Annotated in this window: 62 protein-coding genes and 2 pseudogenes (1 of these 64 only partly in view); 33 read left to right on the forward strand and 31 right to left on the reverse strand. The window is 63.2% G+C overall.

What is annotated here, in order from left to right; translation table 11 throughout:
• Window positions 1-291 precede the first annotated feature (291 nt).
• The 7 genes and pseudogenes from NKI17_RS18940 to NKI17_RS18970 all read right to left on the reverse strand — a co-directional run.
• A pseudogene (locus tag NKI17_RS18940) lies at window positions 292-591 on the reverse strand (Rid family hydrolase); the annotation flags it as partial.
• Window positions 592-604: 13 nt separating this feature from the next.
• Window positions 605-1069 (reverse strand): hypothetical protein, encoded by a 465-nt coding sequence (locus tag NKI17_RS18945; RefSeq protein WP_352906542.1) that lies wholly within the window; start codon window positions 1067-1069, stop codon window positions 605-607.
• On the reverse strand, window positions 1070-1453 hold the full coding sequence (locus NKI17_RS18950) for a DUF6152 family protein (protein WP_352906544.1): 384 nt from the start codon (window positions 1451-1453) through the stop codon (window positions 1070-1072). It lies immediately after the preceding gene.
• Between the two features lie 119 nt (window positions 1454-1572).
• The gene (locus NKI17_RS18955; RefSeq protein ID WP_023678325.1) at window positions 1573-2310 is read right to left on the reverse strand and encodes a DUF899 family protein; all 738 of its coding nucleotides are present in this window, start codon (window positions 2308-2310) and stop codon (window positions 1573-1575) included.
• A gap of 299 nt (window positions 2311-2609) precedes the next feature.
• Window positions 2610-3032: a lysozyme inhibitor LprI family protein gene (locus NKI17_RS18960; protein ID WP_031212113.1), complete on the reverse strand. Its 423-nt coding sequence runs from the start codon at window positions 3030-3032 to the stop codon at window positions 2610-2612.
• 169 nt (window positions 3033-3201) lie between these two features.
• On the reverse strand, window positions 3202-3690 hold the full coding sequence (locus NKI17_RS18965; protein WP_023678327.1) for a GNAT family N-acetyltransferase: 489 nt from the start codon (window positions 3688-3690) through the stop codon (window positions 3202-3204).
• Window positions 3683-4504, reverse strand: coding sequence for a lytic transglycosylase domain-containing protein (locus NKI17_RS18970; protein WP_023678328.1), 822 nt, complete (start codon window positions 4502-4504; stop codon window positions 3683-3685). Before NKI17_RS18970 ends, NKI17_RS18965 begins: the two co-directional genes overlap by 8 nt.
• Before the next feature lie 162 nt (window positions 4505-4666).
• Between NKI17_RS18970 and NKI17_RS18975 the strand changes: the two genes are divergently transcribed.
• Entirely contained in the window at window positions 4667-5236 is a 570-nt protein-coding gene (locus tag NKI17_RS18975; protein WP_023678329.1) for a methylated-DNA--[protein]-cysteine S-methyltransferase, read from the forward strand.
• 52 nt (window positions 5237-5288) lie between these two features.
• Here NKI17_RS18975 and NKI17_RS18980 read toward each other — a convergent pair whose 3' ends face one another.
• Window positions 5289-5615 carry a hypothetical protein gene (locus tag NKI17_RS18980; protein WP_023719370.1) on the reverse strand — a complete coding sequence of 109 codons (327 nt, stop codon included), beginning with the start codon at window positions 5613-5615 and terminating at the stop codon, window positions 5289-5291.
• Window positions 5616-5914: 299 nt separating this feature from the next.
• On the opposite strand from NKI17_RS18980, the gene NKI17_RS18985 reads away from it, so the two are divergent.
• The gene (locus NKI17_RS18985; RefSeq protein ID WP_023678332.1) at window positions 5915-6127 is read left to right on the forward strand and encodes a cold-shock protein; all 213 of its coding nucleotides are present in this window, start codon (window positions 5915-5917) and stop codon (window positions 6125-6127) included.
• 470 nt (window positions 6128-6597) lie between these two features.
• Here NKI17_RS18985 and NKI17_RS18990 read toward each other — a convergent pair whose 3' ends face one another.
• The 3 genes from NKI17_RS18990 to NKI17_RS19000 form a co-directional block, all read right to left on the reverse strand.
• Entirely contained in the window at window positions 6598-7206 is a 609-nt protein-coding gene (locus NKI17_RS18990) for a glutathione S-transferase family protein (protein ID WP_352906547.1), read from the reverse strand.
• A 117-nt stretch (window positions 7207-7323) separates the two neighbouring features.
• Window positions 7324-8178 (reverse strand): EAL domain-containing protein, encoded by an 855-nt coding sequence (locus NKI17_RS18995; protein ID WP_352458413.1) that lies wholly within the window; start codon window positions 8176-8178, stop codon window positions 7324-7326.
• Window positions 8175-9068, reverse strand: coding sequence for an EAL domain-containing protein (locus NKI17_RS19000; RefSeq protein ID WP_352458412.1), 894 nt, complete (start codon window positions 9066-9068; stop codon window positions 8175-8177). The genes NKI17_RS18995 and NKI17_RS19000 overlap by 4 nt, the downstream gene beginning before the upstream one ends.
• Window positions 9069-9271: 203 nt before the next feature.
• Between NKI17_RS19000 and NKI17_RS19005 the strand changes: the two genes are divergently transcribed.
• Complete coding sequence (locus tag NKI17_RS19005) at window positions 9272-10474, forward strand: pyridoxal phosphate-dependent aminotransferase (RefSeq protein WP_023678337.1); 1203 nt, start codon at window positions 9272-9274, stop codon at window positions 10472-10474.
• A gap of 6 nt (window positions 10475-10480) precedes the next feature.
• Here the strand turns inward: NKI17_RS19005 and NKI17_RS19010 are convergent, their stop codons facing one another.
• Both NKI17_RS19010 and NKI17_RS19015 read right to left on the reverse strand, forming a co-directional pair.
• Window positions 10481-10876, reverse strand: a complete 396-nt coding sequence (locus NKI17_RS19010; RefSeq protein ID WP_023678338.1) for a (R)-mandelonitrile lyase — start codon at window positions 10874-10876, stop codon at window positions 10481-10483.
• Between the two features lie 30 nt (window positions 10877-10906).
• Window positions 10907-11506: a methyltransferase family protein gene (locus NKI17_RS19015; RefSeq protein WP_084641386.1), complete on the reverse strand. Its 600-nt coding sequence runs from the start codon at window positions 11504-11506 to the stop codon at window positions 10907-10909.
• 144 nt (window positions 11507-11650) lie between these two features.
• Between NKI17_RS19015 and NKI17_RS19020 the strand changes: the two genes are divergently transcribed.
• The 3 genes and pseudogenes from NKI17_RS19020 (at window position 11651) to NKI17_RS19030 (ending at window position 16049) form a co-directional block, all read left to right on the forward strand.
• Window positions 11651-12517 carry an alpha/beta fold hydrolase gene (locus tag NKI17_RS19020; RefSeq protein ID WP_352567956.1) on the forward strand — a complete coding sequence of 289 codons (867 nt, stop codon included), beginning with the start codon at window positions 11651-11653 and terminating at the stop codon, window positions 12515-12517.
• Window positions 12518-12680: 163 nt separating this feature from the next.
• Window positions 12681-14729, forward strand: a pseudogene (locus NKI17_RS19025) (elongation factor G); the annotation flags it as partial.
• 822 nt (window positions 14730-15551) lie between these two features.
• Entirely contained in the window at window positions 15552-16049 is a 498-nt protein-coding gene (locus tag NKI17_RS19030) for a methyltransferase family protein (protein ID WP_023678342.1), read from the forward strand.
• 19 nt (window positions 16050-16068) lie between these two features.
• Here the strand turns inward: NKI17_RS19030 and NKI17_RS19035 are convergent, their stop codons facing one another.
• Window positions 16069-16821 carry an SDR family oxidoreductase gene (locus tag NKI17_RS19035; protein ID WP_352458408.1) on the reverse strand — a complete coding sequence of 251 codons (753 nt, stop codon included), beginning with the start codon at window positions 16819-16821 and terminating at the stop codon, window positions 16069-16071.
• A 121-nt stretch (window positions 16822-16942) separates the two neighbouring features.
• On the opposite strand from NKI17_RS19035, the gene NKI17_RS19040 reads away from it, so the two are divergent.
• Complete coding sequence (locus NKI17_RS19040) at window positions 16943-17587, forward strand: TetR/AcrR family transcriptional regulator (protein ID WP_352458407.1); 645 nt, start codon at window positions 16943-16945, stop codon at window positions 17585-17587.
• A 104-nt stretch (window positions 17588-17691) separates the two neighbouring features.
• On the opposite strand, the gene NKI17_RS19045 is transcribed toward NKI17_RS19040, so the two are convergent.
• A complete protein-coding gene (locus NKI17_RS19045) occupies window positions 17692-18588 on the reverse strand; it encodes a LysR family transcriptional regulator (protein WP_023678345.1) in 897 nt (298 codons plus the stop codon).
• A gap of 98 nt (window positions 18589-18686) precedes the next feature.
• Entirely contained in the window at window positions 18687-19661 is a 975-nt protein-coding gene (gene trxB, locus NKI17_RS19050) for a thioredoxin-disulfide reductase (protein ID WP_352644991.1), read from the reverse strand.
• 255 nt (window positions 19662-19916) lie between these two features.
• Between trxB and NKI17_RS19055 the strand changes: the two genes are divergently transcribed.
• Window positions 19917-20393, forward strand: coding sequence for an Lrp/AsnC family transcriptional regulator (locus NKI17_RS19055; RefSeq protein WP_352644992.1), 477 nt, complete (start codon window positions 19917-19919; stop codon window positions 20391-20393).
• Between the two features lie 283 nt (window positions 20394-20676).
• On the opposite strand, the gene NKI17_RS19060 is transcribed toward NKI17_RS19055, so the two are convergent.
• The 3 genes from NKI17_RS19060 to NKI17_RS19070 form a co-directional block, all read right to left on the reverse strand.
• Window positions 20677-21252, reverse strand: a complete 576-nt coding sequence (locus tag NKI17_RS19060) for a D-sedoheptulose-7-phosphate isomerase (RefSeq protein WP_023678348.1) — start codon at window positions 21250-21252, stop codon at window positions 20677-20679.
• Between the two features lie 7 nt (window positions 21253-21259).
• The gene (gene rfaE1, locus NKI17_RS19065; protein ID WP_352906551.1) at window positions 21260-22738 is read right to left on the reverse strand and encodes a D-glycero-beta-D-manno-heptose-7-phosphate kinase; all 1479 of its coding nucleotides are present in this window, start codon (window positions 22736-22738) and stop codon (window positions 21260-21262) included.
• 139 nt (window positions 22739-22877) lie between these two features.
• Window positions 22878-23510, reverse strand: coding sequence for a LysE family translocator (locus tag NKI17_RS19070; RefSeq protein WP_352567962.1), 633 nt, complete (start codon window positions 23508-23510; stop codon window positions 22878-22880).
• A 177-nt stretch (window positions 23511-23687) separates the two neighbouring features.
• Between NKI17_RS19070 and rfaD the strand changes: the two genes are divergently transcribed.
• Genes rfaD through waaC form a run of 3 tightly spaced genes read left to right on the forward strand, consistent with a single transcriptional unit; the run spans window position 23688 to window position 26598 of the window.
• A complete protein-coding gene (rfaD, locus tag NKI17_RS19075; RefSeq protein ID WP_023678351.1) occupies window positions 23688-24638 on the forward strand; it encodes an ADP-glyceromanno-heptose 6-epimerase in 951 nt (316 codons plus the stop codon).
• Window positions 24611-25618 carry a lipopolysaccharide heptosyltransferase II gene (gene waaF / locus NKI17_RS19080; RefSeq protein WP_352690681.1) on the forward strand — a complete coding sequence of 336 codons (1008 nt, stop codon included), beginning with the start codon at window positions 24611-24613 and terminating at the stop codon, window positions 25616-25618. Before rfaD ends, waaF begins: the two co-directional genes overlap by 28 nt.
• Complete coding sequence (gene waaC, locus NKI17_RS19085; RefSeq protein WP_352906553.1) at window positions 25615-26598, forward strand: lipopolysaccharide heptosyltransferase I; 984 nt, start codon at window positions 25615-25617, stop codon at window positions 26596-26598. The genes waaF and waaC overlap by 4 nt, the downstream gene beginning before the upstream one ends.
• A 207-nt stretch (window positions 26599-26805) precedes the next feature.
• Here the strand turns inward: waaC and greA are convergent, their stop codons facing one another.
• Window positions 26806-27279 carry a transcription elongation factor GreA gene (gene greA, locus NKI17_RS19090; protein ID WP_023719113.1) on the reverse strand — a complete coding sequence of 158 codons (474 nt, stop codon included), beginning with the start codon at window positions 27277-27279 and terminating at the stop codon, window positions 26806-26808.
• 328 nt (window positions 27280-27607) lie between these two features.
• Window positions 27608-28171 carry a tetratricopeptide repeat protein gene (locus NKI17_RS19095; protein WP_352637193.1) on the reverse strand — a complete coding sequence of 188 codons (564 nt, stop codon included), beginning with the start codon at window positions 28169-28171 and terminating at the stop codon, window positions 27608-27610.
• Window positions 28172-28406: 235 nt separating this feature from the next.
• Between NKI17_RS19095 and NKI17_RS19100 the strand changes: the two genes are divergently transcribed.
• From NKI17_RS19100 to NKI17_RS19115, 4 genes are all read left to right on the forward strand, one after another.
• Window positions 28407-28832 (forward strand): DUF3775 domain-containing protein, encoded by a 426-nt coding sequence (locus NKI17_RS19100; protein WP_023678354.1) that lies wholly within the window; start codon window positions 28407-28409, stop codon window positions 28830-28832.
• 100 nt (window positions 28833-28932) lie between these two features.
• Window positions 28933-29805 (forward strand): extensin-like domain-containing protein, encoded by an 873-nt coding sequence (locus NKI17_RS19105; protein ID WP_502894547.1) that lies wholly within the window; start codon window positions 28933-28935, stop codon window positions 29803-29805.
• A 112-nt stretch (window positions 29806-29917) separates the two neighbouring features.
• Window positions 29918-30772, forward strand: a complete 855-nt coding sequence (locus NKI17_RS19110; RefSeq protein ID WP_352575829.1) for an extensin-like domain-containing protein — start codon at window positions 29918-29920, stop codon at window positions 30770-30772.
• Window positions 30773-30838: 66 nt separating this feature from the next.
• Window positions 30839-31546: an LssY C-terminal domain-containing protein gene (locus tag NKI17_RS19115; RefSeq protein ID WP_352575827.1), complete on the forward strand. Its 708-nt coding sequence runs from the start codon at window positions 30839-30841 to the stop codon at window positions 31544-31546.
• Window positions 31547-31587: 41 nt separating this feature from the next.
• On the opposite strand, the gene NKI17_RS19120 is transcribed toward NKI17_RS19115, so the two are convergent.
• A complete protein-coding gene (locus NKI17_RS19120; RefSeq protein ID WP_352637197.1) occupies window positions 31588-32607 on the reverse strand; it encodes a zinc-dependent alcohol dehydrogenase family protein in 1020 nt (339 codons plus the stop codon).
• Between the two features lie 127 nt (window positions 32608-32734).
• On the opposite strand from NKI17_RS19120, the gene NKI17_RS19125 reads away from it, so the two are divergent.
• The 3 genes from NKI17_RS19125 (at window position 32735) to NKI17_RS19135 (ending at window position 35860) form a co-directional block, all read left to right on the forward strand.
• Window positions 32735-33676 carry a LysR family transcriptional regulator gene (locus NKI17_RS19125; protein WP_352456967.1) on the forward strand — a complete coding sequence of 314 codons (942 nt, stop codon included), beginning with the start codon at window positions 32735-32737 and terminating at the stop codon, window positions 33674-33676.
• A gap of 59 nt (window positions 33677-33735) precedes the next feature.
• Window positions 33736-35046, forward strand: a complete 1311-nt coding sequence (locus NKI17_RS19130) for a hemolysin family protein (protein ID WP_352456966.1) — start codon at window positions 33736-33738, stop codon at window positions 35044-35046.
• 76 nt (window positions 35047-35122) lie between these two features.
• Window positions 35123-35860 carry a class I SAM-dependent DNA methyltransferase gene (locus tag NKI17_RS19135; RefSeq protein WP_352456965.1) on the forward strand — a complete coding sequence of 246 codons (738 nt, stop codon included), beginning with the start codon at window positions 35123-35125 and terminating at the stop codon, window positions 35858-35860.
• A gap of 133 nt (window positions 35861-35993) precedes the next feature.
• On the opposite strand, the gene arr is transcribed toward NKI17_RS19135, so the two are convergent.
• Window positions 35994-36401 (reverse strand): NAD(+)--rifampin ADP-ribosyltransferase, encoded by a 408-nt coding sequence (gene arr, locus NKI17_RS19140; protein WP_352456964.1) that lies wholly within the window; start codon window positions 36399-36401, stop codon window positions 35994-35996.
• A 190-nt stretch (window positions 36402-36591) separates the two neighbouring features.
• Between arr and NKI17_RS19145 the strand changes: the two genes are divergently transcribed.
• Window positions 36592-36885 carry a hypothetical protein gene (locus NKI17_RS19145; protein WP_352456963.1) on the forward strand — a complete coding sequence of 98 codons (294 nt, stop codon included), beginning with the start codon at window positions 36592-36594 and terminating at the stop codon, window positions 36883-36885.
• A gap of 52 nt (window positions 36886-36937) precedes the next feature.
• Here the strand turns inward: NKI17_RS19145 and NKI17_RS19150 are convergent, their stop codons facing one another.
• Complete coding sequence (locus NKI17_RS19150; RefSeq protein WP_352456962.1) at window positions 36938-37228, reverse strand: hypothetical protein; 291 nt, start codon at window positions 37226-37228, stop codon at window positions 36938-36940.
• A gap of 428 nt (window positions 37229-37656) precedes the next feature.
• Between NKI17_RS19150 and NKI17_RS19155 the strand changes: the two genes are divergently transcribed.
• The 3 genes from NKI17_RS19155 to NKI17_RS19165 all read left to right on the forward strand — a co-directional run bounded on the left by NKI17_RS19155 (window position 37657) and on the right by NKI17_RS19165 (window position 41253).
• Window positions 37657-39654 (forward strand): ABC transporter ATP-binding protein/permease, encoded by a 1998-nt coding sequence (locus tag NKI17_RS19155; RefSeq protein WP_352456961.1) that lies wholly within the window; start codon window positions 37657-37659, stop codon window positions 39652-39654.
• Window positions 39655-39912: 258 nt separating this feature from the next.
• Window positions 39913-40386, forward strand: coding sequence for a VOC family protein (locus NKI17_RS19160; RefSeq protein ID WP_352450557.1), 474 nt, complete (start codon window positions 39913-39915; stop codon window positions 40384-40386).
• An 84-nt stretch (window positions 40387-40470) separates the two neighbouring features.
• Complete coding sequence (locus NKI17_RS19165) at window positions 40471-41253, forward strand: class I SAM-dependent methyltransferase (protein ID WP_352690675.1); 783 nt, start codon at window positions 40471-40473, stop codon at window positions 41251-41253.
• Window positions 41254-41292: 39 nt separating this feature from the next.
• Here NKI17_RS19165 and gcvA read toward each other — a convergent pair whose 3' ends face one another.
• On the reverse strand, window positions 41293-42186 hold the full coding sequence (gcvA, locus tag NKI17_RS19170; RefSeq protein WP_352623132.1) for a transcriptional regulator GcvA: 894 nt from the start codon (window positions 42184-42186) through the stop codon (window positions 41293-41295).
• Between the two features lie 208 nt (window positions 42187-42394).
• On the opposite strand from gcvA, the gene NKI17_RS19175 reads away from it, so the two are divergent.
• The 5 genes from NKI17_RS19175 (at window position 42395) to NKI17_RS19195 (ending at window position 45528) form a co-directional block, all read left to right on the forward strand.
• The gene (locus tag NKI17_RS19175) at window positions 42395-42580 is read left to right on the forward strand and encodes a DUF1127 domain-containing protein (protein ID WP_352456959.1); all 186 of its coding nucleotides are present in this window, start codon (window positions 42395-42397) and stop codon (window positions 42578-42580) included.
• Between the two features lie 72 nt (window positions 42581-42652).
• Window positions 42653-43138 (forward strand): VOC family protein, encoded by a 486-nt coding sequence (locus NKI17_RS19180; protein WP_352623119.1) that lies wholly within the window; start codon window positions 42653-42655, stop codon window positions 43136-43138.
• Window positions 43139-43174: 36 nt separating this feature from the next.
• Complete coding sequence (locus NKI17_RS19185) at window positions 43175-43900, forward strand: SDR family oxidoreductase (protein ID WP_352567972.1); 726 nt, start codon at window positions 43175-43177, stop codon at window positions 43898-43900.
• A gap of 234 nt (window positions 43901-44134) precedes the next feature.
• Entirely contained in the window at window positions 44135-44569 is a 435-nt protein-coding gene (locus tag NKI17_RS19190) for an FKBP-type peptidyl-prolyl cis-trans isomerase (RefSeq protein ID WP_352456956.1), read from the forward strand.
• Window positions 44570-44937: 368 nt separating this feature from the next.
• The gene (locus NKI17_RS19195) at window positions 44938-45528 is read left to right on the forward strand and encodes an HAD family acid phosphatase (protein ID WP_352782444.1); all 591 of its coding nucleotides are present in this window, start codon (window positions 44938-44940) and stop codon (window positions 45526-45528) included.
• A gap of 49 nt (window positions 45529-45577) precedes the next feature.
• Here NKI17_RS19195 and NKI17_RS19200 read toward each other — a convergent pair whose 3' ends face one another.
• A complete protein-coding gene (locus NKI17_RS19200) occupies window positions 45578-46558 on the reverse strand; it encodes a quinone oxidoreductase family protein (protein WP_352567974.1) in 981 nt (326 codons plus the stop codon).
• Window positions 46559-46656: 98 nt separating this feature from the next.
• Here NKI17_RS19200 and NKI17_RS19205 point away from each other — a divergent pair, with 98 nt between their 5' ends.
• Window positions 46657-47049, forward strand: a complete 393-nt coding sequence (locus NKI17_RS19205; protein ID WP_023678376.1) for a winged helix-turn-helix transcriptional regulator — start codon at window positions 46657-46659, stop codon at window positions 47047-47049.
• Window positions 47050-47123: 74 nt separating this feature from the next.
• On the opposite strand, the gene NKI17_RS19210 is transcribed toward NKI17_RS19205, so the two are convergent.
• A complete protein-coding gene (locus tag NKI17_RS19210) occupies window positions 47124-47729 on the reverse strand; it encodes an NADPH-dependent FMN reductase (RefSeq protein WP_023678377.1) in 606 nt (201 codons plus the stop codon).
• Between the two features lie 91 nt (window positions 47730-47820).
• Between NKI17_RS19210 and NKI17_RS19215 the strand changes: the two genes are divergently transcribed.
• Entirely contained in the window at window positions 47821-48189 is a 369-nt protein-coding gene (locus NKI17_RS19215) for a winged helix-turn-helix transcriptional regulator (RefSeq protein ID WP_023678378.1), read from the forward strand.
• Window positions 48190-48238: 49 nt separating this feature from the next.
• Here the strand turns inward: NKI17_RS19215 and NKI17_RS19220 are convergent, their stop codons facing one another.
• The 4 genes from NKI17_RS19220 to NKI17_RS19235 form a co-directional block, all read right to left on the reverse strand.
• Complete coding sequence (locus tag NKI17_RS19220) at window positions 48239-48559, reverse strand: hypothetical protein (RefSeq protein ID WP_352567975.1); 321 nt, start codon at window positions 48557-48559, stop codon at window positions 48239-48241.
• A gap of 143 nt (window positions 48560-48702) precedes the next feature.
• Entirely contained in the window at window positions 48703-49098 is a 396-nt protein-coding gene (locus NKI17_RS19225; protein ID WP_023678380.1) for an acyl-CoA thioesterase, read from the reverse strand.
• A 200-nt stretch (window positions 49099-49298) separates the two neighbouring features.
• Window positions 49299-50270 carry an MBL fold metallo-hydrolase gene (locus tag NKI17_RS19230; RefSeq protein WP_352743236.1) on the reverse strand — a complete coding sequence of 324 codons (972 nt, stop codon included), beginning with the start codon at window positions 50268-50270 and terminating at the stop codon, window positions 49299-49301.
• A 262-nt stretch (window positions 50271-50532) separates the two neighbouring features.
• Entirely contained in the window at window positions 50533-51459 is a 927-nt protein-coding gene (locus tag NKI17_RS19235) for a LysR family transcriptional regulator (protein WP_352906558.1), read from the reverse strand.
• A gap of 105 nt (window positions 51460-51564) precedes the next feature.
• On the opposite strand from NKI17_RS19235, the gene NKI17_RS19240 reads away from it, so the two are divergent.
• The 4 genes from NKI17_RS19240 to NKI17_RS19255 form a co-directional block, all read left to right on the forward strand.
• The gene (locus NKI17_RS19240; RefSeq protein WP_352906560.1) at window positions 51565-52356 is read left to right on the forward strand and encodes an alpha/beta fold hydrolase; all 792 of its coding nucleotides are present in this window, start codon (window positions 51565-51567) and stop codon (window positions 52354-52356) included.
• Between the two features lie 115 nt (window positions 52357-52471).
• A complete protein-coding gene (locus NKI17_RS19245; protein ID WP_352906562.1) occupies window positions 52472-53056 on the forward strand; it encodes a GNAT family N-acetyltransferase in 585 nt (194 codons plus the stop codon).
• Window positions 53056-53694, forward strand: a complete 639-nt coding sequence (locus tag NKI17_RS19250; RefSeq protein ID WP_352906564.1) for a hypothetical protein — start codon at window positions 53056-53058, stop codon at window positions 53692-53694. Before NKI17_RS19245 ends, NKI17_RS19250 begins: the two co-directional genes overlap by 1 nt.
• Window positions 53695-53842: 148 nt before the next feature.
• Window positions 53843-53934, forward strand: the 5' portion of a protein-coding gene (locus NKI17_RS19255) for a hypothetical protein (RefSeq protein ID WP_352637217.1). Its footprint extends 85 nt past the window's final position; the window shows 92 of its 177 coding nt (coding positions 1-92); it begins with the start codon at window positions 53843-53845; the stop codon falls past the right edge of the window.

Consider the following 53934-nt stretch of genomic DNA (forward strand, 5'->3'; position numbering starts at 1 on the left):
GCTTCGATTCGATCATGGCGTCACGTTAGCCTGCGCCTATAGACGGACGTTAGCTCAAAAAAGACTCGAGCATAAGAGCCGCGCACGGGGACTTCCACTAGCAGATGAAAATGTCGTCCTGTCTTAAATAGCAACAGCTTCCGCCTACCGCAGCTGTGCATGTCAGTTCGCCTCACTTCCAGCTCAATATCCATCAGGTTTTGCAATATCTCGCACTTACCGGTGGCGCGCGGCTTCTGACGGATTCCCGGTACGCAAAGCCAAGTCCCGCACTCCAGAAAGGCCACTCCCTCACGCCACGGCCACACACTCGATCTCGATGTCAAACTCCATCGGCCATGACGCCACCAGCACAAAGCTTCGCGCCGGCGGGTTGACGCTGAAATACTTCGAATAGACCCGGTTGATAGCGTTGTAGAAGCCGGAATTGACAGCGTAGATGCGCACCATCACCACGTTGTCGAGCTAGGTGCCCGCCGCTTCAAGGCAGTGTTTCAGCGCCTTCAGCGACGCCTCGGTCTGCGTTTCGATGTCGCCGCGCACCATCTCACCGGTTACCATGTCCACCGGCGGCGTTGCCGAGATGAACACGACGACGCTCAGCCTAGCCGAGAAACCCAATAAACCGTCCGGCAAAGAGCACAGCCGTCCACAGCACCAGCGAAAGTACAGCGAGCACGGTCGCGGCCCCACCAGCCGGCTCATCACTGCCTTTTACGCGGCGCATGAAGACCAGGAAGTTGACGCCGGCGAGCAGGATGAGTCCCATCTTGGCGAGAAAAATCGGCATCGCCGCATACTCGCTCGCCCTGACTGAAAAGAGCAGCGAGCCCGTGACCAGCGCGCCGCCGAACGCGGCCAATGCGGTACGGCGCAGCAGCGCCACGAACGGCGCCTGCGGCAGCAAGCGGAAGGCGCCCAGGATCCTGAGATCCATGAGCCCGACGCTGGTCAGCAGCGCGCCGATCGACATGATGTGAAGCGCATTGACGATTGGGTAGGCGACGAAGGAGGCCTTCAGCCCCCGCACCAAGGCGAGTTGCTCGATGCCGGCGAAAAACCCATCCATTCAGGCCGGCGGCACGCGGTCGGGATAGACATCATAGGTCTTGCCGCCGACGATGACGCGGACTGCCTTCATGCGTTTTTCGCTCTCGTCGCGCGAGCGGTTGCCGATCGCGGTCACCTCGTCGCCGATCTTGGCGACCTCCTCGGTGAAGCCGGCGGCGATCGTGCGGGACGGCGTCGCCATCTCCACCCGCCAGGCCTCTCCCTCGGCATCGACGTCCAGCGTGGCGTGCGGATTGCCGATATAGATGGCCGTGATCTTGCCCCGGAGTTCGAAAAACCCGTCCTGCGTCCACGACCAGCCGTGATGGGCATAAGCCGCACTGACGGCGGCAAGGATTACCGCCGCTGCCAGCGTGACGCTCCGGTTGAAAGGCGACAGCATCGCTCGTCTCCTCGGTTCGGCATTAGAGGGTAGGTCAGCGCGCCGCAGCGTCAAATCACATCGGGACAAGAGCCCGGCACCGGCAGGATTTCCCGATACGCCGACAGGGAATGCCAAGGTCAGTGGCAGCAATCATACTGCAGCTGCTCGTCCCAGTCCGGCCGGCCCTCCGGCGCGAAATCCATCAGGTTCCACAAGATCTCGCAGGTACCGATGGCGCGCGGGTCCTGGCCGGGTTCCGGCAGCGTGAAACCCAGCTCGGAGCTCCAGAAATGCCTGATACCGTCGGCATCGCGGTGGAACACCGACAGGACGGGGAGTTGAGCGCCGGATTCGTCCTCGGCGTGGTAGTCGCGCTTGAAGCTGTTGCCGGCCGAGGACACCAGCCGCATGTTCACCCAGCCGCGGTCGCGGCCAAGCGTCAGCAGGTTTTCCAGCGCCGTCTTGCCCACCACGGCGAAATTGAAACCGGCCGCCTCGAGATGGCCGATGGCGCCGTCGAATTGGTCTAGCAGCGCCGTGCAGGACGGGCATGGCTGGTCCGGCCGAGCGAGCTTCGCCGTGCCGCCGCTGGTCGCGACGTCACGCGTTTCCTGCGGATGGCGCGGGAACATCATCGAGTAGACGATCAGCGTGTCCTTGCCAGGCGAGAACAGCTCCGACAATTTTATGCGCGCAGGCTTGCCGTCCTGCCCCAGTCCGTCAAACACATAATCCTGCGGCACCAGCCCGCCCTTGGGCAACGCGCGGCGGGCGACGGCCACATCCTCCATCGCGCGGCGCAGCTCGATCTCCTTCTGCAAAAGGGTTTCGCGGGCGGTGCGGTATTCCTGGGATTCGTTGGGAAAGCTGATCATCGTCATCTCCATCTCTTAGGATTTTGACGACGCGCGCCAAGGTTCCGGCAACGCGCCTTGCCTCTCAAGGACGCATGGCGAAGGGCGGTTCCGACATTTTTTGCGGCGGGCGGCAGAAGTCCCCCTCACCCGGATTGCCAACCGAATTGCGAAGGGCAATTCGGGGCAATCCGACCTCTCCCCGAGGGGAGAGGAGGTCGTCGGCGTTGATGCCAGCCTCTTCTCCCCGGCGGGGAGAAGGTGGCCGCGAAGCGGCCGGATGAGGGGGACCCCCATATGCGATTGCCAATCGCCCGACGCTACTGCGCCGGCACCGGGCAGCTGACCTCGCCTTCCGGGCAATTGAGATAGTTCTCGAAATCCCTCACCCGGTCGTTGGTGAGAGCCGTCTGGCAATCGTAGACGACCATCGGATACATGCTGCCGGCGCCCTCGCGCGGGCCGCCCTGGAAAGCGCATTCGGCGTCGCGGAAAGCAACCCAGTTGCGTTGAGCATCGACCAGCAGCTTCTTGGTCTCCGCATCGCCCTTCAGCCGCCCTTCGATCTGCTTGTAGGCATCGTTGAGCTTCTTGTCGGCCTTGTCGAACGCATTCCCTGCGCATTCGTTCAAGGTGCCCTGGTCCTGCGCATTGGCGCAATCGTCGGCCCGCGCCACGCCCGCGAACAGCGGAACGGCGAGGATCAAGGTGGCGAGGCCGGTTCTGGAAAGCAAACGCCGCATGTTTCTCCGGTTTCGTCAAAACCCCCGCGCGAATCGCAACGTCGCAGCTTGACGCCCGGACCGGCAAGACGCGACCTGCCGCCTTGGTGGCCATTTCCTTTCCGGATCCTGCGCTCGGTCCCTGCCCTCCACCATGGCTCCGGGCGTTCGTCGGCTTGTCGACCGCGCCTCACCCCGCCCAGTCGACTTCGAACATCCCCAGCCGTTCGTAGAGCCGGACGGCGGCGGCGTTCTCGACCGTGTTGGTCTTGAGATCGACATGCTCGGCGCCCCGCGCGCGAAACACCGCAAACGCGTGCCGCATCAGCGCCTCGGCGATGCCCTTGCCGCGCGCCTCCGGGTGGACGGCAAGATCCTTGACGAAAGCCCGCGTCCAGCAGAGCGCCGCGCCCGCCAGCCGGCCCTTGCCGTCGATGACCAGGAAACACAAAGCTGGGTCGAATTCCGCGTCGGCCGAAATGCGCGGCCACCATTCGTCGAACGGCCCGTCGGCGCCGTCGTCGAACACCGCGGTCAACAGCGTATGCAAAGCGAGTGCATCGGCGGCTTCGAAGCCGCGCATGAAAAAACCTTCGGGCCAGCGCGGCGCCAGAAGCGTGTCGTCGAGGATCTTGCGCAGGCGGATGTCGTTTGGCGCCGGCGGGCGCGGCTCAGGCATCGGGCTGCATGCGGCGGCGCAGGCTATCGCTGCCGAGGCCGGTTTCGCCCAGCATCCCCTTGCGCTTGGCGTCGTAATAATAGCCGCTCTGGTAGAGCCGGTCGGCGCGCTTGGGGTTGCCGCCTGAGACCAGCCAGGCGCCGCGCAGATATTTCACCGCATATTTCAAATTGGTCTCGGCATCGAACAGGCCGCTTGCCGGCCCGTCATAGCCCATGCCGCGCGCCGTCGCGTGCTTGATCTGCATCAGCCCCCAATGGCCGTGATTGTAGGCTTTCGGGTTGAAGGTGCTCTCGCGGTTGACGACATGGCGCACCAGATCGACCGGCACCTGGTAAAGCGCGGAATATTTCTCGATCAGCCGCTCGATCTCGCTGCGGCCGCCGGCGTTCGACTGCCCCTCGGTGGGGTCGGTCGCGGCCAGAACGGCCGGGTTCTGCGGCACCGTGTAGGAAACCGGCTGAACGCCGGGCATGGCCGCGGTCTGTTGGGTGACCGGCATGGCGACGGCTGGCGTCGCGGTAACAGGCTGGGCATTGGCGGTCATGACGGCAGGGGTGGTTGCCGCCAGCGGCGTCGGCCCGGCAAAGGCGGCGGCCGGCTCGATCGGCAGCGCCGCCGTCTGGACCACGCCGGACGGCTCCGGCAGCACCGAAACCGTGTCGGGCAGCGCCAACGTAAAGCCGGCATCGGTATTGGCCGCATTTTCGGTGAAGGCCGGCGTCGGGGTCACCGGCGAAGTCGAGGTGCAACCGCTGAGAGCGGCCACGGCCAACACCGCCGCAAGGACGGGAAAGAGGAATTTTGCTGGCAAGCGGCGCTCGGGTCCGGTTCGTCGGGTGTTAAGAAGTCCTTACACCAGCATCTTTCCTCGGGCAATCCGCGGTAGCCGGCGGTTTTCGGGTGGCGAGCCGGGCCGGGAAATGCGATATTGTTCTGGATTTGTACTTCGAAGGATTCCGGAAAGGAGCACGCCATGGACGCCTCTCATGCCACCGCCGGCCACGCGGTCTTCGAAACCGTGCTCGGCTTCATGGGCATCGCCTGGAGCGATGCCGGACTGACCCGGCTCTGCCTGCCGCAGCGCAATCGCGACGCGGTCGAGCGCCGGCTGCTACGCCATGCCGCCGCCGAGCAGCCTGCGAAGCCCGAACCGCAATGGGTTGCCGAGCTGATCGCGTCGATCAAGGCCTACGCCGCCGGCAAGGACGTCGATTTCTCCAACGTGCCGGTCGATCTCAGCGGCGTCGACGAGTTCCGCCTGGCGATCTATGACGCGGCACGAAAACTCGCCTTCGGCGAAACCACCACCTATGGCGAACTGGCCAAACGGGCCGGCCATGCCGGGCTGGCGCGTGAGACGGGCGCCGCACTCGGCGCCAACCCGGTGCCGCTGGTCATCCCCTGTCACCGCATCCTTGCCGCCGGCGGCAAGATCGGCGGCTTTTCCGCCCCCGGCGGCTCGGCTACCAAGGAAAAGATGCTGGCAATGGAAGGCGTGCGCGTCGGCCCGCCGCCGCCGGCGCAGGTGTCGTTCGGGTTTTAGGTGTGCTGATATTCAGGCGAGGCCGGCACCCGGCGCACCATTTCGTCCCACTCTAATCCGGAAGCAGGCGCCGGCGAAAACGCCGGTCGATCTCCACCCGCTTGCATTTGTAGACGGTGCATGAATTCGTATCGGCGCTCGGCACCGAGGCCCGCGCCCTGACCTCGCCGATGTCGCAGAATTGCTGGCTCCGCACGTAGCGGTCGTAGAGCGCCAGCCCCGGCACGCGCGCCGATCTGTAGCGCAGGATGACCGCACCCTCGCGCGCTATCGTCGCCTGCACCTTACCGCAGCTCATACGGGTCGGGTCGTAGCGCGAGACCGCCTGCGCCTCGGCGGCCACCAGCGTCAGGCACGCGGCAAGCAGAACGATTTTCATGGCCCCTCTCCCCAAAACCCGGTCGCGCCCGAAGCCGGCGCGATCCTCCCGGGTCAGGCGCGCAGCGACGACGCTCTCACGCGATTGGGGCGGCCATTGGGCAGCGTTGCCGCGGCGCCATTTCCGCCCCATCTTGTTTTTTGCGCGAAAGCATATTATATGCCGTCCATTGATATTTCGGCCGATCGATCCGGGCCTCGCGATCTTCGCGTTTGCTGACGTTCTATCTCCAAAATCTCGATACAAACCGGCTGGGTTTCGGTCCAGTCAAACTAAAGCAAACGTAAAGGACTATCGAAATGGCAACAGGTACGGTCAAGTGGTTTAATTCCACCAAGGGTTTCGGCTTCATTCAGCCTGACAGCGGCGGCGCGGACGTTTTCGTTCACATCTCCGCAGTCGAGCGTGCTGGACTGTCGACCCTGGTTGAAGGCCAGAAGATCAACTTCGAGATCGAGCAGGACCGCCGCACTGGCAAGTCGTCCGCTGGATCTCTGAGCAAGGCAGCCTGATTTTGCGAATGGCGCGCGCCGGGCGGTAGCCCGGGGCGCGCGGCAAGTCACGGATGTACTGGCGGTCGCGCGAGAAGCGCGCCGGAGCGGAAGACCCCGACAAGCCGAAGCAGCAGATTGCTGCCGGCCCGGCCAAAACGCTCCCGATCAGGCTACCAAGCATGGGAAGGCGGGATTTTGTCCCGCCTTTTTGCTGTCTGGATTTTAAACGCCGACAATTGGCGAAACCGGCGATACAGCTCCTTCTCCCCGTCTCTATACGGGGAGAAGTGCCCGGCAGGGCGATGAGGGGCAGCGCGACGCATCAGGACTGCCCTTCGCCAGGCCAAGCACGACATCACAACAAAGGCTGGCGCGGCCCCTCATCTGGCTGCCGCCATCTTCTCCCCGTACAGTGACGGGGAGAAGGACGCTTTCGCCGAAGCTTTCGCCAATTGTCAACGTTGCTCAGCAAAGTCGGCGAGTTGCACTCAACCCACCCACTCCAGCGGCACATGCCCCGGGTCGGCCTCGACCCTTTTCAGCCAGGCGGCCACCGCCGGATAGGCGTCGAGTTGGAAGCCACCCGTCTCGGCCGTGTGCGTATAGGCATAGAGCGCAATGTCCGCGACGCTCAGCACATCGCCGGCGAAGAAGCTGCTCCCGGCCAGGTGCTTGTTCATGACGCCGAGCGCCTTGTTGCCGCGCTCCAGCGTCACCGCCAGCCGCTCCGGCGTCGCATCCTTGGCTCTTTCAGGGAAGGTCAGCAGCGCCCTGCGCACGGCGATATAAGGCTCGTGGCTGTATTGCTCGAAGAACAGCCACTGATAGGCCAGCGCGCGTTCGTATTTGTCCGCCGGCAGAAACCGCGTGCCTTCGGCGAGATAGAGCAGGATGGCGTTGGATTCGGCCAGCCGGCGGCCGTCGTCGAGTTCGAGCAGCGGCACCATGGCGTTCGGATTTTTCGCGACATAGTCGGGTTTGCGCGTGTCGCCGGTATGCGAGCTGACCTCGACATTGGTGAAAGCGATGCCGAGCTTGGCCATCAACAGGCGCGGCTTGTAGCAATTGCCGCTGTCGATCATTCCATAGAGTATCATCGGTGCTCCCCCTTGCTCGCAACCACCCGTCTCAGGGCTTGATCCAGCGTCTATCGCGGCAGCGGCGGCTTCATCCAGTGATTTGTTTTGGCGTAACCATCAGCGCCGCTGATGCATTCATCCGAACAAGGGGATGACGTTGTTATCCCTGCCAAGCAGCCTGTCGATCGACAGAGGCTCCTCGTCGAACAGCGTACCGGCCAGCGCCGGCCGGGCAAGGTAAAAGCCCTGCAGCAGGTCGACGCCGCCATCCAGCGCGACGCGCAGATGCGTGGCGTTCTCGACGCCTTCGACCAGCACCTTGGCGCCACGGTCGTGCAGCGTCGAAACCAGCGGCCGGAAAAACCGCTCGGCGGCGGCATGGCGGCAGAATTCTGCGAACCAGGTGCCGTCGATCTTGACGATGTCGGGCTGCACCAGCGCTACCCTTTCTTCGGTCGAATGCCCGGTGCCGAAATCGTCGATGGCGATGCGGACGCCGTCGCGCCGCATCTCGCGCGCCAGGCTGACAAGCACCTTGTCGCCGGCCGCCTGCTCGGTAATCTCGCAGACCAGCATGCCGGGATGCAGGCCGAAATCCGTCAGATGCCTGGTCATCAGCCTGATTTCGGCCAGCGCCCGTGCGGGGTCATCGTTGATCAGCGGATTGTAGTTGAAGAAGAGGTCGAGCCCGTCGACGCCGATGTTGCGGAAGTTGCGCAAATGCAGCACCCGGCACATGGTTTCGACAAACAGCCGATCCGCTGCCGGCACGCCTTTGAAGAAGATTTGCGGTGCCACCGGCCTGCCTGCACGATGCGGCTCGATCAGTCCCTCGACCGCGACGGCGGCGAGAAACCTGCCGCGCGGCGCGAAGACCGGCTGGTAGGCGCTCCTCAGCCGGAATGCGCCGTAGACGCCATATTCAATGCCGACCTCGTCGGCAAAGATCGCTTCGCCGACCTTGCGCCGCATGTCGGCCCGCCCGGTCACGATGCCACCCTGCGGCCAAAGGCCCGCATCGGCCGCCGCGATGGCGAAACGGCCGCGGGAACTTTGTCCTTATCGGGCGACACCGCTGATGCTTGCCCGGCCTTGTCGAAGACGTGAAAGCTGGTCGGTGCAAGCTCCGGGCGTGCCAGCACGAAGCCTTGCACCATCGAGGCGCCCGACTTTTCGGCGAGCTCGAGCTGCCAGCCCGTCTCGATGCCCTCGAATACCGTACGGATGCCTTGCTCTTCGAAGCTTGTCACCATAGCGGTCAGCAAGGCGAAGCCGGCACCGGACTCCATCAGCGTCATGATCCAGTCGGCGTCGAACTTGACGATGTCTGGCCTGAGTTCCTTGATGCGATTGATGTCGGATTCGTCCGCGCCGTAATCGTCGACGGCAATGCGTAAACCATTGCCCCTGAGCGCCTCGACGAAATTGTAGAGCGTTTCCTGCGACGCCGATTTCTGCTCGGTGACCTCGCAGACGACGCGGCGCGGATCGATGTCGGCCTCGTGCAGCACCAGCCGCATGTCGCGCAGCGCCTTGTCGGCGATGCTGCGGTCGGTGAACACCGATGGATCGAAATTGATGAAGATGGAGGCGTCTCGCGGCAGGCAGGCGCCGGCGTTCAGAAGGTGCAGCGTCCGTGTCAGCGCCTCGATATGCAGGCGGTCGACCGCCGGGCAGCTGTTGAAGAAACTCATTGGCGGCTGCGGCTCGCCTTCGCGGAACGGCCGGATCAGCCCCTCGAACGCGACGACGGAAAGCTTGCCCTTGTTGAAGGCGAAGATCGGCTGGAACGCGCTTTGCAGCGTATAGACCCCCCAGACACCGCTGGCGGTGCCGTCATCATGGCGGATGATATGGGCAAGCCCGATGCTGCGTGTCACGGTTCCTCGCTGTGCGAGACTGGCGGACCGGCCACGGTCCTGCCGTTCAAGCTTTTACCGATCGTTGATGAATTTATTGTTGCCAGCATTGCGCGCTGGCTCATTCGACAATGCCTGCGCTGGGCTTGCGCTTGGCAAGACGATGCGACATGAGAGGCGCCGCGGCGCCTTCGCCGCGCCGGTCCTTTCTGGAGATATTTCTCATGGCCTTTCTTGCCGACGTCCTTTCCCGCGTAAAGCCTTCCGCGACCATCGCGGTGACGCAGAAGGCTCGCGAGCTGAAAAACGCTGGCCGCGACGTGATCGGGCTGGGCGCCGGCGAGCCGGACTTCGACACCCCCGACAACATCAAGCACGCCGCGATCGAGGCGATCCGCCGCGGTGAGACGAAATATCCGCCGGTATCCGGCATTGTGCCGCTGCGCGATGCGATCGCAAAAAAATTCAAGCGCGAGAACAATCTCGACTACCGGCCGGAGCAGACCATCGTCGGCACCGGCGGCAAGCAGATCCTGTTCAACGCCTTCATGGCGACGCTGAACCCCGGCGACGAGGTGATCATCCCGCGCCCCTATTGGGTCAGTTATCCCGAAATGGTGGCGATCTGCGGCGGCACCTCGGCCTTTGCCGACACCTCCATCGACAACGGCTTCAAGCTGACGGCGGCCGTGCTGGAAAAGGCGATCACGCCGCGCACCAAATGGCTGTTGATGAACTCGCCGTCGAACCCCTCGGGCGCAGCCTACACCGAAGCGGAACTCAAGAGCCTGGCCGACGTGCTGTTGAAGCACCCGCATGTCTGGGTGCTGACCGACGACATGTACGAGCACCTGACTTATGGCGACTTCGTCTTCAAGACCATCGCCGAGGTCGAGCCTAAGCTCTATGAGCGCACGTTGACGATGAACGGCGTGTCGAAGGCCTATGCCATGACCGGCTGGCGCATCGGCTACGCGGCAGGCCCGGTGCCGCTGATCAAGGCGATGGACATGATCCAGGGCCAGCAGACCTCCGGCGCCTGCACCATCGCCCAATGGGCGGCGGTCGAAGCGCTGAACGGCCCGCAGGATTTCATCCCGAAGAACAAGGCGATCTTCCAGGGCCGGCGCGATCTCGTCGTCTCGATGCTCAACCAGGCGCGCGGCATCACCTGTCCGTCGCCGGAGGGTGCGTTCTACGTCTATCCCTCCTGTGCCCAGCTGATCGGCAGGAAGACCAAGAGCGGCAAGGTGATCGACAGCGACGAAACCTTCTGCTCGGAACTGCTCGAGGCCGAGGGCGTGGCGGTTGTTTTCGGCTCGGCCTTTGGCCTCGGCCCGAACTTCCGCATCTCCTACGCCACGTCGGAGGCTCTGCTCGAAGAGGCCTGCACGCGCATCCAGCGCTTTACCGCCGCGCTGGTCTGAGACGTTTCAGCCGCCATACTGCTCGTCGTTCACCTTCTCCAGCCAATCGACATGCACACCCTCGAGCGCCTCCTGCATGGCGATGTGGGTCATCGCCGATTTGGGCGCGGCGCCGTGCCAGTGCTTTTCGCCGGCCGCAAAGGAGATGACGTCGCCGGCCCTGATCTCCTGCAGCGGCCCGCCCCAGCTTTGCACGAGACCGGCACCGGATGTGACATAGAGCGTCTGGCCGAGCGGATGCGTGTGCCAGTGGGTGCGAGCGCCGGGCTCGAAGCTGACCAGCGTGGCTCTGAGCCGCGCCGGCGCCTCTTTCTCGATGATCGGCGTCTGCAAAACCCGGCCAGTGAAGTATTTTTCCGGCGCAACAATCGTCGGCACGCTGCCGCAGGCAATAATCTTCATCGTCGCAAGTCCTCGATTCAATCCAGTGTCTTAGACCCTACCACTTTCGTCCGATGCCGGCTGCATCTCCTGCCGGCTGCGGGCAAAACGCGGCCAGAACAGACCGGTCCGCGTGCGGTAAGCGTCGTAGGCATCGGCCAACCTTGTCCGCGAAAATTTTCGCTCTTCGTCCAAGGCTGCGATCACGTAGATCGTAACGATGCCGGCGACCGGAACCACCGCCCAGACCGACCAGGTCGCGATACCCCATCCGATCCAGAAGATGATGTAGGACGTGTAGAACGGATGCCGGACATGGAGATAAGGGCCTTCGGTCACCAGGCTGTCGGGATTGTCAGGATCGAATGCGAACCGCAGCCGCGCCTTGCGGGAGACCGAGATCGCCCACCAGAACAGCGCCGAGCTTGCCAGTTCGATGGCGAGCCCGCCGATCTTCGCCGCCACCGGCTGCCGCTCGATCCACAGCAGCGCAAGAAAGAACAGCGCCGTGCCGACCACGACGGCCGAAATGATCATCGCGCCTTGAGACATGGTCTGCGACTGGAAATGCGCGCGCATCGACCAGGCATATTGCCCGAGCGTCGCGATGCTGCTGATCGAGAGGAGAAGGTCGAGCGTGGATTCCATCATCAGGGTCCCGGGGTTAGCTGTGGTGGATTCGTTCATCATACCCGGCGCAAGCCGAGAAATCATTTCTTAACCACCGTTCTAAACAACATGGTGACCTCGGCATGCGATGTTGACCTGGAGACAATCCCAAGGTCCAAACCAGATATGGCCGTTTCCCACCGCACGATCCGCACGCCGCAAGCGGATTTGCGCCTCAGCCAGTCGTCGGGACCCGGCATCCCGCTTGTCCTGATCCACGGCTCGGGCAGTTCGCGCGCCGTATTCGCCCGTCAGTTCGACAGCCCGTTGGCCGCTGCCCATCGGTTGATTGCTTTCGACCTGCCCGGCCATGGCGAATCGTCGGACGCCCGCGATCCGGCGACGGACTACACCATCGCCGGCCTTGCCCAATCGGCGGCTCAGCTCCTCGATGTTTTGGGGATCGGCCGCGCCGTCGTCTTCGGCTGGTCGCTTGGCGGGCACGTGGCAATCGAACTCGCAAGTTTTCACCGCGCCGTCGGCGGGCTGATGCTGACCGGCGCGCCGCCGGTATCGAAGGGTCCTTTCGGCATGCTGCGCGGCTTCCACGCGCATTGGGACATGCTGCTGGCGTCCAAAAAGACGTATTCCGAACGCGATGCCGAGCGCTTCGAGACGCTGTGTTTCGGCGACACCGCCGATCCGTCCTTTCGCCAAGCCATCCTGCGCACCGACGGCCGGCTGCGCGCCGCGGTGACGCGCGGCATGCTCACCGGCAAGGGCGCCGACCAGAGACAGGTGGTCGAGCAAGCCGCGTTTCCGGTCGCTATCGTCAATGGCGAGAACGATCCGTTCGTCCGGCTCGGCTATTTTGAGACGCTCGCCTACGGCTCGCTGTGGGAGCATTGCCACATCGTCTCCGGCGCCGGGCATGCGCCTTTCTGGGAGCGGGCGGACCTGTTCAATCCGCTGCTCGCGCGCTTTGCCGAGACGGTGGCGGTGCAGCGCGTGGACGCACCCCCGCTGGCGTCGCGCCTGACCGGCACCGGCTGAACCGGCCCCAACTTCAAATCCCTTCAACTTCAAATCTCTTGCCCTCCCGGCCTGCCCGTGGGACGATGCCCTTTGGGTAGGTGGCAAATTGAAAAAAGCCTCGCCCGCGACGGCCGACAGGCCGGCCGCCGCTCACAGGGAAACGCCTGAGTGGAGGTCAGCCATGGGTACTCGCGCCGGAGGACGACGCACGGGACCGAAATGCATTGCCATAGTCGGTCCCTTCGCAAGCGGTAAGACGACACTTCTCGAAGCCATACTCGCCCGTACAGGCGCCATTCCCCGCCAGAATCCCGTTTCGTCCGGAAATACCGTTTCCGATCATTCGCCCGAGGCGCGCGCTCACGGCATGAGCGTCGAGGCGACCTTCGCCACCACCGATTTCATGGGCGAGCCGTTCACCTTCGTCGATTGTCCCGGCTCCATCGAATTCTCCTTCGAAGCCGAGCCGGTGCTGGCCGCCTGCGACGTCGCCGTGGTCGTTGCCGAGGCCGACGAGAAGAAGATCCCTGCCCTGCAGCTGATCATGCGCAAGCTCGACGATCTCGGCGTGCCGCGCATGCTGTTCCTGAACAAGGTCGACAAGGCGATAGCAGGTGTGCGCGACACGCTGAAGATGCTGCAGCCGGCAAGCTCGGTGCCATTGCTGCTGCGCCAGATCCCGCTGCGCAAGGACGGCGTCGTCATCGGCTCGATCGACCTCGCTCTGGAGCGTGCCTACATCTACCGCGAATATGCCGAGAGCGAGGTCGCCCAGATCCCGAGCGACGACAAGGCGCGCGAGCTCGAGGCGCGCTTTTCCATGCTGGAGACGCTCGCCGACCATGACGACCGCCTGATGGAGCAATTGCTGGACGAGATCGAACCGCCGAAGGATGCGATCTTCGACGATCTTGCCGCCGACCTGCGCGACGGCATGGTGACGCCGGTGCTGATCGGCACCGCCGAGAAGGGCAATGGCGTGCTGCGCCTGTTGAAGGCGATCCGTCACGACGCACCCGACATCGAGGCGACGCGCCAGCGCCTCGGCGCTCCCGACGGCAATGCCACCGTGGTCCAGGTGATGAAGACCATCCACACCGCGCATGGCGGCAAGCTGTCGGTGTCGCGCATCCTGTCCGGCCAGGTCGCCGACGCCGCCGAGCTGTTCCTTTCCAATGGCGAAACGGCAAAGGTCTCCGGCATCTACAAGATGCTCGGCAAGGACCAGGTCAAGCTGACTTCGGCCAAGGCCGGCGACACGGTGGCGCTCGGCAAGCTGGACGCCGTCAGGACCGGCCAGACGCTGAGCTCGACCAAGGGCGGCATCCAGCCGCTGGTCACGCTGGCGCCGCCGCAACCGGTCTTCGCCTTCGCGCTGCGGCCGAAAGAGCGCAAGGACGAGGTCAAGATGTCGGCGGCCATCCAGCGCCTGGCCGAGGAAGATCCCTCACTCAACCTGCATCACAACCAGGATTCGGCCGAAACCGTGCTGTCCGGCCATGGCGAGATGCATCTGCGCGTCGTGCGCGAGCGGCTGGAAGGCAAGAACCAGATCCCGGTCGAAGGCCATGTGCCGGCCGTGCCCTACCGCGAGACGATCCGCAAAGCGACGCAGCAGCGCGGCCGCCACAAGAAACAATCAGGCGGCCACGGCCAGTTCGGCGACGTCGTGATTGAGATCAAACCGCTGCCGCGCGGGTCAGGCTTCCAGTTCACCGATACGATCACCGGCGGCGTCGTGCCAAAGACCTACATCCAGTCGGTCGAGACCGGCGTGCGTGACTACCTGAAGTCCGGGCCGCTCGGCTTCCCGGTCGTCGATGTTGCCGTCAACCTTTCCGACGGCTCCTACCATGCGGTCGATTCCTCCGACATGGCCTTCCAGATGGCAGCGAAGCTGGCGATGAAGGAAGGCATGGCCGCGTGCTCGCCGGTGCTGCTCGAGCCGGTGATGAAGGTCGAGATCGTCACGCCGTCCGACGCGACGTCGAAGATCATTGCGCTGATCCCGCAGCGGCGCGGCCAGATCCTCGGCTACGACGCGCGGCCCGACTGGCCCGGATGGGACGTCGTCGAGGCGACCATGCCGCAAGCCGAGATCGGCGACCTCATCATCGAGCTGCGCTCGGCCACGGCGGGTGTCGCCAGCTACCGGGCCGTCTTCGACCACATGGCCGAACTCACCGGCCGGTTGGCCGACGAAGCGCTGACCGACATCGGCCAGGCCGCCTCTGCGGCTTTTGCGCCCCAACCGCACACGGCCCCGGTATCAGCCGGCGGCCGTTTCTTGCGGACCGTCTTCGTGGGAGGCGAAACGGCAGGTCCGCCGCATGCTTGCCGCCGGTGCCTGGCGGCGGAGGAAGGTTCGGACGCGGTAGCTGCCTGAGCCCGGGTCGTCCGAGTGATGCCCCCATCCCCCGGACGAGCCACACCGCGTCCTGTGCTCTGCTTAATCGATTTGGCGCGCCCGCGGCATGTTACCCGAGGTTACATGTCACTGTTACGCGACCGTTCCGGCCGATTTTCTGGCGATGTGTTGGTTTCGGGCAACAAAAAAGCCGGATCAATGAAGACCCGGCTGAGTTTGATTGGAAGTGCCTGTTAAGGCTAACCTCCAGAGGGGAACACTCGAGAGCGCTAATGGGAGGAGAACGCGCTCAGGAGATGAGCTATTTATGTGCTCTTCATGCCCAAGAAACAAGCATCTATTTTGCAACACTCACATGCAAAAAGGCGCCGGCTGTGGTCTAATCCGTCCCGAAGCGCAATAGGACCAGTTGAATCGCTGAAATACAGCCTGCGGCAAGGCAAAAATCGATCCGCGGCCGCGAATCAGCAGCGATTCCTGCTCGGAAAGTCGAAAAACGCAGGATGACGTGGAATCGTGCAGCACGCGTTTGTTTTTTCGGCAGCCAGACCTTGCTGGTGCATGCCGCCCAAAAGCCCGCCATCGAGCTTGACCTGAGGGTGCAGCGGTTTGGGTTACATGCCGGACAAGACCTGAAGCGCGTTGCAGGAGACCGTTCAAGGCCGCGCCCGTAAGGAGAGCTATATGCGAGCCACTTCGGCGATCGCCGGCAGCGTCATCTTCCTTGCTGTAGCGCCCGGCGTGGTCGCCGGACTGTTGCCTTGGCTGCTGACCGATCGCTATCGCCTGCCCTGGTCGAGACTGCCCGGTTTCGTTCCTGTGGGCTGGCTGCTGGTTGTCGCCGGCACAGCCATACTGCTGCACGCCTTTGCCCGGTTTGCCCTGGAGGGCCTGGGTACCCCCGCCCCGGTCGCGCCGACCGAAAGGCTGGTCGTCGGCGGCATCTACCGCCATGTCCGCAATCCGATGTACGTCGCCGTGCTGTCGATCGTCCTCGGCCAGGCACTGCTGTTTTCGAGCTGGACGGTCGCCGCCTATCTAGTCATCGCCGCGGCCGCCATGATCTCCTTCGTGAGACTATATGAGGAACCGACGCTTGCCCGCCGCTACGGCGACGAATACGAGGCCTACCGCCGTGCCGTACCAGGCTGGCTGCCCCGCCTGACACCTTGGCGCGGCTGAAGCAGGCTCCAACGCTACGTCACCACGGCAGCGGGCCGTCCTCGTTCGAGAACGTGCCCGTCGGACCGCTAGCGTCGAGAAGTGCGAGGCGCACGGGCTCCCGCGCGGCCTGTTCGACGGTGCGCGGACCTTCGAAGTTGTTCAGCTCCGTCGCGGTGTAGCCCGGGCACGCAGCGTTGACCTTGATGCCGGTCTCCTCGAGCTCGATGGCGAAGGCGAGCGTCATCGCGTTGACGGCCGTCTTCGACGGGTTGTAAACGGCGCCAAACGAAGTGCGGTACGGAAAGGCCGGATCCGCGTTCAATGTCAGCGAGCCGGCGCCGCTCGATACGTTGACGATACGCGCCGCCGGCGCCTCACGAAGGAGCCGCAGCATCGCTTGCGTGACGGCGACGATGCCAAACACGTTCGTCTCGAACACCGCGCGTACGTCGTCGAGGGAGGCAACGCTCGGGCGGCCCGAGTTGATGATCTCCTCGAACGACGTGCCGGGCTTTCCCGCGTGGGAGATGCCCGCATTGTTCACCAGCACATCGAGGCGGCCGATTTCGATGCGGATGCGCTCTGCCGCGGCGGCGATCGAGGCCTGGTCGGTGACGTCGAGCTGCAGGGCGTGGGCATCCCCTCCAATGCTCTTTGCGGCTGCCTCCGCATGCTCGAGCCTGCGCGATCCTAAGAGCACGGTAAGGCCGTTCGCCGCGAGGTCCTTGGCGATCTGAAGACCGATGCCCTTGTTGGCCCCGGTGACCAGGGCGACGGGTTTGTCCTGCATGGTAATCTCCTTTTGTGCACCGATGTGTGGCCAACACCGCCTTGCCGTGCTAGATACAAGTCAAGCGGAACCACGTTCCACATATATCCGGAACAATGTTCCGTTTGCAAGAGGTAATTTGATGGGCGAAAAAACGCCGAACGGCAAAACGGATCAAGGCGATGGTCTGGAACCCCGCGACCGCGCGGATCGGCACGTGCGCGCCGACGCACGGCGCAACATCGACGCGTTGCTCCGGGCGGCCATGGCGGTGTTCGCGACCTCCGGCGTGGAGGCTCCGGTGCGAGAGATCGCGGAAAAGGCTGGCGTCGGCGTCGGCACCGTCTACCGCCATTTTCCACAGCGCTCGGACCTGATCGTGGCCGTCTTCCGCAACGAGGTTGACGCCTGTGCGGACGCCGCGCCGATCCTGGCCGGAAAGCATGAGCCCGGTGAAGCGCTGGCCCTGTGGATGCAGCGCTATGTGGATTTCATCACGGCAAAACGCGGCCTCGCGGCAGCCCTGTACTCAGGCAATCCGGCCTTCGACACTTTGCCTGCCTATTTCAACCAACGACTCCGGCCCGCGCTTCAAACATTGCTGGAGGCGGCGGCCGCGGCCGGCGAGGTGCGCGCCGATATCGAGCCGGGCGACCTGTTGGGGGCGGCCGCCAGCCTTGCCATGCCGGCACATGGCGGCGGCCCTGCCCAGGCGCGGCGCATGGTTGCCCTGCTGGTCGACGGTTTGCGCTACGGCGCCAGCACGCTGGCGGATACGCGTTCCTAAAGCGCGTTGCGTTCGACCGATCTCATGCGACGCGCTTTAGGTTCTTGTTTGATGCATGTCGTTATCGCAAAACCGCTGCACACTTTTGCGCGACATGCATTAAATCAGAACGACCAGCTGCGCGCCTTGGCGATGATGAAATCGCGGAAGACATGCAGCTTCGCCTGGTTCTTCATCGCGTCGGGATAGGCGAAATAGGTATCGAAGGACGGCACTTCGGTCTCGGGCAGCAACTGCACCAGCCCGGAATCCTTGCTGACCACGTAATCGGGCAGCATGGCGATGCCGGCGCCGCCCTGCACCGCCCGCTTGATCGACAATATGTCGTTGATCTGCAGCGTCGGCACCCTTTGCCCGCCTTCGAAATCGCCGACCGTTTCCAGCCAGTTCAGTTCCGACAGATGCGCCGGCACCGGCACGCCGAAGGTGACGATGCGATGGGTTTTCAGCTCGGCGATCGAATTCGGCTTGCCGTATTTGTTTACATAGGATGGCGCCGCGTAGAGATGAAAATGCACGGTGAACAGGCGGCGCTGGATGAGGTCGGGCTGCTGCGGCTGGCGCAGCCGGATGGCGCAGTCGGCCTGGCGCATCGTGAGATCGAGCTCCTCATTGGCCAGGATGAGCTGCAGGCTGACCTCGGGATAGAGCTCGATGAATTCCTGCACGCGCTCGGTCAGCCAGCCGGCGCCGAGGCCGACCGTGGTCGTCACCCTGAGCACGCCGGAGGGCCGGTCCTTGGTTTCGGTCAGTCGCGACTTGATGGTTTCGAGCTTCATCAGCACGTCGTGCGCCGTGCGGAACAGCATCTCGCCCTGCTCGGTCAGCACCAGGCCGCGGGCGTGGCGATTGAACAGCGGCACGCCGACGTCATGCTCGAGCGCGCTGACCTGCCGCGAGATCGCCGATTGCGACAAATGCAGTGTCTCGGCGGCATGGGTGAACGACCCCGCTTCCGCCGCGGCGTGAAACACGCGTAGCTTGTCCCAATCCAACGCCATGATTTCCCCTCGTCCTGTTTTCTGGCGTCCGCCTGTTTTCGGCGTCTGAATGAAAAATCAGGCTTTTGCGCGGCTTTTCTCAGCCGCTTATCGAACAATCACTCCGCCGCTTCGCGGTGAACCTCGATCCCCGCCAGATATTTTTCCGCCTCGAGCGCGGCCATGCAGCCGAGCCCGGCCGCCGTCACCGCCTGGCGGTAGATGTCGTCGGTCACGTCGCCGGCGGCGAACACGCCCGGCATGTCGGTGCGGGTCGAATCCGGCGCCGTCCACAGATAGCCGTTCGGCTTCTGCTTCAGCTTGCCGGCAAACAGCTCGACCGCCGGCGCGTGGCCGATCGCCACGAACACGCCGTCGACCACCAGATGCATCTCCTGCCCGGTCACCACGTTGCGCAGCTTCAGCCCTTCGACCGAAGGCGGCAGCGGCGCCTTGCCGGGCCTGCCGGTGATCTCGTCGATCACCGTGTCCCAGATGACGCGGATATTATCTTTCCGCAGCAGCCGCTCGCGCAGGATGCGCTCGGCGCGGAAATCGCTGCGCCTGTGGATGACGGTGACGCTCTTGGCCAGGTTGGAGAGATAGAGCGCTTCCTCCACCGCCGAATTGCCGCCGCCGATCACCGCGACATCCTTGCCGCGATAGAAGAAGCCGTCGCAGGTGGCGCAGGCCGAAACGCCAAATCCCATGAAGGTGTGTTCGCTCGGGATGCCCAGCCATTTCGCCTGCGCGCCGGTGGCGATGATCAGCGCGTCGGCGGTATAGATCGTGCCGGTATCGCCCTTGGCGCGGAACGGCCGCACGTTGAGGTCGACTTCGGTGATGATGTCGTTGACGATATCGGTGCCGACATGCTCGGCCTGCCTGAGCATTTCGCTCATTAGCCATGGACCCTGGATCGGTTCGGCGAAGCCCGGATAGTTTTCGACATCGGTGGTGATCATCAGTTGCCCGCCCTGCTGCAGGCCGGCGACCAGCATCGGCTTGAGCATGGCGCGGGCGGCATAGATCGCCGCCGTATAGCCGGCGGGGCCGGAGCCGATGATGAGAACAGGCGCGTGCTTGGTGATCATGAAAAACCTCTGCGGGGAGCAGCCATGGATTGTGGCATGAACTCTCGTCGATTGTTGCGCGTAATGTAAGTGTTGCCTGCGACGCCAGCAAGGCAAGTTGCCGTTCGTCCCCGGAAAGCTTCGGCGCCGGCGACGGCGACAAGCAACCCGCAGCAAGATGATGCGAAAATCCTCGATCCAGCGGATGGAATAGACAGCAAAGTCGTTTAATTACAAAGTCGCGAAAGATTCTTTCGCGTCACCACGGAAGCCACCATGCCGATCAAGGCCGATCTCGATGCCATCGACTGGAAGATCCTGCGCGAGCTTCAGCAGGACGGACGCATGACCAATGTCGAACTGTCGAGCCGCGTCGGCATTTCGGCGCCGCCGTGCCTGCGCCGCGTCAGGCGGCTGGAAGAGGCCGGCATCATCCGCGGCTACCGCGCTTTGCTCAACGCTCCGGCGCTCGGCCTCGACGTCGTCGCCTTCTGCCTGATCGGCCTGCATCACCAGGCCGACGCCGAACTCAAGACCTTCGCCGAGCGCACCCGCGGCTGGCCGATCGTGCGCGATGCCTGGATGGTGTCCGGCGAGTCCGACTTCCTGCTGCATTGCGTGGCGAGCGATCTCGGCACCTTCCAGACCTTCGTCATCGAGGAACTGGCCTCGGCCTCCAATGTCGACACGGTGCGAACCGCGCTGACCATCCGCCGGGTCAAAGACGAAGGGCTGGTGGCGTTTTCGGCTTAAGAGAGCAGGTAAAGCGGCTGCGAAACAAAAACCCGGAAACAAAAAACCCGCCTCGGCGGGCGGGATCGTCGGTGGAAATCATCACCATACCCAAATTAGTAGCATAGCTGCCGGCACAAAGCAAGAACAAAATGTGGCTATGCGTCAAATAATAATCACTACAGGCTAGCGCTGCCCCTCACCCTTACCCTCTCCCGTGAAGGACGGGGAGAGGGGTCGCCAGCGTTGCGGCTAGTCCCTTCTCCCCGTTGACATTTGATGGCCTCTACCCGGCCTGGCGCAATCACCCTGCGTCGCAGAGGCGCGTTTCGACCATTTCGCACAAATGGTGGTAGAGGCACAAATGCCCCTGCTGGATGATCGGCGTCGAGGTCGAGGGTACGTTGAGCAGGATGTCGGATAGCGGCTTCAGCTTGCCGCCGGTGTCGCCGGTCAGGCTGATCACCGTCATGCCCATCATGCGCGCCTGTTGGGCGGCGGCGAGGATGCTTGGCGAATTGCCGCTGGTCGAGATGGCGAGCAGCACGGCGCCCGCCGAACCATGCGCCTCGACCTGGCGCGCAAACACCGTGTCGAAGCCGTAATCATTGCCCCAGGCGGTCAGCACCGCCGCGTTGGCCGGCAGCGCGATGACGTTGTAGGCCTTGCGCTCCCTGAGGAAGCGGCCGACCAGCTCGCCGGCGATGTGGATGGCGTCGCTGGCCGAGCCGCCATTGCCGGCTATCAGCAGCGCCTTGCCCTGCGAAAGCGCGGCGACGACGGCGCTGACCGCCCGCTCCATCTCGCTGGTCAGGTCGCGCTCGACCATCGCCGAAATCGCGGCCGCCGAGCGGGCCAGGTAATCGTTCAGTTCGGACATGAAACCCTCAGTTCCCGGCGCGCAATCTGCCGATAGTGCCGGTCGTGCTCTTGCCGGCGACGAGGTCGACCAGCACGACGCGCCCGCCGGCCTTCTGCACGACATCGGCGCCAACCACCTGATCGACCGTATAGTCGGCGCCCTTGACCAGTATGTCGGGGCTCAGCGCCTCGATCAGCGAAAGCGGCGTATCCTCCTCGAAGATGACGACGGCGTCGACCGAGGCAAGTGCTGCCAGCACGCAGGCCCGGTCATGCTGGTCGTTGACCGGGCGCCCCGGCCCTTTCAGCCGGCGCACCGAGGCATCGCTGTTGAGGCCGAGCACCAGCCGGTCGCACTGGCTGCGCGCCGCATGCAACAGGCTGACATGGCCGGCATGCAGGATATCGAAACAGCCATTGGTGAAGCCGACGCTCAAGCCCTCGTCTTTCCAGCCCGCCACCAGCCGCGCGGCGGCGGCGGCATCGAGGATCGCATCCAAGTGGGCGACCGGACCATGCGAGCGAAACAGCGCACCGGTGAGTTCCTCGATCGTCAGCCGCGCCGTGCCGCGCTTGCCGACGACAACACCGCCGGCGGCGTTGGCGATCGATCCGGCCATGACACGATCCGCCCCTGCTGCAAGAGCCAGCGCGAAGGTCGCGATCACCGTGTCGCCGGCGCCCGAAACGTCGAACACTTCGCGCGCCTGCGTGGCGATATGGCGGGCGTCGTCCGCACCGATGACGCTCATGCCCTTTTCGCTGCGCGTCGCGACGACGAAATCGAAACCGTGCGCCGAAATCAGCTGGCGTGCCGCCGCCTCGATTTCGTCGTCGGCAAACACTGCGCGGCCGACCGCCTCGCCGAGTTCCTTGCGGTTGGGCGTGATTGCCGTCGCGCCGGCATAACGCGCATAGTCGCGGCCCTTAGGGTCGACCAGCACCGGCTTGCCCGCTTCCCGACAGATCGAGATCAGCTCGCCGGCGACGCCGTCGAGCAGCACGCCCTTGCCATAGTCGGACAGGATGACGATGTCGGCGCGTGCCAGCGCTTCGCGAAAATGCTCGACCAATGTCGCGCGCTCGGCATCGCCCAGCGGCTTGATTTCCTCTTCGTCGAAACGCAGCACCTGCTGGTTGAGCGCGCTGAATCGGCTTTTGGACGACGTCATGCGATCGGCATCCTGCGCCAGCCCGCCGGTGTCGACGCGAAATTCGCCGAGCATGCGCATGAGGTTCTTGCCGGCCTCGTCAGCGCCGATCACCGAGACCGGTATCACGGCAGCGCCGAGCGAAACGATGTTGGCGACGACATTGCCGGCGCCGCCCATCGCCAGCGTTTCGCCGCGCCCGTGCAGCACGGGGATCGGCGCTTCCGGCGAAATGCGCTCGATCACGCCGTTGACGAAACGGTCGAGGATGAAATCGCCGACCACCAGCACGGTGGCGCCGCCGAAGCGCGAGATGGCGCGGTGAAGAGGTTCGGGAGAGGGCAGCTTGATCATGTCAACGCGTGGGAGGGCCGATTTTCGGTGACGGGAAATTCGATTGGCAGGGCCGGCCGTTCATGGCGATGCCGATATACCGCAATTTCAGCCGACGCAACGGCAGGCCTTCGACCGATCGCCGCGGCGAGACAGTGCGTCAGCTTTTCTGCAGCGCGACATGCACGCCCAGCCCAACAAGCATCGTACCGCCGGCGCGCCGCATCAGGCGCTGCGCCCGGCTCGACTGCCGCAGCCTGGCGATCACCGCGCCGGCCAGCACCACGCAAACAATGTCGGCCGACGAGAACATCAAATTGACGATCGTTCCAAGCACGACGAACTGCAGCCAGACCGGAAACGCTGCCGAGGCATCGATGAATTGCGGCAGGAACGCCATGAAGAAAATCGCCGTTTTCGGGTTGAGCACCTCGACGGCAACGCTCTCGAAAAACGCGCGGCGGGCGGATTTCGGCTGAATTCCCGGCAAGACAACGTCGCCTTGCGCCTTGGCGCGAAACAAAGAAACACCGAGCCAGATCAGATACAGCGCACCGACCAGCTTGACCGCCATGTAAAGCACCGGCACGGCATGGAAAAGCACCGACAGGCCGACGGCGGCGGCGAAGACATGAACGTAACCGCCGAGATGGATGCCGAGCGCCGCCATCAGCCCGGACCAGCGGCCGCGCGCCATGGTTTGCGCGGCGGCATAGAGCATGGCGGGACCGGGGATATAGGCGAAGATCGCCGTGGTGGCGAAAAAGGCGACAAGCAGTTCGGTTGACGGCATTACCTTGCTCCTGTCACGCTTCGCCGGTGGTCACCGACTGAAGCGAGAGCTTTGCGGCGGCACTGTGGCGCTCATCCGGCCGCCCCGCCACCTGCTTTGTCGACAGCCCGGCCCGCCTCCCCTATAAGGCCAGAATCCCACAAGGGCTACAACCGGCACAAGGTACCAGAGGCTTTCATGATCATCGTCACGGGCGGCGCCGGCATGATCGGTTCCAACATCGTCGCCGCGCTCAACGCCGACGGTTTCAGCGACATCCTCGTCGTCGACGACCTCACCGACGGCCACAAGATCGCCAACCTCGCCGATCTCGAGATCGCCGATTATCTCGACAAGGACGATTTTCTGGCGCGGATGGAGGCCGGCGACCTCGGCCGCATCGAGGCGGTTTTCCACCAGGGTGCCTGCTCGACCACCACCGAATGGAACGGCAAGTTCATGATGGAGGTCAACTACACCTATTCGAAGCGCCTGCTGCACGCCTGCCTGGCCCTGCGCGTGCCGTTTCTCTATGCCTCCTCCGCTTCCGTCTATGGCGGCGGCGCCGAATTCCGCGAGGAGCCGCAATACGAACGCCCGCTCAACGTCTATGCCTATTCGAAAAAGCTGTTCGACGACTATGTCCGCCGCACTGTCTTCGATACCGACCACTCGCCGGTGGCGGGCCTGCGTTATTTCAACGTCTACGGACCGCGCGAGGCGCATAAGGGCGCCATGGCCTCGGTCGCCTTCCATCTGTTCAACCAGGTCGAGCAAGGCCAGAACCCGAAGCTGTTCGGCGCCTATGGTGGTTTCGGGCCCGGCGAGCAGAGCCGCGACTTCATCCATGTCGGCGATGTCGCCGACGTCAATCTGTGGCTGTGGAAACGCGGCTCGAGCGGCATCTTCAACTGCGGCACAGGCAAGGCTCAGCCGTTCCGCGCCATTGCCGAAACGGTGATCGATACGCTCGGCCAAGGCCAGATCGAGTTCATCGAGTTTCCCGACCACCTCAAGGGCAGCTACCAGAGCTTTACGCAAGCTGATATGTCCCGCTTGCGCGCAGCCGGTTACAATGGCCAGTTCCGCACAGTGGAAACCGGCGTCAGAGACTATGTCGAATGGCTGAAAGCCCAACGATCCTCGTGATCGGCCCACGCTGGGTGGGCGACATGGTGATGGCGCAGTGCCTGTTCCAGGCGCTGAGGGAGCTTCATCCGAACGCCGCCATCGACGTGCTGGCGCCGGCCTGGGCAGCACCGCTGGTCAAGCGCATGCCCGAAATCCGCCAGCAGATCGACCTGCCGCTGCAATCCGGCGCGTTCGAATTCCGCGTCCGAAGGCGCTTCGGCCGCCTGCTGCGCGGCCGCTACGACATGGCCTTTGTCCTGCCGGGAAGCTGGAAGTCGGCGCTGATCCCGTTCTTTGCCGGCATTCCGCGCCGTGTCGGCCATCTCAAGGAAATGCGCTACGGGCTACTGACCGACATCGTGCCCTTGCCCGATCGCCTGAAACGGCGCACCGCGCAGGCCTATTTCAGCCTTGCCCGTGGTGGCGCCTTCCAGGCGCCGAAGCTCGCCGTCGATCAAGCCAGCCAGGCGGCACTGCTCAGCCGTTTCGGGCTGACAGCGGGGAAATTCGTGGCAGTCATGCCCGGCGCAGAATTCGGCCCGGCCAAGCGCTGGCCGAGCGAACACTATGCCGGCCTTGCCCGTGAGATGATGGCGAAAGGGTTTGGCGTCGCGCTGTTCGGGTCGAAGAACGACGCTGGGGTGACGGCTGAAATCGCCGCGATGGCTCCGGGCGCCGTCGATCTTGCCGGCCAGACGCGGCTCGAGGATGCCATCGACCTGATCGCGGCGGCGAGGCTCGCCGTCTCCAACGACAGCGGGCTGATGCATGTCGCCGCCGCCGTCGGCACGCCGGTAGTCGCCGTCTACGGCTCGACCTCGCCGCAGAACACGCCGCCGCTCGCCGAGCGCCGCGAACTGGTCTGGCTCGGCCTGTCCTGTTCGCCCTGCCACAAAAAAATCTGCCCGCTCGGTCATCTCAACTGCCTGAAGACGCTGGAGGTCGAACGCGTCGTGGCGGCGGCGGAGCGGCTGCTGGAAATGCCGGCCGCCGCATGAAGGTGCTGATCGTCAAGACATCGTCCATGGGCGACGTCATCCACACCTTCCCGGCGATCGAGGACGCGCGCCGCGCTCGGCCGGATATCTCCTTCGACTGGTGTGTCGAAGAGGCATTTGCCGGGATCGTGGCGCTGCATCCAGCCATCCAAACCATCCACAGCGTGGCGATCCGGCGCTGGCGCAGGAAGCTGCTCGAGCCCGGCACATGGCGGGAAGTGGTCGGCTTGCGCCGCGCCTTGCGCGCGTCCCGCTACGACCTCGTCCTCGATGCGCAAGGCTTGCTGAAATCGGCGCTGGTGGCGCGGCTGGCGGCAGCACCGATCGCCGGCTTCGATCGGTCGAGCGCTCGGGAGCCGTCGGCGACCTTGTTCTACGACCACCGGTATCCCGTGCCGCGCGGCCTGCACGCCATCGAGCGCACGAGACGCCTGTTCGGCCTGGCGCTCGGCTACGAGCCGGATTTTTCCCGGCTTGACTCCGGCATAGCGCCGCCGGCCGCAAGATCGACTTTTGTCGGCGAAAAGACCGCCTTCCTGCTGCACGGCACCAGCCGCGAGGACAAGAAATGGCCGGTCGCGGACTGGATCGAAACCGCTCGCCTGCTGGTGAACATGGGAATGACGCCAGTCACCACCTGGTCGAACGACCGGGAACAGGCGGTTGCCGAGGCGATCGCCCGCGCCATTTCACAAACCGTGGTGGTTCCCAGGTCGCCGCTAGCCGAGATCGCCGCCGTTATCGGCGGCTCGGCGCTGGTCATCGGCGCCGACACCGGCCTGACCCATCTCGCCAGCGCTTTCGGCCTGCCGACGGTGGCGATATTCCTCGCTACCGAGCCTGGCCTGACCGGCCCGCGCGGGCCATTCTCATCGACGCTGCTGGCCAGGCCCGGCCACAGCGTCACGCCGCCGGAGGTGATGGCGGAAGCCGAAAGGCTTGTGGAGCGCCAGACGCTTGGTCAGGCCGGTAGCCGCTGATTTGCTCAATCAATTCAATCGGAAAGGTCAGCGCTGCCCCTTCCCTTCTCCCCCTGTGGGAGAAGGTGGATTGGCGCGCAGCGCCAAGACGGATGAGGGGTGTTGGACGGAGTGCGGAGGGAGCCAAGCTGGAACACCCCTCATCCGACCTCGCTTCGCGAGGCCACCTTCTCCCACAAGGGGAGAAGGCAGAGCAGCGCCAATCCCCTAGATAAATTGCACCTGGACGATCTCGTAGCCCCTGGCGCCGCCCGGTGCGTTGACCTCGATGGCATCGCCGACTTCCTTGCCGATCAGGGCGCGCGCGATCGGCGAGGAGATCGAGATGCGGCCGGACTTCACGTCGGCTTCCTGGTCGCCGACGATCTGGTAGGTCTTTTTCTCCTCGGTATCCTCGTCGACCAGCACCACGGTGGCGCCGAACTTGACCTTGTCGCCGCTGAGCTTGGTGACGTCGATCACCTCGGCCCGCGCGATCAGGTCCTCGAGTTCGTTGACCCGGCCCTCATTGAGGCTCTGTGCCTCTTTTGCCGCGTGATATTCGGCATTTTCGGAGAGGTCGCCATGCGAGCGCGCTTCGGAAATCGCCTCGATGATACGCGGCCGCTCCTGTTGCTGGCGCCAGCGCAGTTCTTCCTTCAATGACGCGAACCCCTCGCCTGTCATCGGGACCTTGTTCATAATGCCTGACCTTTCCTGCCGCCGCCCCCGCAATCGGGAGCGACCTTGTCGATGGTACAAAAAGAAAACGGTCCGGCAGCCTCGGGCTAACGGAACCGTGTCACCACAATTTCGCAAGATATAGCAATCTTCGCGGGTTTTTCACGTCCAAAAAGTCGGTTTTTGAAAAATCATCCACCGATTGCGCGGCTGACCCCACGTCAAGCGGGGGTTTCCAAGATCGTATCGTGTACCGTGATGCCAAATCTCGGTTGTGGCCAACATGTGCAGCACAGCAAAAAACCGGCTGCGATCGCTCACAGCCGGTTATGAGGAGCGTTCCGGAGGATCAGCTCCTCATGAAATGATCGATCTGCTCCGACAGCATGCCGTATTCGCGAGACCCCTTGCCCGTGCGCTTCTCGATCTCGCGGAGCTGTTCCTGGGCGCCGGCAAGATCGCCGATCTGCAGGTGCGCCTCGCCGAGATATTCGCGCACCAGCGTGTAATTCGGGTCGATGCGCAGCGCTTCCTCGTAATAGCCGAGGCCGACGGTGACGCGTCCGGAATGGCGGTGCGAATAGCCGAGATAGTTGAGGATGCGCGGATCCTGCTTGTTGGCGGCGAGGCTGAGCACGGCGATCGCCTCGTCGTAGCGTCCATCCATCGCCAGCGCGCGACCGGCATCGTAGATGCTGTCGTCGTCCAGCATGCCTTGCTTCGGCGAGACGCATTTCTTCTGTTTCTTGTCCCACGCCTCCCCCTTCTTGCACTGGGACTGGCCGCCGCCGCCGCCATTGCCGCCGCCGCCGCCACCACCACCTCCCCCGCCTTCACCAGCCGAAAACGCCGGAGCCGCAATCAGCGGCAGGGCGGCGATGGCCATGGCGTAAATCAGCAATCGTCTGCGCATCGAATTCTCCTTTGAACCTGACAATGCAACACTAACGCCGGCCCAACGCCGTTTCGTCCCGGAAAATGTCATCCTATCTCAAAACCGCGATCTCTCCCAGCAAGGCCATCTTATCCGGGAAGAGAGGGCATCGGAAATCATGCTTCACGATCAACGCCGCCGCGCAAGATAATGTGACGAGCGCTGCAAATCCGCTATCATCGGGCCGACCGAGCACGAAGCAGGGAGACGGCCGGTGCAGCAACGCGTTGAACGAGACTGGGAGCTTTCGATCGGTCCCGACACCGTGCGCCTGTTCATCCTGAAGGCGAAGGCGCTCAGCGCCGCCGTCAACGAAGACTATGCCGACGGCGCCGAGCACGAGGTAGAGCTCGACGGCAACGCGCACGACAACCACCATCATGACGGCCTTGCCGAGGAAAGCTCCGAAGATCTCACCGAAGAAGAACTGCGCGAGCTGATCGACGATCTCAATGTCGACGAAGCGGCCGAACTGATTGCGTTGGCCTGGGTCGGCCGCGGCGACTATGACGCGACGGAATGGACGGACGCGCTGTCCGCCGCCCGCGAGCGCGCCAACAAGCGCACGGCAAAATATCTGCTCGGCATGCCGCTGCTGGCGGACTGGCTCGAGGAAGGCTTGGAAGCGATCGGCGCGTGACGGCGCGGTTACCGATTGTGATCGGCCGCCCCCCTCGCTCAAGGCAACTTCCCTGCATTCTGGCCGTTGCGACGTAATGGCGGCGTTTGGCTTTTTCAGATTGGGCAGATTGCTGCTGGCCGTTGCGGCTACGCCGCTGGCGGGACCCGTTTTAGCCAAGGCACCCGACCTACCGCAAACTGCACCAGTTCCGCAGCTCAACCAGCAAGTCACTCCGCCGCCACCAACCGAGATCCCGGTCCCCGAACCGCGCCCGGAGGATGCTCCGGAGCCGCCGGCGATTGCACCGCAGCCGCCCGAAAAGCCGGCACGGGCTGAGCCGCCGGCAGGCCCACCAGGCGCGCCACCAAACCCGGCCGAGGCAGACGAGAAGGCGGAGCAAAAAATCCTTCCTGATCCTCGATCGGCCGCCATTGCCGGGAGAGAAATGCCGGCCGAGGAATTGGCCTGCCGCAGGCGGCTGAAGTCGATGGGCGTCGATTTCGAGGAGCGCAAGCCAGAGCATGATACGTCAGTCGGTTGCTCGATCCCCTACCCGATCGCGCTGAAGACGCTCGGCAAATCCATCGCCATCGGCCCGGAGCCCGAGCTGAATTGCCAGATGGCGGAAGCGGCCGCCCGCTTTGCTGCGTCCGTCATCCAGCCTGCCGCAAAGGCCGAGTTCGGCGCGGATATTAAATCGATCGGCCAGGCCTCCGCCTTTGTCTGCCGGTCGCGCAATGGCGGCGGCAAATTGTCGGAGCACGCCTTCGGCAACGCGCTCGACATCGCCAGCTTCAAGCTTTCGGACGGGAAGGAGATCGATGTCGGCCCGGCGCCGCCGGAAAAGGACGCGAAATTCCTGAACGCAGTGCGCAAGGCAGCCTGCGGACCGTTCAAGACCGTGCTTGGCCCCGGCAGCGACGCCGATCATTCGCAGCATCTCCACTTCGACCTCGAACCGCGCCGCAACGGTGGTACGTTTTGCCAGTGACCTTAGCCTATGGGGGCGCCGCAATTTGGCCGCAGGCGTGAACGGCGCCGCTGATTTTTCCTTTACCCTTGGCGATTAAACTCTGTGCCATCTGGGGACAGGATACCTGCCGATGGCCGGAACATTTCGCGCTGCGCTTGCCGCCGCGCGGCAAACAAGGCGCGCGCGTATGGCCGGCAGGCTTGCCGCCATGCTTGCCGTTGCGGGGGTCTCCGCCTGCAATACCGGCAGCGTGCTGTCGCTGCAGCCGGCCGTCGATGTCGGCAGCCAGACCGCTGCCGTCCCGCCCAATTCCGGCGCGCCCAATTCCGACCCACAAAGTTCCGGCCCGGAATATTCCGGCATGCAGCGCCTCGTCCCGTCCAACCCCTATATGACCGCCGCCTATCCGCGCATGGACAATCCGATGTCGCCGGCCGAACAGATGCCGGCCACCGAGATCGATTGCCGAAAGGAGCTGAAACGCCTCGGTGTCGTCTACACCGACGTGGCGCCGATCCATGAAGGCCAGTGCGGCATCGACTATCCTGTCAAGGTCTCGGCCATCGGCAGCGTCGAGATGAAGCCGGCCGCGACGCTGACCTGCGACATGGCCGCCACCTTTGCCGGCTGGACCAGGAACGAACTCGTCCCGTCGGCCCGTTGGCGCTATTTCTCGGGCGTCAAGACCATCCACCAGGGCTCGAGCTATTCCTGCCGCAGGATCGCCGGCGAAGGTGTTTTGTCCGAACACGGCAAGGGCAATGCGCTCGACGTGATGAGCATCGAGCTCAACAATGGCGACGACATCGACGTCCGCAAGCCCGGCCTGTTCGCCTTCCGCACCCGCGGCTTCCTCAACAATGTGCGCGCCGACGGCTGCCAGTATTTCACCACCGTGCTCGGCCCCGGCTACAATTACGATCACCGCAATCATTTCCATTTCGACATCAAGAACCGCAAGAACGGCTATCGCGCCTGCCGCTGATTGCGGCCCCTGCCCAAGACTTGCTGCGCCGGTTAAGATGTTGCGCAGACGCTTGGGTGGTGCCTCTTGAGCCAACGGAGCCTTCGACGACGTGCAACGACCTGGTTGGTGGCATGCTGTGCCGCTTATCTTTCGCTCGCCTATTTCGCCGCGCCTGAGTTCTGGACGTTGCGGGACCGCAATTTTCGCAATCAGCAATTCGAGATGGTGACGCACACGCCGCAAGGCATTCCGGGCGATCCGATCAATGTCGGCCTTGTCGGCACCAAGAAGGAGCTTGTCCATGCTTTTGCCGTCGCCGGCTGGGATACGGCAGACGCCATCACGCTGAAGACTGCCATCGAGATCGGCGAAAGCGTGCTGTTTAACCGCCCCTATCCCGACGCGCCGGTCAGCCGGCTTTTGTTCGAAGGCCGCGTCCAGGACCTCGCCTTCGAAAAACCGGTCGGCGACAGTGCCGACCGGCGCCATCACGTCCGCTTCTGGCAGACCAATGCGACCGGAGACGACGGCCGGCCGCTTTGGCTTGGCTCGGCAAGCTTTGACCGCGGCGTCGGCCTCAGCCATGACACCGGCGCGATCACTCATCACATCGGCCCCGACATCGACGCCGAGCGCGATGGGCTGATGCGCGACCTCTCCGCCGCCGGCATGCTGATCTCGACCAGCGAGATACCAGGCGTCGGCGCCACGAAGACCGGGCGCAACGGCGAAGGCGATCCCTATTTCACCGACGGCAAGGCCATCATCGGCGTCCTGCTGCAACTGCCGTAGGCGCGCGATCAGCCTTCCCGTCTGACCCATTTCCGACCGGCTCAGGGCACGGTGATCACGATCTTGCCGAACGGTCCCGTCTCCAGACGCTCAAATGCCTGCGGCACCTCGTCGAAGCCAAACACCTTGTCGATTACCGGCTTGATGGCAAGCGTCTCGATCGCCTGGTTCATCCGTTCGAAAGCACGACGGTGACCGATCGATATGCCCTGGACGACGATCCGGTTGCGCATGAACGGCAAGATCGGAAAATTGAGCTCCATGCTGCCCAGCAAGCCGATAACCGACAGCCGGCCGTCGGCGCCCAGCGCATTGAGCGAGCGCCGCGCATTGTCGCCGCCGACCATTTCCAGCACATGGCTGACGCCGGCGCCGTTTGTCAGGTCGCGCGCGGCCTCGTCCCACGCCGGCCGGCTGCGATAGTTTATCCCTTGCCAGGCGCCGAGCGCCTTCGCCCGTTCGAGCTTCTCGTCGCTGCTCGAGGTGACGATGGCGCGCAGGCCGAAGGCGGCGGCGAACTGCAGCGCAAACAGCGACACACCGCCAGTGCCCTGGATGAGAACGGTCTCGCCCGGGATTGGCTTTGCCGCCTCGACCAGCGCGAACCACGCCGTCAGCGCCGCGATCGGCAGCGTCGATGCCTCGACGTCGCTGAGCGACGGCGGCGCCGCCACGGCGGCATCCTCATGAAAAAGCACATGCTCGGACAGCATGCCGGGCAGTGACGAACCAAGCGTATGCTTGTGCAGCACCGGCGGGGCGTCGCCGTCCGGCCAGTCGGCGATCACCTGGCCGAGCACGCGCTGCCCGATGCCGAAGCGGCTGACTTCGCTGCCGGTGGCGACTACTTCGCCTACCGCGTCCGATGTCGGCACGAACGGAAAGCTGAGGTCCGGTATCAGCACGCCATCGACGATCATCCTGTCCTTGTAATTCAGCGATACCGCTGTGACGCGTACCAGAAGATCATGCGGCCCGGGTTGGGGCAGCTTTCCATCAGCCGGCTTCAACCTGGACAGGCCGAAACCGTTCATCTGCCAGGATCTGTTTTCGGTGCTCATTTGGTTCGCGCTCCGTGGTTGATGATTGCGCGAGACATTTACGCCGTTTCACTATGGAGAAAAGTGCTTCCATGTGGCATGTTCTGCAACAGATTAAGGAGCAAAACTCTACAATAGGAGCGCTTCATTGGAATCGGCCAATTTGCAAGGCATCGTCGCATTCGTTCACGCGGTGGAGGCCGGCAGCTTCACCGGCGCTGGCGCACGGCTGCATGTCACCAAATCGGCGGTCGGCAAGTCGATCGCGCAGCTGGAACAGCGATTGGGCGTCCGCCTGCTCAACCGCACCACCCGCAGCCTCAGCCCGACCAGCGAGGGCCTGAGCTATTACGAAGCCTGCGTCAGGGCACTGGCCGAGATCGAAGCCGCCCGGTCGCTGTTGGCATCGCGCAAGCAGGTGCCTTCCGGGCGGCTGCGCGTCGACCTGCCTTTGGCCTTCGGCCGGCGGTGCGTCGCCCCGCTGCTGTTCGACATTTCCAAAAAATTCCCGGACCTGACGATGGAAATCTCGTTCAACGACCGGCGCGTCGACCTGATCGAGGAAGGCATCGACCTGGCGGTGCGTATGGGCGACCTCGACGACAGCTTGTCGATCGCCGCGCGCCGCATCTATGCCCAACGTTCGGCCATCTGCGCCGCCCCCGCCTATCTCGACGCCCATGGCAGGCCGCTATCGATCGAGGACCTGGCCAGGCACAGCCTCATCGGCTACGGCCGCGACGGCACGGTCCATCCCTGGACAGTCAGGCATGTCGACGGCCGTCTCGAAAAATTCGCGCCCAAGGCGCGGCTGGTGCTCGGCCACGGCGAACCGATGCTCGATGCGGTACTGGCCGGCTGCGGCATCGTCTATCTGCCGACATGGCTGACGGCCGACAGCATCAGGCGCGGCGAGCTCGAAATGGTTCTGTCGGACTGTCTTGTCGAAAACACCGTGGTGCATGCCATCTGGCCGGTAACACGCAATCTCGCGCCAAAGGTGCGCGTCGTCGTCGACGCCCTGATCGAGCATTTTTCCGCGCCGCCCTGGGATGCGGCATGGGTGCCGCCTGATTGCCCGGCTCGCTAAATTTAAAAAGCGCGACCGTCCTATTTTCGAAAACCGCGCGGCAATGCTATGGACCCGGCATGCTTTATGCTGAAATTGCCATCGTGGTCGTCCTCATCTGCGTGAACGGCCTTCTGTCGATGTCCGAACTCGCCATCGTCTCGTCGCGGCCGGCGCGCCTCAAGACGATGATCGACCGCAACGTCAAGGGCGCCGGCCGGGCCCTGGCGCTCGGCGCCAATCCGGGAAAATTCCTGTCCTCGGTGCAGATCGGCATCACTTTGGTCGGCGTCTTGTCCGGTGCCTTTTCCGGCGCCACGCTCGGCGAGCGGCTGGCCACCTCCCTGGCGTCGGCCGGCATCCGCGAAAGCCTCGCCGATCCGCTCGGCGTCGGCATCGTCGTCGCCCTCATCACCTATGGCTCGCTGATCATCGGCGAACTGGTGCCCAAGCAGATCGCATTGCGCGACCCCGAACGGGTAGCCGTCAGGGTCGCCCCGGCAATGACCATCCTCGCCAGCGTCTCGGCGCCGCTGGTCTTCCTGCTCGATTTTTCCGGCCGCGCCCTCCTGTGGCTGCTTGGCCAGCGCGGTCAGAGCGAGGATAAGGTCACCGACGAGGAGATCAAGATGCTGGTCGCCGAAGCCGAGCACCACGGCACCATCGAATCCGACGAACGGCGGATGATCGCCGGCGTCATGCGGCTCGGCGACCGTGCCGTGCGCGCGGTGATGACGCCGCGCACCGAGGTCGACTGGATCAATCTGCAATCCGACGAGGCGGCCATCAGGAAGCTGCTGATGGACACCCAGCATTCGCGCCTGCCGGCCGGCGACGGCGGCGTCGACGCCATGATCGGCGTCGTCCAGACCCGCGACGTGCTGGCCGCAATGCTCGGCGGCCGCGCTCTCGACCCGCGCCGGCACGTGCGGGCCGCGCCGATCGTGCATGACCAGGCCGACGCGCTGGACGTGCTTGCGACGCTGAAGGAATCCGACGTGCCGATGGCGCTGGTGCATGACGAATACGGCCATTTCGAAGGCATCGTCACCCCGGCCGACATTCTGGAAGCGATCACCGGCGTCTTCCGTTCGGATCTCGACGCCGGCGAAGAGGAAAACGCCGTCAAGCGCGAGGACGGCTCATGGCTGCTCGCCGGCTACATGCAGGCCGACGAGATGGCAGAGGTCCTCGGCATCGACCTGCCTGAGAGCCGCGATTACGAAACCGTCGCCGGCTATGTGCTGTCGCATTTGCACCATCTGCCGGCGACCGGCGAATGTGTCGACGCGCAAGGCTGGCGCTTCGAGGTCGTCGACCTCGACGGCCGCCGCATCGACAAGCTCATCGCCACCCGCCTGCCCGGCCGCCACCGCGAGGTCGTGCGGTAACGATCGACGCGACTTATGGGCTATATGCTCGCGGCGACGCCGCTCGCACAGTCAAAGTTGATTGGGAATACCGCCTATGGTCGACCACCTTTTCGCCGACCCATATCTCGCTGCCGTCTACGACGCCTGGCACCCGAGATCTGCGCGCGACGACTATGATTTCTACCTGCCCCGCATTCTAACAGCAGACGCGGTGCTTGATGTCGGATGTGGAACGGGCACCCTCCTTCACGAGGCACGCCTGGCCGGACATTCAGGGCGGCTCTGCGGCATCGACCCAGCACCCGGCGTGTTGAATCGCGCACGAACGCGCGCGGATATCGAATGGGTTCTCGGCGATCTCCAATCGGCCGGCTGGACAGCCGAGTTTGATCTCATTGTGATGACGGGGCACGCATTCCAGGCCCTTGTCAGCGACGAAGACCTGAGGGATTTCATGGCGGCTGTCCGACACGCCCTTGTGCCAGGCGGATGCTTCGCGTTCGAAACGCGGAACCCTTCGGTGCGGGCGTGGGAGCACTGGACACCCGAAAATGCGGTCGTCGTTGAGCTGCCTGACGGGTCGCTGGTGCAGATCACAACAGAGGTGATCATGCGGTTCGATGGACAGACGGTGACATTCACCCACAGGTTCGGCGGAAAGCATCCGAGCCTTCCGCAAGTTAGTCGCAGCACCTTGCGATTCCTCGAGACGGACGCCTTATCGAGCCTGCTGGGGAACGCGGGGCTACGGATCGAACAGCAATTCGGCGGCTTTGACGGCAGCCCACTTGGCCCTTCGAGCCCAGAGATCATCACGTTCGCGACGAGATGAAAAGGAGCATCCGCTCTCCAGCCCTGCAAGCAACGACAACTCGCGGACCCATTGCGGACGTGGAGCCGTATTTCGCGGGGACTGCCGCCGACCGTAGGTCAGAGCCAAGCTTGGCAATCGCAGAACTCAGCGATCAATCGATTGCCTCGATACCTTGTGCCTTCAGCCGTTCGAGATGGTCCTTCATCTCTTTCAGCCGCTCGGGGGAGTGGCCCTGCCACTCGGTGACCTCGCCCGTGATCCTGAGCGGCTCGCGGCAGCGATAGGACTGCGTCGGATTGCCGGGAAATTTCTTGTCCGTAAGATTGGGGTCGTCCATGACCGGGCCGGTTGGTTCCACGATGTAGATCCTTTCGCGTCCGTCACCGGCGGCCAGTTCTGCACCCCAGATAGCCGCATCCAGAGTGCCGGTTAGATAGACCCAGGCTGCCTGCTTTCGCGCCCCGTAATTGGAGCTGTAACCGGCTTCGATCAGGTCTCCCGGCTTAAGATCGGCCCGGGTGCCGTGGTAGAATTGGCGCGGCTTGTCGGAGGCTGTCATCGGCTCATCCTCGCTGTCTCAGGCGTCATGGTGTCGTGGCGCGCACTATTTCATGCACGTCATCGAATCAACCGTCTGGCCGTTCGGTTATCGGACGTCCGCCCATTCCGGTCATCCCGCCCAAAGCACGCTTTCGGTCGGCTGCCGGTGCGGGTATTATTGGCGCTCTGCATCTTACCGAGGTGGAAAAATGGATCTGCAAGCCTTCAGGGATTCGATTGCGAAACCACAGCCGCCAGCCGGCTTGAGCCCTGCCCTGCAGGCGCTGTGGTGGGATGCAAAGGGCGATTGGGCTAAGGCGCACGAGTGCGCGCAGCAGCGCGACGATACGGCGGGCATGCACGTGCATGCCTATCTCCACCGCAAGGAAGGCGACCAGTCGAATGCGGAATATTGGTATCGCCGCAGCAAGGCGGCGCCGTCGACCTTAACGCTTGACGAGGAATGGCAAGAGTTGGCACGTACACTTTTGCAGCAAAGCTGACGCTTGCTCAGTCATTGTAAAATAGCCGGTCCTGCATCCACTCTCCGGGGTTTCAGCTGGCGCCCTGTGGCTTGTCCCTGCGGTTCCATTCCGCATTGCGCGCCTGCGCCTCTTCGGCGATCAGCTTGAACTCCCGCATCTTCGCAGCTTCGATGGCGAATGCGCGGCTTGGCAGGACGCCAGGGTCCTCCTGACTGTTCTGAAACTGAAAACGGGCCTCCAGTTCGGCCCATATTCGCTCGGGTGCCGTATCCTTGCTGGCAAGCAGCGCAACGACCAGCGCCAGAGTCTCGCGCTGGGCGTTCAGCCGCCCTTCGATCTCTTCATTCGGCAATTCGGACATGCGGGTCGCTTCCAGTTTCTGGCTCAACGGCAAAATCGCACCCTTGTTCCGGAACTCGGGGCTGGCGCGGTCCGGCTGGGCAGCAGATGCTCGCAATCGCAATCGAGATGATCTCTCCTCCTCGATCCTGTTGACTCGGGCCGATGGCACTTCTCGCGCCGCTTGCGTCCAGCCTCTTCGAATGCAGCATGCGGACAAATCTTGAGAGCCTGAAGCGAATTCTCGAGACCGCAGCAGGTGATGCTTTGTTGCAGACTGACCCGCAGCCGACGCTCGGCGGTCTGCCCCGCAACGATCAAAGCCTGTCATCGAGAACGACCATAGGCTGCTGCGAGCACCGGAACAGCTGAGAAGCCTTGGCGTTGTTGGCATCTGGGATCTCGAGCGGACGCTATGAAACCTTCTGATTTTTAAGCCGTTATCGCCGGATGCCCGAGGCTAAATTTAAGCTGAAATCGGTTGACGGCGCCCAATCGCGCGATGCCGAGAAGTCGCGCCGCGAGAAACAGTCGACTGTCGAAGTCGCGTCCGAGGTCGTCGGCGAGCCCGCGCCGCCGCCGGATGTCACCGAACCCGATCCTGAGCTGACACCTGAAGAGGCCGAGCGGGCGCGCAAGAGATACCTGCTTAAGCGCTTCTGGATCAGCGCGCGCGGTTACTGGAGCGGCAGTGGCGACAGGGTCGCCTGGCCGTTGACGATCGGGCTGTTGGTCCTGATCGTCGCCAATGTCGGCTTCCAGTATGGGATCAATGTCTGGAATCGCGCAATTTTCGACGCCATTGAGCAACGCAATGCCCACACCGTATATTGGCTGAGCGCCGTATTCCTGCCACTCGTGATCGGAAGCGCCAGCCTTGTGGTGGCACAAGTCTTCTTTCGCATGAGGATACAGCGCCGCTGGCGGTCCTGGCTCACCACCGCGGTCATCGCGCGCTGGCTCGCAAGCGGCCGCTACTATCAGCTGAACCTCGTCGGCGGCGATCATAGCAACCCCGAAGCCCGCATCGCCGAGGATTTGCGGATTGCCACCGAATCGCCCGTCGATTTCATCGCCGGTGTCATCGTCGCATTTCTGTCGGCCTCGACCTTCATCGTGGTGCTGTGGACGATCGGCGGCGCCCTGACCCTGACGATTGCAGGTTCGACGGTCACCATTCCCGGCTTCCTGGTCATCACCGCAGTGCTCTATTCCGCGATCACGTCCACTTCGATGGCGGTCATTGGCCGCCATTTCGTCCACCTCTCCGAGGGAAAAAATCAGGCGGAAGCCGAGTTCCGCTACACGCTGACGCGCGTGCGGGAAAACGGCGAGAGCATCGCATTGCTCGGCGGCGAGGAGGAGGAGCGCAGCGGCATGGACAAGACATTTGCCCATGTGCTCAGGCAATGGGCGCTCCTTGCAGGCCAGCACATGCGCACGGCGCTGGTGTCTCAGGGGTCGAGCCTGTTTGCGCCTGTCGTGCCGGTCTTGCTTTGCGCTCCAAAGTTCCTCGAAGGCAGCATGACACTTGGACAGGTCATGCAGGCTGCCTCGGCCTTTGCCATCGTGCAGGGCGCGTTCGGATGGCTGGTCGACAACTATCCCCGTCTCGCCGATTGGAACGCCTGTGCACGGCGCATCGCCTCGCTGATGATGTCGCTCGACGGGCTCGAGCGCGCGGAACAGAGCAACACGCTGGGACGCATAAAGCGCGGCGAGACCGGCGGCGATGCGATGCTCAGCCTGAACAATCTCTCCGTGTCGCTCGACGACGGCACCGCCGTGGTCAAGGAAACCGAGGTCGTGATCGAACCAGGCGAGCGGGTGCTCGTCGCCGGCGAATCCGGCTCGGGCAAGAGTACGTTGGTGCGGGCCGTCGCGGGTCTGTGGCCATGGGGTAGCGGCAGCGTCAACATCCGCGCCGACAGACGGTTGTTCATGTTGCCGCAACGGCCCTACATCCCGACCGGGACGCTTCGCCGCGCTGTCGCCTATCCAGGCGCCGCCGACAACTGGACGCTGGATAAGATCAAGGCTGCCCTCGACAAGGTGGGACTCGACTACCTCAACGACCGGATCGAGGAGGACGCGCCATGGGACCAGACCTTGTCGGGTGGCGAAAAGCAGCGCCTCGCCTTCGCGCGTCTTCTGCTGCACCGCCCCGATATCATCGTGCTGGACGAGGCAACGTCGGCACTCGACGAGAAGAGCCAGGACAAGATGATGGAGATGATTATTCGCGAATTGCCGAAGGTCACCATCATAAGCGTAGCGCACCGCGCCGAGCTGGAGGCCTTCCACAGCCGCAAGATCACATTGGAGCGGCACAAGGGCGGCGCAAAACTTGTCAGCGATATCGAACTCGTCCCGCGCAAGGACAGACGGAACTTGCTCATGCGCCTTCTGAGGCAACGGCGCGCCAACGGAAAGCCAGCGCGACCTTGAGCAAAGCGGCGCTGCCCTACGCAAAGAGTGAGGCCGCCGGTCGGAGCAGGCGGACCATCGCCGATTCGAGTCACTGCCCGCATCTGGTCCTGAAAGCACCAGCCGTGGTACCTTGATTCCGGGCAGCTGCTGCTGCCGGAACGTCGATGGCACGAGCGCATTTCCATGTCCGGTGCAACGCCGAGGCCAGCTGTGAAAAACCCGGGTTGATTTCAAAAGCCCCGATTGATTTCGAAAGCAAAGGGACCAGCAATGACAATCGCCAAGAACACGATCTGCCTTTGGTACGACAAGGACGCCGAGGCTGCGGCCCGCTTCTATTCCGAGATTTTTCCCGACAGTTCGGTGAAATCCGTCCACCGCGCTCCCAGCGACTACCCGTCCGGCAAGGCAGGCGACGTGCTGACGGTCGAGTTCACGGTCGCCGGCATCCCCTGTCTCGGCCTCAATGGCGGGCCCGCGTTTAAACACAACGAAGCCTTCTCCTTCCAGATCGCCACCGACGATCAGCAGGAGACCGACCGCTATTGGAACGCCATCGTCGGCAATGGCGGCCAGGAAAGTGCCTGCGGCTGGTGCAAGGACAAATGGGGCATCTCCTGGCAAATCACGCCGCGCGTGCTGACCGAAGCGATGGCCGCCGGCGGCGATGAAGCAAAGCGCGCATTCGAGGCGATGATGGAGATGAAGAAAATCGACGTTGCAGCGATCGAGGCGGCGCGGCGCGGCTGACAGTTCGGGGGTGGCCCGACGCGAAAAGATCAGGGCAGAGCGGCCGGAAATGCTGCCGGCCCATCATCTCCAGGCAGGCGTGCGATGGTGCTGAACTGCGCTGCGTTTTACGACGCCGAACTGCGACGGCACAACGAGGTCTTCAGGGCTGCGGTCAAGGTGGGAACGCGCGATCGCGTGCTCGATATCGGATGCGGTTCGGGACAATCCTCTCGTGATGCTGCCCGTGTCGCGGTGGAAGGCAGCGTGCTCGGCGTGGACGTATCGGCCGAGATGCTCGAGATCGCCCGGAAGTGTAGCGCGAAAGAGGGATTGCGAAACCTCGCCTTTGAGCGCGGCGATGCGCAATTGCTGGTATTTCCGCCTGCCGGCTTCGATCTGTGCATTAGTCGATTTGGAGTGATGTTCTTTGCCGATCCGGCGGCGGCGTTCGCCAATATCGCCCGGGCGATGCGACCAGGGGCACGTCTTGTGTGGATGGTATGGCGATGCCAGGACCGTAACGAGTGGGCAACTGCCATTCAGCGGGCAATTGCGCCGGGGACCGCCATATCGGGGGGCGCCGCCACCCCGTTTTCGCTTGGCGACCCCGCCATCACCGCGGAGATCTTGCGTGCATCCGGTTTTGTTTCGGTCGACTTTGCCGAAGTGCATGAGCCGGTCTTCTACGGCCAGGACGTCGATGTGGCCTATGACGCTTTGCTTGGCCTGCAACTGGTCAAGGATCCGCTCGCCCGCGCAGATGTGGATGTCGACGCGCCGCTGCGGCGGTTGCGCGATCTGCTCGACGCGCATTTGACCGCGGACGGTGTGCTTTTCGACTCGCGTGCCTGGATCGTCACCGCGTTTCGGGCGAGCCGATGGTGACTGCGCGATGTAGACGATCCTGTTCTCTCGGCCTTTCCGTCAGTCCATTTGCGGCGCGACTTCTGAGAGCAGCCAATCCCGAAAAGCCTTGACTTTGCGCTGACGGATCGCCTCTGGCGGGTAGACGAAATAGAAGCTGGAGGGGGATTTCAGGGCGTGGCCGAAGGGGCGGACGAGTCGCCCGGCGGCAAGGTCGGCCGCAACGAGCATGGTCCGGCCGAGCACCACCCCCTCGCCTTGTGCGGCCGACTCCATGGCAAAGGTGGCAGAGTCAAAGGTAATCCCGCTCTGCGGGTCAACGCCCTCGACCCCGGCGCTTGCCAGCCAGGTCGCCCAGTCGATCGGAAAGCTGTCACGGATCAGCGTGTGGTGTTTGAGGTCCTGAGGCGTGCGGAGCGGATGTGCACCCTCAAGAAGCTTTGGGCTGCACACTGGAAACACCTCCTCGCCGGTGAGGAACTCCGACGTTAGCCCCGGATAGTTTCCGCTGCCATAACGGACGGCAACATCGATGCCGTCGCCGAGGAAGTTGGTCAGCTTCCCGCTCGTCGAAACCCGCACATCGAGGTCGCCATGCGCACGGTGAAAGCGATAGAGGCGCGGCACCAGCCATCTCCCCGCAAAGCCATCGGAGGTGCTGACGTTCAATGTCGAGCTCGAATAGCGGGCTGTTGCTGCAGCGGTGGCGGTGGCCAACTGGGCGAGCGCCTCGCGCACCGCCCGCGCATAGGGTTCGCCGACGGCTGTCAGGCTCACCGAACGCGTACCGCGCTCGAACAGCTGCACACCGAGCTGATCCTCAAGATTCTTGATCGCCCGGCTGATCGCACCGTGGGTGACATGAAGTTCCTCTGCCGCCTTGGAGAAACTCAACAGGCGCGCCGCGGCCTCGAAACTTGGCAAGGTGGTGAGGGGAGGCAGCTTCCGGGGCATGGATCGATACCTGTACGTGTGAGTGATGCTCACAAATTGTCGCCGATAAGTCGTTTGTCGTCCAGGCCAGAAGCCGGCATATTTGCTCGCGTAATCAGTCATTCACCGCCGCTGCAAAAAGGAGAGTTTGATGTGACTGATACTCTCGCTGACGAAAGTCGCGGGGCAACTGCTGAAACCAAAACTGCCGCCACTCCAGGAGAGCACCATGAACGCCAAACGAGTTGAACCCATCGTCGACGTCCTGACCGGCATGGCCGGCCGCATCCTCGCCTCGAGCAGCCGGCGCCGGACCGGGCGGCAGATTGCACGCTTCTCGACCCGCCGGCTCGAAGACCTCGGATTTGCCCGCGACTGGGACGGCTCGGTCCATCGGCCGTCGGACTACCGCTAGCCTGAACGAAAGCAACAGCGGACAGGCTCTTCGCAAAAGATCGCTGTCGCAAGGAATTAACGGAGAACGGACATGGCCACCATCCACCCATTCCTCTGGTTCAACACCGATGCGGAGCAAGCCCGCGACTTCTATCTCTCGGTCTTCAAGAACAGCAAAGCGCTCCAGACCATCGAATACACCGACTGGGTGTCCGGAACCAACAAGACGGTCCCGCATGCCACCTTCGATTTCGAGCTCGAAGGACTGCACCTTACTGCGCTCAATGCCGGGCCGCAGCCGCCCTTCAACGAGCGGCTCTCGCTCTACATCGAGACCAAGGACCAGGCCGAGACCGACTACTACTATGAGGCGCTCACCGCCGGCGGCGGCAGGGAACAACCCTGCGGCTGGCTCACCGACAGATACGGCGTCTACTGGCAGGTCATCCCGGAAATCCTGCCGCGGCTCAGTGCCGATCCGGACCGCGAAAAGGCCAACCGCGTCCGGCAGGCGATGTATGGGATGCGCAAGATCATCATCGCCGAGCTCGAAGCCGCCTACGCCGGCAAGGCCTGACTCTCCCACCGCAATCGCAACGAACGGAGAACCCTCATGACATCGCTCGTGGACAGGAAAGTCATCGTCGTCGGCGGTAGTTCCGGCATCGGTCTCGGCGTCGCGGAAGCTGCTCTCAACGGCGGAGCGAAGGTCGTGATCGTCGGACGCTCGCCCGAGAAACTGCTGGCTGCCGAACGGACGCTCAATGCGGGCCGCGTGACAAGCGTGGTCGCCGACATGACCGACGAAGCGGACGTCGCCCGCCTGTTCGACGAGGTCGGTCCCTTCGATCACCTCGTATCGACCGCCGGAACACTGCCGCCCGGCGATCCCATCGGCAGTACCGACATGGAGGCTGTGCGAGGCTTCGTCGATAACAAGCTGATTGGCGCCGTCTTGCTCTCCAAGCACGCTGTGCGCACCCTGAAAGCCGGCGGCTCGATGACCTTCACCTCGGGAATAAATAAGGATCGGCCGCCGGTGCCGGGAGGCTCGGTCGTCTCCGCGATTGCCGGTTCATTCAGCTACTTCGCCCGCGCCCTGGCGCTCGAACTGGCCCCGACGCGCGTCAATGTCGTGTCGCCCGGATGGGTCGATACACCGATGTGGGACATTGTTGGAGAAGCCAAATCCAGCTTCTTTGCCGACATGGCTGCCCGGTTGCCATCGAGAAAAATTCCGACCGCAGCGGACGTCGCCGCTGCCTACCTCTACCTCATGGAAAGCGACTTCACCACCGGCGAGACGATCCGCATCGATGGCGGCCATAACCTGATCTAGCCGCCATTTGCACGCCGCCTGAATGGGTTGAGCCGGCATGACCGCTAGTCCGGTGCACTGCTGCCGAAGGCGACGAACGCCGGCGGGTCATGCCGGCGTCGCTCAATCGGGGTTTACATCGGCAGCCAGGTCCCTAGTTTTAGCGTTTCGCGCCGCGCACCTAAGTGCGTGGATGATCGAGGACGGGACCGTGAGCTTTGGCCGGCCCCTCGAAACTTTCAAAGGATGGCTATCATGACACAGGCCAAGAATGGCGACACCGTGCGCATCAATTACAATGGACGCCTGGCAGACGGCACCCAATTCGATTCTTCCGGCAACGAACCGCTGCAATTCACGCTGGGTGAAGGACAAGTGATCCCTGGTCTTGAAACCCATGTCGAGGGCATGGAGGTGGGCGCGAAAAGCACCGTGACTGTTCCCGCCGAGGCCGCCTATGGCCCCCACCGCCCCGAAGCGGTCATGACCGTCGATCGCGCCCGCGTGCCAGACAACATCAACGTCGATATCGGCACTCGATTGCAGGTCAGAACCTCAGAAGGGCGCCCGATGCCGGTAACAGTCGTCGGCGTGGACGACACCAGCGTCAAGCTCGACGGCAATCATCCGTTGGCCGGACGCGATCTCGTGTTCGACGTTGAACTGGTCGAGATCGTTCAGGCGGCGTAGGGCACGGCAAAGCGCGTAACGGCCATGATTTTCGGGTGACGCATTTCGACCGACGGTTCCGGCGGTGCGTCACCTGTCGGAGGCAAAGACCGCGACGGCGGAAATCGTGTAGCGTGCAGCAACCCATAGAGACATTCGGCATCTGGAATGTCCAATTCAGCGTCGCGGTCTCGAGGACCTGTGGAAGACCTCGCTTGACAGCCGACTTCTCGTGACCGCAAAGTCCCGTGATGCGGGCGATTGGTTGGAATAGAATTGCGCGTGCCGGTGCAATCGTGCTGATGATCGGCACAAATGTTCCTCGGCCGGCGCGTTCCGACTCGCTCCTTCTCACAAGCCCGTCCCAGCCAGCCAATGTCGGCGATGCGATGCTGGCGGCTGCCAATTATCATGATTCCGGCGACTATGACCGCGACCTGGCCACTGTGGCGAATCAGGCAGGCGACTGGGTCATCAAGCGCGCAATGGAGGTGCCTCGCCCCGCACTGGTGCTCGATATCGACGAGACGGCTTTGGCCAACTGGGAGGTGATCACACGTGACAATTTCGGCCGCCCGATCGGCGGCGCCTGCGACATCGCAATCGATGGTCCCTGTGGCTGGGCCGCCTGGGATCAGCTTGCGAAGGATCCGGCCATCGACGCCGTGCTGGAGGTCTTCCGGCAGGCACGAGCGGCGAAAGTCGCGGTGTTCTTCATCACCGGACGTCCGGAGGACCAGCGTCAGGCAACCGAACAGAACCTGCAGTCGGCCGGCTATGCCGGCTACGAGCACCTTTACATGGTCCAGCCTGGGGCCAAATACGGCTCCGCCGCAGATTTCAAGGCACCCATAAGGGCCGAAATCGAAAAGGCCGGCTACACGATAATTGCCAATGTCGGTGACCAGCCATCCGACCTGTTCGGTGGGCATGCCGAGAAGCTGTTCCTGCTGCCTAATCCGTTCTACCGGGTTCGCTGACGGCCGGAACGGCACAAGCCCGGATCCTCGGCTCCTTGCCGAGCACCTACTAAGGTATCAGGACAACTTTGCCGGTCGCGCCGCGCTCGTCCAGCAGGCGATGTGCGTGGCTGGCCTGGTCGAGCGGGAAGCGGCCACCTTTGGTCACCATAAGCTGACCACCAGCGGCCAGATCGAAAAGCTCCAAAAGGCAGTCACGGAGACCGTCCGTAGACAGCAACGGCAGCAGGGCAAAACCCTTCAGCGACTGGTTGCGACCGATCATCGCCTCCATCTCCGGGGCGCCGAGCGCGTATCTGCCAAGTGCTGCAAACACCAACTCTCCGCGAGGTGCCAGAGCCTCCAGCGCAACCGCCGTCAGCGGGCCGCCGACAATGTCGTAGATGATGTCGACGCCAGCGCCACCTGTCGCTGCCCGGACGTGCACCGGCCAATCCGTGTTGCTGTAGTCGACGGCAGCATCGGATCCCAGCGACAAAGCAAGGTCGAGCTTGGCCTTGCTGCCGGCTGCCGCGATGACACGGCTAGCGCCGGCGCGCTTGGCAAGCTGGACGAGCAACGAACCGACGCCGCCCGCGGCAGCGGCGACCAGCACCGATCTGCCGGCCGGCGGGCTTTGCCGCGATAGATACAATGCCGTCAGTCCTTGCACCATCAATGCCGTCGCGTTTTCGAACGAGAGCGAATCCGGCAAGGGCACGGTCAGGCTTGCGTCGATCGTCACATACTCGGCATAGCCGCCAAACGGGCGGCTCGAGGCGAACAACGGTGCGGCGACGCGCGTGCCGAGCAAGGAAGCGTCCGCCCCCTGGCCAAGCGCCTCCACGATCCCGGCGGCCTCGACGCCAGGGATCATCGGCAGTTGCGGCGTCACCGCATAGCGATCCGCGCGCATCAGCACTTCGAAGAAATTCACCCCGGCCGCATGAACGCGGACCAAGACTTCGCCGGCTTGCGGCTCAGGCTTCGGCACCGCGACTATGTCGAGAACGTCGGGCCCGCCGAAGCGGCTCAGTTGAATGGCTCTCATCGCATGCACCGATCGCTGTTGGCATCGGCCGCTGTTTGCCACTATCTGCCTGGCTTCGACTACACACCGATTTGTCCGCTGCTGACCGGGAGGTGACCATGGCCAAGCTGATCAAGAGACTGCCGACGCTGCCGGCGGAGCGCGCGCTGAAAGTGATTTCGGGCCGCTGGAAGGCGGTCATCCTGTACCATCTCTTCGACGGCCCCCGGCGGCTGTCGGCGCTGCAGGCGCTGATGCCCGATATCACCCAGAAAGTGCTGATCCAGCAACTTCGCGAAATGGAAGAGCACGGCCTCGTCCGCCGCGAGATCTTTGCCGAGATACCTTCGCGCGTCGAATATTCGGCGACGCGGCTCGGCCTCAGCCTCGAGCCGATCCTGCTGGCACTTTGCCAGTGGGGCCAGCATCACGCCGACGAGCTGAATGAGATGGACCGCCTTGCCGATTGCATCATCAGACCACGGCAAGCGCAGGACGCCCATGCCGTGTGAACAAAAAGGGCGGCGCATGCGCCGCCCCAATGCTTGGGAGAATTAATCCTTGGGAGGACTGCTCGAACCTGTGCTCAGGCCGCCTTGACTTCCTCGGCGACGGCATCGGCCTGACGCGCCGTCTTCAGCACCCTGGCCCACCATGCAATGTCGTTGACCAGCGCGGTTGCCGCCTGGTTGAGGTGCTCGAACTCATCGAGCTTCTTGTCGCCTTGCTTGACGGCAAGGAAATCGGCCCAGGCGATGTGTACGGCGGACTTCACCGGCGCCATCTGCAACTCGACCGCATGCAGCCTCAGCTGCTCGACCGCGCGCGCGCCACCGACGCTGCCATAGCCGACGAAGCCGGCCGGCTTCTTGTTCCACTCGTTGGCGGCGTAGTCGATGGCGTTCTTCAGCACGGCCGTCGGGCCATGATTGTATTCCGCGGCGGTGAAGATGAAGCCGTCGAATCCGGCGACCTTCTTTTGCCAGCGCTGCGCCACTTCGTTCTGCGACGGCACCCAGGCGGAGGATGCGACCTCATCGAAGAACGGCAGCGGGAAATCGCGCAGGTCGACGACTTCAACGTCGATGTCGGCGTGCGACTTGGCTATCTTGGCAATCCATTGGGTCGGGACGTCGGCAAAGCGGGCCGCGCGGGTTGAACCAATGATGATGGCGATTTTGGGTTTTGACATAGAGGGGGCTCTCCTTACGGGAATACTGGTATCGTTTGGATACCTGAGCTATATGAGTAACTGGCCGCTCAATGTGCAAGGAGGCACTTTTTTGTTACCAAGGCACCCGCACCGCACCGAGGACTGCCGCGCCATCTCGGAAATCCTGCAGCGCGTCGGCGACAAATGGACGGTGCTCGTGGTCGGCAAGCTTGGCAACGGGCCGCTGCGTTTCAACGAGTTGCGCAGCGCCGTCGGCGGCATTTCGCAAAAGATGCTGACCACGACCTTGCGCGGGCTCGAGCGCGACGGCTTCGTTACGCGCACCGTGTTCCCGACCATTCCGCCGCGGGTCGACTACGAATTGACCGATCTTGGCTACGAACTGCTGGTGCCGGTCGATGCGCTCGGCGAATGGGCACGCAAGAACACCGAGCGCGTCAAGGCGGCGCGCGAGAAGTTCGACGCCATGCACAGCTGAACCCTTGTGCTGCAAGGGTTTGAACCTGTCGGGGAGCCTCGGATGAGCGCTACTGCTGTAACTGCATCTTGCTCTTCGGCAGCTTCTCGATCCGGTTCCATTTCGGGTTGGGACTGACCACCCTGCCGCCAATCGTGCAGGTCGTGGTCGTCTCCTTGCGGCAATTGCTCACCGTCGTGCCGCTGGTGTCGCATTTCGTCGCCGAGCAGATCTCGCACTTGGCCGCTTGCCCGTTGATGGTGCGGTTTTCCGACGTGCAGGTGGCGCCTGGATCGCCTTTTTTGACCTCGGCCAAAGCGCTTGCTGACGACAGGCAGAGCAAGGCTGCAAAGGCACCCGCCAGGGCAGCGTTCAGCATGTGTTGACGCATTGTCTTTCCTCCCAAGATCCCGTCGGTCGCGCTGCAGGCGCGCATGCGGGAACCCGTTAGCCAAAGACCACGCGGGATCGCTGTCCGCATCCCCCGCGCGGGAGAGACGGCTGTTTAAATCCGTCTTCTGGAATCAGGCCGGGTCAGCCTTCGGCCGGAACCGCCTTCGGCTTGCCTTCGCCGTCCAGCGCCACCATGACGAAGTCGGCATGGGTGACCTTCTCCATCAGGTCGGAGAGATAGCGCTGCGCCCAGGCCTCGACCTTGAGCGTCATCGAGGTGCGGCCGACGCGTTCGACATGCGTATAGATGCACAGCGTGTCGCCGATCTTCATCGGTTTGGCGAAGGACATTTCCTTCACCGCCGCCGTCACCACGCGGCCCTTGGCGCGCTCGGCGGCGCGGATGCCGCAGGCGAGATCCATCTGCGCCATCACCCAGCCGCCAAAAATGTCGCCTGCCGCATTGGCGTCGGAAGGCATGGCCAGCGTCCTGAGCGTCAGATCGCCGATCGGCCGCCCGTCCGCGTAATGCACCATTTGGCCAATCCTCTCGAAGCCGATTGTCCCGATCCCGTATCGTCATGGCACGGACAGGTCAACGCGCCACTGAACAGGTCGCGGCCTGAGGTTCGGCTATCGGTCGACAGTGTTGAAAAGATGCTGTGCGGAGCTAGACGAGCGCACCAGCAGGATTGCATTCCATGGCCGAGGTAAGAAAGCTTACCAATAGGCGTGCTTCACAAAGCGGGCCAGGGCGTTGGGACGTAGGCGTAGGCGTTGCCCTCGCGAATAACATGACCGATGCCTGGAAAGGGCAGGTGCATGCCTGCGACGAGCAGGCCATCCGCCGACACCATGTCGAGCACCTTCTTGCGTGTGGCGATTGCGGCCTGCTGGTCCACGTCGAAGGCGATTGCCCATTCCGGATGCGCAAATTGCAGCGCGGAGGCGTGGATTACGTCAGTGAAGAGCAGCAGGTTGGCGTCACCAGAGCCAATTCGAAGCGCGAGATGCCCCGGCGTGTGTCCGGGCGCAGGCAATGCCCTGATCCCGGGCGCGATCTCGACCTCGCCTTCGATCTTCCGGACCTTGCCATGGTAAGGCACCAGCGATTTGCGCGCTATTTCGAAGTACGGTTTCATCTGGTCGGGCGCCTTGGACCGGATCCCGTCATCGTGCCAGAAAGCGAATTCCGGCGCGGCAACCACGACCTCCGCTGCCGGGAAGGCGGCCTTGCCTCCAATACCGACAAGGCCGTTGGCATGGTCGGGATGGAGGTGGGTGATGATTACCGTGTCGATTTCTTCCGGCCTGACGCCAGCGGCGGCGAGCGCCTCGGGTATATGTCCCAGTATAGGCCCCATCGCCGATGCCGTGCCGGTATCGATCAGCACCCGTCTGTCGCCTTTGGTGACAAGGTAAGCATTGACCGAGGTCGGGAGTGGTTTTGGCAGGAATGCCTTTGCCAGCAGCGCTTCGGCGGCAGCCGTATCTGCGGAAGGGAAGAGTTCGAGGCCGAGATTGAGGTAGCCGTCGCTCAGTGCTGTGATCTCGAGGTCGCCGAGCATGAACCTGTGGGCGCTCGCAAGCGAAGCCGGAGACCGGGCGGCGATAGCCGCAGCGTTGCTCCCAAAGAGGCTGATCGGGGAAAGTAGCAGGGCACCGGCACTAAAGGTGCCGATGCCGAAGGTTCGACGGTCGATATTCATGGTCTTGTCCTTCGAATTGCAGATGAAGCTAGTCCCAGACTACGTCGTCGCTGCCGGGGCGGATGCCGACCGCTCGGACCGCTCTTGGGCGGGGGTCGGCGCGGTTCATGGCCAACTCCTTGCGACATCAATAATCCGCCTCACAAACTGCGGGAATAGCGATGGGATGCAGTTCACTGCTGCAGATTATGCAGCAGTGAACTTAAGCGAGTAAGGCCGCTGGTTCGGCCCTCCGAACGGCCTCGCTGAGCCCCGGCTTCACCTACTGGACAGGTTGCCGGGGCTCGAGCGCTCGGCGCAACGTCGGCGCCTCTTGCTCGATATAATCCCACAGACGGTTCGAGATCGGCCCGTGCGGCCGGTCGCGGCGGCGCGCCACCACCAACTCCTCGGTACGGCCTGGCAGATGACGGCCGGCCATGGATTGCAGGCGTCCGTCGCGCAGTTCCTCCTCGATCAGGAAGCGGGGCATGTGGCCCCATCCGAGGCCCTGCAGGATGATTTCCTTCTTCATGCCCTGATCGGCCACCATGCATTGAGGCGCACCCTCGATCATGAAGTAGTCTTGTTGCGGTGAATGGCGGGCCGTGTCGCGCATGACACATTGGGTGAACGCGTGCATCTGATCCGGCGTGATGGGGTGCTTGATGCGCTCCGGCAGAAAGCCCGACGCCACTACTGGGACGAAGGGCACCTTGCACAGATCGATCCATTCCACCCGCGGATCGCTCTTGTCGATCCAGTGCAGGATCAAATCGGCTTCGTCGTCGAAGAGGCGCTCCCACGGGCCGCCCACCGCCTCGAAATGCAGATGCAGGCGTGTGCCCGGACACTGGGCGAAGAACCGTCCGAGCATGCCCAATGCCTGCGGGCGCGGGCAAAGGTCGCCGATCACCACATGGATCTCGCTTTCTTCGCCCATTGACAGCTGAGCAGCATGAAGCCGCAAGCCCTCGAGCTCGCGCAGCAGCGATTGTGCCCTGCGATGGAACGACAGCCCTGCCTCGGTGGGGCGCACGCGATAGCCGCTGCGATCCAAAAGAACGAGGTCGAGTTGCCGCTCCAGCTTTGCAATGGCTGCGAACACAGCCGGGTGCGAGCGATGCAGCATGGCCGCCGCAGGCTGAAAGCCGCCGCAGCGGACCACGGCATCGAAGCATTGCAGGTCGTGCAGGGTGAATTCGGCCATGTCAGCTTACATTACAGAGATAGTCCTATCTTTGTAATATCATCAAAAGCGCGCCGCAGCTAGGCTTTGCCACATTCAACGCTCCAGAAGGAAGGTGTATTCACCATGAATGAGCTGGATTTCGTGACCGTCGGCGATGGCACACGCATCGCCTACCGCATCGACGGCGACGCCGGGAACCCCGTGCTGATGCTGTCGAATTCCATCGCCACCACACTGCGGATGTGGGACATGCAGGTCAATGAGCTGTCGAAGCATTTCCGTGTTCTGCGCTATGACTTTCGCGGCCACGGAGGGTCGAGCGTTCCGGCCGGCGCTTATTCGCTCGACCGGCTTGGCCGCGACGTGATCGAGCTGCTCGATGCCCTAGCCATTGAACGCGTACACTTCCTCGGTCTGTCGTTGGGCGGCTTCGTCGGGCAGTGGCTCGGCATCCACGCGCCCGAGCGGATCGAGCGCTTGATCCTGAGCAACACCTCATCCTACCTCGGACCGGCAAAGCAGTTTGACGAGCGGATTGCCGCCGTGCTGCAGGCGCCGGATATGTCCGAAACCGCCGAGATGTTCCTGGGCAACTGGTTTCCTGCGCGTATGCTGGCGGCCAACGAGCCCGTCATCGAAGAATTTCGCACCATGCTGCTGGCCATCGACCGGCAAGGCTTGGCTGGCTTGTTCGCGGCGGTTCGCGATGCGGACCTTCGCCGAACCGTAGCGCTGATTTCCAGGCCAACGCTGGTGATCGCCGGCCGGCACGACACTGTGACAGCCGCCAGCCATAGCGAGCTGATCGCGGCGACGGTGCCCGGCGCGAAACTGGTTGTCCTGCCCGCGGTCCACTTGTCGAACATCGAGTACCCCGCCGAATTCATCGAGGCCGTGCTCGGTTTTCTGCGCTGAGCCGGAGCACGACGGGGATGCTGAGTGAACCCCGTTTCGAACATCACCCGCATGGACCGCAACCTATGATGCACTAACGCGTAGCTCAGGCTAGACTGGGCAATATCGATAGCGGATGACGGCTGACATGGAACTTGGCTTTCGCCCATTAACGCCCGATCTGTGGCCGGCGCTCGAGGACCTGTTCGGTGACAGCGCCGTCTGCAGTCGCTGTTGGTGTATGTACGGACGGATCGGCAGTTCTTACCGAAAGCGACCCGGCGAGGAAAACAAGGCAGCGTTCCGGCAAGCCGTCCAGCATGGTCCGCCTCCGGGTTTGCTTGCTTTCGACGGCGATACGGCTGTCGGCTGGTGTCAGGTGACAACGCGAGATGCCCTGCCCTGGCTCGATCGGCTGTGGCAGCTCAAGCGTGTGGATGATGCGCCGGTCTGGTCCCTGTCCTGCCTCTACGTGCGAAAACAATACCGCCGACGGGGCGCAACATCCCAGCTGATTGCACAGGCCCTGGACGTCGCAAGGCGCGCAAATGCGCCTGCACTCGAAGCCTATCCTTTCGACGCCGAAACATCGCCGTGCGCATCCGGCAGCGGATATGCCACCACCTTCACGCGCGCCGGGTTCAGGATCGTCGCCCGCAGGACGCCGGCCCGGCCGATCATGCGCTATGATTTCAAGCAGATTGCCGATCTTCGTCTGTAATGCTTGGATCGCTTGTCGAGGAAGCGCAGGCACTTCGAAATGAAGCCGGATCGTTTTCAACTTTTGGTCAGAGGCACAACGTGGATTGGTTCACACGACGCAAACCGTTCTCGGGCGCTGCGAAGTCAGCTTTCCCATTCAGCATGTTGACCACCATGGCAGAGGAGGAGTTGACGCCCTTTGTCGACGACACTTACCGAACGACGTCCCGGCATCTCATTTCTGATGGAGCGCGCATCTATATTCCTTATCGGTTACATTTTCTGCCAAGCGTGCGAGAGCATCACCTTGGCTTTTCATTTCCGTCGCATTGCCTGCTGACACGATCGACAGATGGCTTTTTGCGGCAGAAATCAGCCAAGGTGATCCTGTCGCTGAACGAAAGTTGGAGCATCGCCTTCGTCGTTCTGCTGTTGGGCGAATATGTCGTCGAAATCGCCGAAGACATCTACGCCGCAGTACCTGATCTGGACGCTTCAGCCTATGCCAGTTTTGTCCGACAGAACCGAGACGTAATGCGTGCAATGCGCAGCAAGGCCACAAGCTATTGGAATGCCTATTACAGGCGTGCTTATCCCAACCGAAAATCCTATCCAGCCATTGCTGTCCTCAATCGACTCGATGCGTGGGCAAGTTAGGTCTTCATCAATCTTCTTGGCGCTGAAAGTCGAAATTCAAACGAAGTTGCCAGTCGCTTTTTTCACATCGGATGCCGGAAGACCCGGCGACGCCGCGTCGCGCCCAAGCCTAGGTTAGAGCCGAATTCCGGAGCCGCCCGCAGCCACCATGCAGACCTATGATTTCATCATCGTCGGCTCCGGCTCGGCCGGTTCGGTCCTGGCCGAAAGATTGTCGGCTTCCGGCCGGTCGCTAGAGCC

The sequence above is a fragment of the Mesorhizobium sp. M0816 genome, assembly GCF_040320005.1.
Taxonomy (GTDB): Bacteria; Pseudomonadota; Alphaproteobacteria; order Rhizobiales; family Rhizobiaceae; genus Mesorhizobium.

Excerpts from the sequence above, each read along its gene's own strand:
- NKI17_RS19060 (WP_023678348.1), bottom strand. The coding sequence starts at position 21,252 with ATGTCCGAACTGAACGATTACCTGGCCCGCTCGGCGGCCGCGATTTCG.
- NKI17_RS18955 (WP_023678325.1), bottom strand. The coding sequence starts at position 2,310 with ATGATCAGCTTTCCCAACGAATCCCAGGAATACCGCACCGCCCGCGAA.
- greA (WP_023719113.1), bottom strand. The coding sequence starts at position 27,279 with ATGAACAAGGTCCCGATGACAGGCGAGGGGTTCGCGTCATTGAAGGAA.
- waaF (WP_352690681.1), top strand. The coding sequence starts at position 24,611 with ATGGCTGAAAGCCCAACGATCCTCGTGATCGGCCCACGCTGGGTGGGC.
- NKI17_RS19035 (WP_352458408.1), bottom strand. The coding sequence starts at position 16,821 with ATGCAGGACAAACCCGTCGCCCTGGTCACCGGGGCCAACAAGGGCATC.
- NKI17_RS18960 (WP_031212113.1), bottom strand. The coding sequence starts at position 3,032 with ATGCGGCGTTTGCTTTCCAGAACCGGCCTCGCCACCTTGATCCTCGCC.
- NKI17_RS18980 (WP_023719370.1), bottom strand. The coding sequence starts at position 5,615 with ATGAAAATCGTTCTGCTTGCCGCGTGCCTGACGCTGGTGGCCGCCGAG.
- NKI17_RS19225 (WP_023678380.1), bottom strand. The coding sequence starts at position 49,098 with ATGGTGCATTACGCGGACGGGCGGCCGATCGGCGATCTGACGCTCAGG.
- rfaE1 (WP_352906551.1), bottom strand. The coding sequence starts at position 22,738 with ATGATCAAGCTGCCCTCTCCCGAACCTCTTCACCGCGCCATCTCGCGC.
- NKI17_RS19230 (WP_352743236.1), bottom strand. The coding sequence starts at position 50,270 with ATGAATATCGACCGTCGAACCTTCGGCATCGGCACCTTTAGTGCCGGT.
- NKI17_RS19005 (WP_023678337.1), top strand. The coding sequence starts at position 9,272 with ATGGCCTTTCTTGCCGACGTCCTTTCCCGCGTAAAGCCTTCCGCGACC.
- NKI17_RS19250 (WP_352906564.1), top strand. The coding sequence starts at position 53,056 with ATGCTTGGATCGCTTGTCGAGGAAGCGCAGGCACTTCGAAATGAAGCC.
- NKI17_RS19030 (WP_023678342.1), top strand. The coding sequence starts at position 15,552 with ATGCGAGCCACTTCGGCGATCGCCGGCAGCGTCATCTTCCTTGCTGTA.
- NKI17_RS19130 (WP_352456966.1), top strand. The coding sequence starts at position 33,736 with ATGCTTTATGCTGAAATTGCCATCGTGGTCGTCCTCATCTGCGTGAAC.
- NKI17_RS19015 (WP_084641386.1), bottom strand. The coding sequence starts at position 11,506 with ATGATGGAATCCACGCTCGACCTTCTCCTCTCGATCAGCAGCATCGCG.
- NKI17_RS19070 (WP_352567962.1), bottom strand. The coding sequence starts at position 23,510 with ATGCCGTCAACCGAACTGCTTGTCGCCTTTTTCGCCACCACGGCGATC.
- NKI17_RS18950 (WP_352906544.1), bottom strand. The coding sequence starts at position 1,453 with ATGCTGTCGCCTTTCAACCGGAGCGTCACGCTGGCAGCGGCGGTAATC.
- NKI17_RS19205 (WP_023678376.1), top strand. The coding sequence starts at position 46,657 with ATGGCCAAGCTGATCAAGAGACTGCCGACGCTGCCGGCGGAGCGCGCG.
- NKI17_RS19040 (WP_352458407.1), top strand. The coding sequence starts at position 16,943 with ATGGGCGAAAAAACGCCGAACGGCAAAACGGATCAAGGCGATGGTCTG.
- NKI17_RS19095 (WP_352637193.1), bottom strand. The coding sequence starts at position 28,171 with ATGCGCAGACGATTGCTGATTTACGCCATGGCCATCGCCGCCCTGCCG.
- NKI17_RS19010 (WP_023678338.1), bottom strand. The coding sequence starts at position 10,876 with ATGAAGATTATTGCCTGCGGCAGCGTGCCGACGATTGTTGCGCCGGAA.
- trxB (WP_352644991.1), bottom strand. The coding sequence starts at position 19,661 with ATGATCACCAAGCACGCGCCTGTTCTCATCATCGGCTCCGGCCCCGCC.
- NKI17_RS19210 (WP_023678377.1), bottom strand. The coding sequence starts at position 47,729 with ATGTCAAAACCCAAAATCGCCATCATCATTGGTTCAACCCGCGCGGCC.
- NKI17_RS18975 (WP_023678329.1), top strand. The coding sequence starts at position 4,667 with ATGGACGCCTCTCATGCCACCGCCGGCCACGCGGTCTTCGAAACCGTG.
- NKI17_RS19245 (WP_352906562.1), top strand. The coding sequence starts at position 52,472 with ATGACGGCTGACATGGAACTTGGCTTTCGCCCATTAACGCCCGATCTG.
- NKI17_RS19200 (WP_352567974.1), bottom strand. The coding sequence starts at position 46,558 with ATGAGAGCCATTCAACTGAGCCGCTTCGGCGGGCCCGACGTTCTCGAC.
- NKI17_RS19165 (WP_352690675.1), top strand. The coding sequence starts at position 40,471 with ATGGTGCTGAACTGCGCTGCGTTTTACGACGCCGAACTGCGACGGCAC.
- NKI17_RS18990 (WP_352906547.1), bottom strand. The coding sequence starts at position 7,206 with ATGATACTCTATGGAATGATCGACAGCGGCAATTGCTACAAGCCGCGC.
- gcvA (WP_352623132.1), bottom strand. The coding sequence starts at position 42,186 with ATGCCCCGGAAGCTGCCTCCCCTCACCACCTTGCCAAGTTTCGAGGCC.
- NKI17_RS19145 (WP_352456963.1), top strand. The coding sequence starts at position 36,592 with ATGGATCTGCAAGCCTTCAGGGATTCGATTGCGAAACCACAGCCGCCA.
- NKI17_RS19190 (WP_352456956.1), top strand. The coding sequence starts at position 44,135 with ATGACACAGGCCAAGAATGGCGACACCGTGCGCATCAATTACAATGGA.
- NKI17_RS19045 (WP_023678345.1), bottom strand. The coding sequence starts at position 18,588 with ATGGCGTTGGATTGGGACAAGCTACGCGTGTTTCACGCCGCGGCGGAA.
- NKI17_RS19195 (WP_352782444.1), top strand. The coding sequence starts at position 44,938 with ATGCTGGCGGCTGCCAATTATCATGATTCCGGCGACTATGACCGCGAC.
- NKI17_RS19155 (WP_352456961.1), top strand. The coding sequence starts at position 37,657 with ATGCCCGAGGCTAAATTTAAGCTGAAATCGGTTGACGGCGCCCAATCG.
- NKI17_RS19185 (WP_352567972.1), top strand. The coding sequence starts at position 43,175 with ATGACATCGCTCGTGGACAGGAAAGTCATCGTCGTCGGCGGTAGTTCC.
- NKI17_RS19110 (WP_352575829.1), top strand. The coding sequence starts at position 29,918 with ATGGCCGGAACATTTCGCGCTGCGCTTGCCGCCGCGCGGCAAACAAGG.
- NKI17_RS18965 (WP_023678327.1), bottom strand. The coding sequence starts at position 3,690 with ATGCCTGAGCCGCGCCCGCCGGCGCCAAACGACATCCGCCTGCGCAAG.
- arr (WP_352456964.1), bottom strand. The coding sequence starts at position 36,401 with ATGACAGCCTCCGACAAGCCGCGCCAATTCTACCACGGCACCCGGGCC.
- NKI17_RS19240 (WP_352906560.1), top strand. The coding sequence starts at position 51,565 with ATGAATGAGCTGGATTTCGTGACCGTCGGCGATGGCACACGCATCGCC.
- NKI17_RS19135 (WP_352456965.1), top strand. The coding sequence starts at position 35,123 with ATGGTCGACCACCTTTTCGCCGACCCATATCTCGCTGCCGTCTACGAC.
- NKI17_RS19120 (WP_352637197.1), bottom strand. The coding sequence starts at position 32,607 with ATGAGCACCGAAAACAGATCCTGGCAGATGAACGGTTTCGGCCTGTCC.
- NKI17_RS18985 (WP_023678332.1), top strand. The coding sequence starts at position 5,915 with ATGGCAACAGGTACGGTCAAGTGGTTTAATTCCACCAAGGGTTTCGGC.
- NKI17_RS18945 (WP_352906542.1), bottom strand. The coding sequence starts at position 1,069 with ATGGATGGGTTTTTCGCCGGCATCGAGCAACTCGCCTTGGTGCGGGGG.
- NKI17_RS19180 (WP_352623119.1), top strand. The coding sequence starts at position 42,653 with ATGGCCACCATCCACCCATTCCTCTGGTTCAACACCGATGCGGAGCAA.
- NKI17_RS19220 (WP_352567975.1), bottom strand. The coding sequence starts at position 48,559 with ATGCGTCAACACATGCTGAACGCTGCCCTGGCGGGTGCCTTTGCAGCC.
- NKI17_RS19150 (WP_352456962.1), bottom strand. The coding sequence starts at position 37,228 with ATGTCCGAATTGCCGAATGAAGAGATCGAAGGGCGGCTGAACGCCCAG.
- NKI17_RS19175 (WP_352456959.1), top strand. The coding sequence starts at position 42,395 with ATGAACGCCAAACGAGTTGAACCCATCGTCGACGTCCTGACCGGCATG.
- NKI17_RS19020 (WP_352567956.1), top strand. The coding sequence starts at position 11,651 with ATGGCCGTTTCCCACCGCACGATCCGCACGCCGCAAGCGGATTTGCGC.
- waaC (WP_352906553.1), top strand. The coding sequence starts at position 25,615 with ATGAAGGTGCTGATCGTCAAGACATCGTCCATGGGCGACGTCATCCAC.
- NKI17_RS19235 (WP_352906558.1), bottom strand. The coding sequence starts at position 51,459 with ATGGCCGAATTCACCCTGCACGACCTGCAATGCTTCGATGCCGTGGTC.
- rfaD (WP_023678351.1), top strand. The coding sequence starts at position 23,688 with ATGATCATCGTCACGGGCGGCGCCGGCATGATCGGTTCCAACATCGTC.
- NKI17_RS19055 (WP_352644992.1), top strand. The coding sequence starts at position 19,917 with ATGCCGATCAAGGCCGATCTCGATGCCATCGACTGGAAGATCCTGCGC.